Here is a 41,230-nt window from a genome sequence, read left to right as displayed (position 1 = left end):
GGGCGCCTGAAGGGCGGCGCTGGCCTGCTCGCCATGCTCACCTGCCTGTTGCCCCTGTGCCTCGGCTTCCTGCTGCCCGCGGCCCTGCTCCTGCGCATGGCCCTCGGTGAGGGTGACGCTCAATTCGGCGAACGCTTCCTGGTGCTGGCCCGCAACAGCTTCACCCTAGCTGGCCTGACCGCCCTCATCGCCGTGGCCCTGGCGGTACTGCTGGCCTACAGCGCCCGCCTGTCCAAAACCCTTCTGAGCAAGGGCCTCAATCGCCTGGTCGGCCTTGGCTATGCGGTGCCTGGCACAGTGATCGCCGTGGGCGTGCTGATACCCGTCACCCGGCTCGACAATTGGCTGTCCGGCCAGTGGCAGGCCTGGTTCGGCAGCAACCCGGGGCTGCTCCTCACCGGCGGCATCGCGGCACTGATCTATGCCTACCTCGTGCGCTTTCTCGCCGTGGCCCTGCAGACGGTCGAAGCCAGCCTCTCCAAGATCACCCCCAGCATGGACGATGCTGCCCGCAGCATGGGCCTTGGGCAGGGAGAGACCCTCCGTCGCGTACATGTCCCCATCCTGCGGGGGAGCCTGTTCACCGCCAGCCTGCTGGTGTTTGTGGATGTGATGAAGGAGCTCCCCGCCACGCTGGTGATGCGCCCCTTCAACTTCGACACCCTGGCCACCCAAGCCTACGTGCTGGCCTCCGACGAGCGCCTCACCGAGGCCTCCACCGCCGCCCTGGCCATCGTGGCCGTCGGCCTGCTGCCCCTCATTGCCCTGTCACGGCAGATTTCCCGCACTCGCAGGTAAGCGCCTGCCCGGCCGCCTACAGCGACAGCCCGCGGATGTAGCGATACTCCTGGGTCTCACCCGAGTAGCCCCAGGCATCGGCGGGCGGCTCGTGGATGGCCACGTAGCTTGCCGGATGCAGATTCACCAGCCGTGCCGCCAGCGCCCCGAAGGCTGCGCGGATAAAGGCCGCCTTCTGCGCCTTGGTGTTGGTCCCCTCGGTGATCCGGATCTCCAGCACCGCACCGGACTGCCCCGACACCGACGCCTGGCCACCCACAAACCAGTGATCAAGGGGCACCCGGTTGATGCTGACGACGGTGAGCGATTCCTTCTTGCCGAGCAATTCGACGGTCAGGCCGGTCAGAGTGGCCGCAATTTCGGCCACCGCAAGCCCTTCGGATGCAGCGTAGGACAAATTCAGGTAAGGCATACTCATCTCCTCGACGAAAGATCAGGCAAGGCGTTCCCGACGACGGGACACCTCCAGCAGAACTGCACTGCACAACAGGGCCACCGAAGCGGCCAGCACCGGCACCACGAAGCCCCCGCTGGGGCCCCTCAACGCCACCAGCAAGGGGCCGGCCACCTGGCCAACACCGTAGCAAGCGGTGATCAAGCCGATACGGCGCGCGGTCACCTGCGGGTCCGGCACCCGGGCCAGCCACTGAGACAGGCCTGCAATGCCCATGAAAGTCGCCCCCAGCAAAGCCGCTCCGGCCATCGCCGCAGTCACACCGTCCATCAGTACTGGCAGGGCTACACCCATCGCCTGTATCAGGGTCGCGCTGATCAGGGCCGGATAGACACCCCAGCGAAACGACAGGCGCACCCAGAACAGCGTCGCCGGCAAGGCCGCCAGGCCCACCACAAGCCAGCCGTCCAATGCAGCGCTGGCGGTGCCGGCCTGTCCGCGCAGCATCAAGGGCAGGAAAGTGGCGTTGACGATGTAACCAAAGCCCGCCAATCCGTAAGCTGCGGCCAGCCAGCCCATCGGTGGCCCACCACTGCTGACCTGCACAGTCCCCTCATCCGCCGGAGATGCCGACCTACCGAGGGGCAACAGCACGACCATCACGGCCATCGCACCCAGAGCCGCCACCACACCCAGCCAGCGCCAGCCCTCCAGGGCACTCCCCGCCACCGTCATGTATCGGGCAAGCAGGGCCGACACCACGATACCGCTACCCACGCCCATGTAATGCAGCCCGCTCCATCCGGAGGCCTGGCACGCCGCCAGGCTGCGCAGCACAATGCCCGTGGCGTACACGTACACCACGGCGCTCGCCACCCCCGACAGGAAGCGCACCCCGCACCACAGGGGGAAACCCAGTTCCAGCCCCATGGCCAGAGTGCTCCCCACGCTGACCAGCAGTCCGCCAAGCAAACGGCGCGCCGCATCCACCCGGCGGCTGAAGGCGGCCCACAGTGCCCCGGCCAGATAGCCCAGGTAGTTCGATGCCGCCAGCAAGCCGCCACTGGCCACGTCCAGCAGCCCTTCATCCCGCATCTGGGGCAGTAATGCCGTAAAGGCGAAACGGCCAACCCCCATGGCCAGCAAGAGGGCCAGCAGGCCGGCCAGCGCGATCGCCAACGGGCCCGAAAGTCGCGGCAAAGGGGGGAATGATGGGGAGAGATGACGCATGATGCAGAGCCCTGTTGATCGATGGGGGCAGCCTAACAACAGCAGATCAGCAAGAAAAATGATTTAATGCAATAACTTCAATCTCAAAAAGAGATGGCCATGAATCTCTCCGACCTGCGCATGTTCCGCACCATCGTCGAGGAAGGAAGTGTCACCCGCGCCGCTGAACGTCTCCACACCGTTCAGTCAAATGTCACCACCCGCCTGCGCCTGCTGGAGGAAGATCTGGGCACGGCCCTGTTCGACCGGATCAACCGGCGCCTGGTAATCACCCCCGCTGGCAACCTGCTGGCGGGCTACGCCGAGCGGCTGCTGAACCTTGCCGACGAAGCCCGCGACGCCGTGCGCCGGGCCGATCTGCCCGAGGGCCTGCTGCGCCTCGGCTCCATGGAAACCACTGCCGCGGCCCGCCTGCCCGGGGTCATAGCGGCCTTCCGGCGGGCCCACCCGCGGGTGGAGTTGCGCCTGCATACCGCCCCCACCGCCAGCCTGGTTCAGGACGTACTGACGCATCAGCTGGATGCGGCCCTGGTATCCGGACCAATCGTTCATCCGCACCTGGAAAGCCGGCCAGTGGTGGTGGAAGAAGTGGCACTGATCAGCGCCGCCGACTGGGCACCAATCGAAAACGCGGCAGACCTGGCCCGGCGTGGGCCGGTGGAGCTCTTTACCTTCCGGGAGGGCTGCAGCTACCGGCAACGCCTTTTCGACTGGCTGCGGCGGGATGGCGTGCCAATTGCCCGCAGCAGCGAGTTCGGCACCTTCGAAGCCATTCTCGGCTGCGTCGCCGCTGGCATGGGCATCAGTCTGGTGCCGCGGACGGTCATCGGCGCCTACCTGGGCGAGGCAGATCCGGGTAGGGCCACCCTGCGGGTGCACCCGGTACCACCCGACCTGGCCTTCTCCACCACGGTGATGATCTGGCACCGGGCCCGCAGTCATCAGCCCGCCCGGCAGGCCTTTGCCGACTGTCTGGCCGAACTGCTCGGCCCTCTTCAAGCGACGGAAATTTCGTGATGCAGATATTCGACAAACCCTACTCTCCCGCCTGTGACCGCAACAAGGGCGCCATCCTCGACGCCCTGCGCAGCCACTTCGCCGATCGTCGCCAGGTGCTGGAGATCGGCTCCGGCACCGGCCAGCACGCGGTTCACTTCGCAGCTGCACTGCCCCATCTGGTCTGGCAGAGCAGCGATCGAGCGGAGTATCTGCCCGGCATCCGGCAATGGCTGGCCGAAACCGGCCTGCCCAACACACCGCCGCCCCTCGCCCTCGACGTAGGCGGCCCGTGGCCCACGGCGCACTACGACGCGGTGTTCAGCTCCAACACCCTGCACATCATGTGCTGGGACGAAGTGCAGGCCTTCTTCGCCAAGCTCCCGGGCGTGCTGAGCGCCGATGCCCGACTGAGCATTTACGGGCCCTTCCACTACGGCGGACGGCCCACCAGCACCAGCAATGCCGACTTTGACGCCACGCTAAAGGCCGACGATCCACGGCGTGGCATCCGGGATTTCGAGGCCGTGGATGCCCTCGCCCGGGAACAAGGCTTCCGCCTGGTGGAAGACCGGGCAATGCCCGCCAACAACCGCTGCCTCAGCTGGCAGCGCCAGGCCTGAAAAGCCGTATGGCGCCGAGACCGGGGCAAACCGGCATCGCCGCCATACCGGCAGCCAGACGCTGCCTGACGCTCAGGCGCGGTTGAGCCCGAGCAGGCCCATCGGACCATTGGAGGTGTTCAGCACCACCGAGCCGATGCCGCCCCCCTGTTGTTGCTGCACGCCATAGATGGACAGGTTGCCGGTGTCGAAGGAGAAGACGTCTCCGGCCAGCTTGACGAGCAGCTTGCCGGTATTCGGGAACCAGGCGTAGGCCATGTCATTCTGGCTGCCGGAGCTGGCCGGCGAACCAAGCTCTGACGGCCACCAGCTAGACGACTGGGCAAAACCCCAGTTGTTGCCCTGGGGCGCCATGGCCGGCTGGGGCTCCCGATGCTGGGAGAGCTCGGTGAGCAGCGCACCGACGCGCCATTTCAGATTCTCGTTGAACATGTCACCGATCATCATCATGCCGCCGCTCATCCATTGCCCCATGCCACCGAACTCCGGGTGGTTGAACTGGGCCTGGCTGAAACCGCCGGACTGGAGTGCGGCATACGCCGAACGCCCGGCATCGGCACTGAAACCGTGGCGGGCAGCGATTTCTTCGATGGTACTCATGGGAATCTCCTGATGAAATGAAGGCGAAGACGCTGGGGGCGGGTCAGCAAAGGGGGGCAAGACGGGTGCCGATCAGTACGGCAGAACCATCGTCGGTGGACAGCGCCTCCGGACGATGGCGAGGCATCTCGATACCCGCCAGCGGGTCGGCGATGGCCTCGATGATGATCCTGGGCGGCTCGGCACGGACAGGCCCGAAAATGGTGGCAAAGGACACGTCGGCCGCATCCCTGCCGGTACCGAAACGCATCAGCCCCATGGGGATGGCGGTGGCCGAAGGGTCGAAGAGATACCAGCGATCCCCCAGAAAGACCTCGACATAGGCATGAAAGTCACTCGGCCCAAGGGCCGGATCAGCGCCGTAGTCGATCCCGGCCACAAAGCGCGCCGGAATGTTGAGGGCCCGACACAGGGCAATCATCAGATGGGCAAAGTCACGGCACACCCCTACCCGCTCATGCAGCGTGTCGAGGGCTGCAGTGCTGGCGTTGGTGGTATTGGACTTGAACTCCACGTGCTTGCCCACCCAGGCACAGATCCGGCGAACCCGGTCGTAGCCCGGTGGCAAGGCACCAAACTCGCGGCTGGCCAACTCATAAAGACGATCAGACTGACAGTAGCGGCTGGGATAGAGGTAGGTCAGCACATCAGCCGGCAGGCGCGACACCGGCACCTCGTGGATGCTCTCGGGTGCAGCCAGGTGATGCTGCAGTTCAACGGTGGCGCTGTAACGCAGCCTCAGGGGACCGGCTTCGGCCTTCAGGCGCATGTAACGGTTGCCGGTGGTGGCATCGGTGTGCACCTGCGGCAACAGGAACTGCCCCAGCTCCATCATCTCGGTGACCACGCGCTGATGTCGTGTGTGAGCAGCGTGGATGTTGAAGATGAAGTCACAGCCCGGTGCTGCAACTGCGTAATTGAGTTCGACCGAAAACTTCAGTCTGACCATGGGCGTCCTTGATAACACTGCCTTGACGCGAAATTGCGGGTCATTCGGCGGAAAAAATGACCGTCGCAGTCCGGGCGCGCGCGTCCTCGCGCACATCCCGCCTCCGACAAGGTTTCCATCCTACGCTGCGGCAGCGCAGCATGCCCGGCTTTCTGCGCAGCCGGGAGCGCAGCCGACTGCTCAGGATCGGTACAGATTGACCTCGTCACGCGTCGCCAGCGCCACCGCGCGGGCCTGGGCGGCGAAGTCCTCGCCGGAGCCGGCGTAAAGGATGGCGCGGGACGAGGAGATCATCAGCCCGGCCCCTGATGCCGTACGGCCAGCCTTCACCGTGGCCTCCACGTCACCGCCCTGGGCGCCGATGCCGGGCACCAGCAGGGGCAGATCGCCGACGATGGCACGCACATCGGCCAGCTCTTCGGGGAAGGTGGCGCCGACCACCAGCGCATTCTGGCCGTGCACGTTCCACTTGCCTGCCACCAGCTCGGCCACGTGCTGGTAGAGCTTGCGCCCCCCTGCCACGGTGAGGTTCTGCAGATCGGAGCCGCCCGGGTTGGAGGTACGACACAGCACGATCAGCCCCCGGTCGGAGAACTCAAGGTAGGGCTCCACCGAGTCGAAACCCATGTAGGGATTGACCGTCAGCGCGTCGGCAGCGTAACGCTCGAAGGCCTCCCGGGCATATTGCTGAGCGGTGGCGCCGATGTCGCCACGCTTGGCATCCAGCACCACCGGCACCGCCGGGTGGTGCTGATGGATGTAGGCAACCAGGTCCTGCAGCTGATCTTCGGCCCGGGCCGCAGCGAAGTAGGCAATCTGCGGTTTGAAGGCACAGGCGAGGTCGGCGGTGGCATCAACGATGCCCTTGCAGAAGGCCAGCACCGCATCGGGGCGCCCTTGCAGGTGAGCCGGAAAGCGCGAGGGGTCCGGGTCGAGCCCGACGCACAGCAGGGAATCATGGCGCTGCCATGCGGCAGCCAGCTTGGAACGGAAATCCATGGGAGTGCGGGCGCCAACAGCCCGGGCGTGTGAAATCTGGGCCAGGAGTTTACCAGCCCCACCACCAAATCCGAATCGGCCAGCGGCCGCCCGCCCGTGGAGCATGTTGCGTCACAGCATGCTCCACCCTGCTGTCACGGATTGCACCACACCTTCCGTAAGGTCACAGCACACTGCTCAGTTACTGAACACCCGGAGGCAGGCAGCCCGACACCCGGCGGCACACCCATGGAAAAAATTTATCCATTAATAAACAGCAGCTTGAAAGGCTTACGTGAATATTTTCGTTTTCCGTGACACAGGCTGGCACAAGGCTCGCTGAAGGGAGTTCGCTCCGTAACGGCGTGTTTCGTGGGAAATGCGACCAAGGGAGGAACGAAGTAGCGGCGCTAGATAGCCCGCGCTTCGGTGGTGATATCAACGACAAAATTCCGGAGACAATCGTTATGAAGAAGACCCTTCTGGCCCAATCCGTTGCCCTCGCCTGCCTGGCCGCCGCGGCCGGCGGTGCACAGGCCGTCAGCTTCACCAAGGATGACGTGACCCTTGACATCAATGGCACGATCAACGGCTTCTACGTCAACCGCGAGTCCAAAACCTCGGTTGCCGGCGGCCCCGAGACCAAGACCCAGAACAGCGCCCTGACCAACGGCCTGCTGCCGGGCTGGATCAACTTCGTGATGACCACCAAGGTTGCTGACCAGGACATCAAGGCCCACTTCAGCTTCGCCCCCGGTATCAACGACTCGTCCTCCGTGATCGGCCTGCCCACCGATCCGGGCGCTGGCGCCACCGGCGGCAAGAACAGCCCGTTCAGCCAGGTCGATGTGCGTAACGTGTACTTCCAGTTCGGCAATAACGACTGGGGCACCATGAAGTTCGGCCGTGACATCGGCCTCTTCGGTCAGAACATCATCCTGTCCGACATGACCCTGCTGGGCGTCGGCGGCACCTCCAACGCCGGCATCCCGTTCAACACCACCTTCGGCATGATCGGCCACGGTTACATGTACACCGGCTTCCAGGCCCAGATCACCTACACCACCCCGAACTTCAACGGCCTGCAGGCTGCTGGCGGCATCTTCCAGCCCAGTTCCTTTGCCGGCGACCAGACCAAGACCCCTGGCTTCCAGGCCAAGGTCGATTACGACTGGGCTGGCGGCATGCCCGGCAAGGTCTGGGGCGGCCTGATCACTCAAAGCACCAGCTGCTCCAAGGGCTCCACCTGCAATGGCGTTGGCGCCAACCCGGACAAGTCCTTCACCGCCACCGGTTATGAAATCGGCGCCAAGGCCAGCGCGGGCTCCTTCGGCGCGGTCGCCTACGCCTTCACCGGCAAGGGCCTGGGCCTCTCCACCGTGGGCGCCCAGTTCTACGGCGGCAGCGATGGACTCGGCAACAAGACCGACTCCAAGGGCTACTTCCTGCAAGGCACCTACCAGCTCAACAAGACCAAGTTCGGCATCAACTTCGGCCAGAACAAGGACAACGACGGTGTTCTGGGTCAGGGCAACGAGCGCAAGAACAAGGCCTACACCCTGGGCGTCTATCACAGCCTGAACAAGTTCGTGACCCTGGTCGGCGAACTGAACCAGGAGAAGATCACCAGCACCGTGGACGACAGCGAGACCAAGAACCGCACCCTGTCCGCCGGCGCCATCCTGTTCTTCTAAGCTTATCCGTCGCCCTCCGGGGCGATCCTGTTCCCTGTAGTGTTTCTCCCTCCTTCTGGCGCCCTTCGGGGCGCCGTTTTTTTTGAATGCCCGCGGCTGCGCCCCCACTGGCCCGCAACCCGCTTCCATGGGAACATCGTCAGCCCGCGCTCCATGCCATCGCCACTCATGTCCCGTCCGGCCCGCTGCCTCGCCACCGCCCTCGCCATGCTCGCCCTGCTGCCCGTGCCAGGCACCGCCCGGGCCGACGGCATCCGCCACCTGCGCATCGGCCCGGCGCTTTACGCCGACGCCCGGGAGGCCCTGGTGGACGCCATTGAAGCCGAGGGTCTGGTGCCCTCCCCCCCCAGCCAGTTCGGCGACATGCTGGCCCGCACGGCACCAGCCCTCGACGAAACGACCCCCGTCTACCAACAGGCCGAGGTCATGCACTTCTGCAGCGCCCGCATCGCCTGGCAGCTGGCTCGGGAGAACCCCCTCAACATCGCCCAGTGCCCCCTGTCCATGGCCATCTACACCCGGCCAGGCCAGAACGCCGCGGTGCATCTGGCCTGGCGCGAGGCCAACGGCGACTCTCCGGGGGCGCGCGCTGCCAATGCCCTGCTCGAACGGATCGCCCGCCAGGTGGCCGACAACGCCGGTCGGGCCGCCATCTCGCGATGAAGCCCCTCGCCCACCGCCCGGTGGCGCGGTATAGTCCGCACCGCTTCAGAATCCCAGCCGCAGGCAGCCCAGCATGACCCAGAAAACCTATAACGCCGACTCCATCACCGTCCTCAAGGGCCTCGAACCGGTCAAGCAGCGCCCCGGCATGTACACCCGGACGGAAAATCCGCTCCACATCATCCAGGAAGTCATCGACAACGCCGCCGACGAGGCCATGGCCGGTTTCTGCCGGAAGATCGGCGTGACCCTGCACCTGGACGGCTCGGTCAGCGTCTCCGACGATGGTCGTGGCATTCCCGTCGAGGTCCACCCCGTGGAGGGCGTGTCTACCGTCGAGGTGGTATTCACCCGCCTGCACGCTGGCGGCAAGTTCAACAAGACTGACGACGACTCCGCCTACCGCTTCTCCGGCGGCCTGCACGGCGTCGGCGTATCCGTCACCAATGCCTTGTCCCACCGCCTCGAAGTAGACGTGGTGCGTGACAGCGCCCGGCATCGCCTGGTCTTCGCGGCGGGCGAGGTGATCGAGCCCCTGGCCCGCATCGGTGACGCACCCAAGAAGGCCAGCGGGACCACCGTGCGCGTCTGGCCGGACGCCAAATACTTCGACGCCGCCGACCTGCCCCGGGGCGAACTGGAGCGCCTGCTGCGTTCCAAGGCTGTGCTGATGCCCGGGCTGGAAGTCAGCCTGGCGATCGAAGGTGGCGACACCCGGACCTGGCTGTTCGAGCAGGGCATGCGCGGCTACCTCTCCGAGGCCCTCACCGACGAGCCGTTGATCCCGCTCTTCGCGGGTGAAAAATTTGCCCCAAAGGGCGATGAGACCTTCGCCGCCGGCGAGGGTGCCTCCTGGGCCGTGGCCTGGACCGCCGAAGGCGCCCCGGTGCGCGAGTCCTACGTCAACCTCATCCCCACCCCCGCCGGCGGCACCCATGAAGCCGGACTGCGGGACGGCATCTTCACCGCCATCAAGGCCTTCATCGACCACCACGCCCTGCTCCCCAAGGGCGTCAAGCTCACCGCGGACGACGCCTTCGGGCGCGCCTCCTTCCTGCTTTCCGCCCGGGTTCTCGACCCCAGCTTCCAGGGCCAGACCAAGGAGCGTCTGAACAGCCGTGATGCCGTGCAGCTGGTGTCGCGCATGGTCCGCGACCCCTTCGAGCTGTGGCTCAACGAACACGTCGATTACGGCAAGAAGCTCGCCGAGCTGGCCATCAAGGCCGCCCAGGCCCGCGCCCGGGCCGCCCAGAAGGTGGAAAAACGCAAGTCCTCCGGCGTGGCAGTGCTGCCGGGCAAGCTCTCCGACTGCGAGTCCGAGGACATCGAGCGCAACGAGCTCTTCCTGGTCGAGGGTGACTCTGCCGGTGGCAGCGCCAAGATGGCCCGGGACAAGGACACCCAGGCCATCCTGCCCCTGCGCGGCAAGGTCCAGAACGCCTGGGAGGTGGACCGGGAACGTCTCTTTGCCAACGCCGAAATCCACGACATCGCCGTGGCTCTGGGTGTGGACGCCCACACGGCGGATTCGGAACCTGACCTCTCCGAGCTGCGTTACGGCAAGGTCATCATCATGTCGGACGCGGACGTGGACGGCTCCCACATCCAGACCCTGTTGCTGACCCTGTTCTTCCGCCACTTCCCCAAGCTCATCGAACGCGGCCACATCTACGTGGCCCAGCCGCCACTGTATCGCTTGGACGTACCGGCTCAGGGCAAGAAGCGCCCACCGCGCCGGCTCTACGCACTGGATGACCAGGAGCTCGGCGCCTTGCGCGACCGCCTGACCCACGAAGGCGTCAAGCCAGAACACATCGAGGTTGGTCGATTCAAGGGCCTGGGTGAGATGAACCCCGACCAGCTACGCGAAACCACCATGGACCCGGCCACCCGCCGGGTGCTGCCGGTGCATGTTCGCGGCGGTGCCTTTGACGACACCCTGAAGATGTTCACGCTGCTGATGGGCAAGGGCGAAGCCTCGGGGCGGCGGGCCTGGATGGAAGAAAAAGGCGACTCCGTCGAAGCGGATGTGTGAAATCCGGCACGATCGGAAAAGGGCGCAAGCACCATTGACCGTGCCTTGCAGTATGAAAGAATATCGGTAACTCGAGAGCCTCCGCTCAAGCCCGTGCAACCGGGACGCCCTTCAGCCTAGACAGGGCATCTACTCAGGCCACAAGAATGCAACGACTGACAGACGATCAACTGCTGGATCTACTGAACGATCTAGAGTCGGACCGCGTGGAGCGCAAGGAGTCCTTCAAGGGGGATGTCCCGAAAAAAGCGCGTCAGGCCGTGTGTGCCTTTTCAAACGACCTGCCAGGTCATAACCAGCCAGGCATGCTTTTCATCGGCGCCAAGGACAACGGGGAACCCAGCGCACTTCAGATCACAGACCAGCTCCTGATGTCGCTCGCCGACATGAAGACAGACGGCAACATCCTGCCCCTGCCGGTCTTGTCGGTGGAAAAGCGCGTATTGAAGAATCAGGAGATCGCCGTTGTCACGGTAATGCCCTCCGACATGCCGCCGGTCAAGTTCGAAGGCCGGATATGGATCCGTACTGGCCCTCGGCGAGCGCTCGCAAATGAGCAAGAGGAACGCATCCTCAACGAACGGCGGCGCTACAAAAACATTCCCTTCGACATTTACCCCGTACCGACAGCCAGACTGACCGATCTCTCCAGGAGTATTTTCGAGAACGAGTACATGCCGAACGCCTTTGCGGACGATGTACTGGAAGCCAATGGACGGAGCTACGAAGAGCGGCTCGCCTCATGCCGCATGATCCTGTCCCCCGATGACCCGACCCCGACTGTCGTGGGTCTGCTGGCGATCGGCAAGAGCCCCCAGGACTTTCTGCCCGGAGCCTATGTCCAGTTTTTGAGAATTGACGGAACTGAGCTTGCCGACCCCATCCTTGATGAGGAAGAAATCGGAGGTGGAATCGTTGAGATCCTGCGGCGCACAGAGGAAAAGCTGAAAGCACATAACCGGACAAGCGTCGATATCACCCAATCAGTGACACACCAACTCGCAACGCCTTATCCCCAGGTCGCACTCCAGCAGATCCTCTACAATGCCGTTCTACATCGAGCCTACGAGAGCACCAACGCTCCAGTCCGCGTCTATTGGTTCAATGATCGAATCGAAATCAGCAGCCCAGGTGGCCCCTACGGCAATGTCACCGACGAGAACTTCGGCAGGCCAGGCATTACGGATTATCGGAACCCGAATATTGCCGACGTTCTGAAGGTATATGGCTTCATCCAGGCATTTGGTCGGGGTATCGCGACGGCGCGTCGCGCTATGGACAACAACGGCAATCCACCCATCGAGTTCGAAACCAACCAGAGCACCGTAGTCTGCGTGTTCAAGAGTAAATCATGAGCACACCTGTACTGACCTTCTTCAATAACAAGGGCGGAGTCGGAAAGACCTCGCTCATCTACCACCTGGCGTGGATGTTCGCGAGTCTCCGCAAGCGCATCGTGGTTGTGGACCTGGACCCGCAGGCCAACTTGACCGCCGCCTTCCTGGACGAGGACCGGATTGAGCAGATCTGGAACAAACAAGGGCCGGGGACAACGATCTTCCAGTGCGTCAAACCGCTGACCGGGGTTGGCGACATAAGCTTCCCCGTCCTACAGCCCATTGCAACCGATCTTTATCTCCTGCCCGGTGACGTAGCCCTGTCGAGCTTTGAAGACACGCTGTCGGGCGAATGGCCCAATAGCATGAAGGAAACCAATCTCTATCGCCCGATGCGTATTCTCACTGCCTTCTGGCAAGTGATGCAATCGGCTGCAGAGAAAATCCAGGCCGACATGGTTCTGGTGGATATCGGCCCCAACCTGGGTGCCATCAACCGATCGGCCCTCCTCGCAACGGACTACGTCGCCATCCCCCTCGGTGCAGATCTCTTCTCCCTTCAAGGCCTCAGCAACCTGGGCCCAACCCTGAAGAGCTGGAGAAACCTTTGGGAGCGGCGACTGAGGAACTGGCAGGAGGGCCCGGACAAATCCCAGTATCCTGATTTCCAGCTCCCTGCCGGCACGATGCAGCCAATCGGGTACTTGTGCCAGCAACATGGCGTCCGGCTGGACCGCCCCGTGAGAGCTTACGACAAGTGGGTTCAGCGCATACCCTCGGTCTACCGCACAGCGGTGCTGAACGAGGACGCTGTGGAAGGCATGAAACAGGAGCAGGACCCCTATTGCCTCGCCACCATCAAGCACTACCGCAGCCTGATCCCGATGGGGCAGGAGCACCGCAAGCCCATCTTCAACCTGAGCGCGGCAGATGGCGCCATCGGCAGCCACGCCAATGCCGTCAATGACGCACGGAAGGACTTCAAACAGCTTGCATCAAGGATTGCAGCTGAAACAGGCATCACGTTATAAAAGCCCGCCGAACCTTTGACACCGCCTCTCGCAGCGCCTTCTCTCCCCTCGCCCTCCGACCAGGATATTTCGCCTGCCCCCATGCATAATCCCCTGGTCCTCCCCCGGCCGCTCATCCGGGCGACCATCCTCACCGGCTTTCTCGGTGCCGGCAAGACAACCCTGCTCAACCGTTTCCTGGCCCTGGGCTCCGGACTCAGGGTGGCTGTGCTCGAGAACGAGTTCGGCAGCGTGGGCATCGACGGCGGCCTGGTGGCCGAATCGTCGGCCGTCGAGGTGGTCGAGCTAACCGACGGCTGCATCTGCTGCAGCGTGCGTGGCGAGCTGTCCGACGCCCTTGCCCGGCTGGCGGACCGCCGCGATCGAGGCGAGCTGAACTTCGACCATCTGGTGATCGAGACCACCGGCCTGGCTGACCCGGCACCAGTGGCTCAGGCCTTCTTTCTCGACGAGGGCGTGGCCGGCCGCTATGCCCTCGACGGCATCATCACGGTGGTCGATGCCGTTCATGCCACCGGGCAGCTGGCCGCCAACAAGGTCGCCGCCGCCCAGATCGGCTTTGCCGACCGCATCCTGATCAGCAAAGGCGAACAGATAGGCGCGGACGAACTGGCAGCCCTGGAGCAGCGCCTGAGCCGCATCAACCTGCGGGCCCCGATCAGCCCCGTGCCCGATGATGCCCCAGCCCTCAAGGCCCTGTTTGCCCTCGACGCCTTCCGTCTCGACGACGTGCTGGAGCAGATCCCGGCCTTCCTTGATGCTGCAGTGCCCAGCGGTCTGCGCCGGGGCGGCGGCAAGCACCGCAGCTTTGTCCGCCACGACGACGAGATCCAGTCCCTGGCCCTGATCCACGACGGCCCGGTGGATTCCCGCCTGATGGCCAGCTTCGTCGAGGAGCTGCTGGTGCGCCAGGGCCCGGCCCTGCTCCGCTACAAGGGCGTACTGGCCATCCGCGACGAAGCGCGCCGGGTGGTGCTGCAAGGTGTGCATCGCCTGAGCGGCTCGGACTACGGCCGCCCCTGGGCGCCGGGCGAGGCCCGCAACTGCACCCTGATCCTGATCGGGCGCAATCTGGACGAAGAAGGCATCCGCAACGCATTCCGGCTGGCCTGCCGCTGAAACCCGGGCCGGTTCAGGCCCGCCCGGAGCGGCACCACCTCGGGCGCTGGAAAGTTCGCCAAAAATATGCCATTTGCATTACTATCGATACCCGCCGACGCGGGATCGACAGGCATCTCATCGCTCCCTGCGCCGGTCTCGACGCTGTTTTCAGCAATTCTGTTCCCTGCCCGGCAGCCTTCCAGGCCTCCCTTATGAAAAAAGCCCTTCTTCTTCTGCTCCAGCTCGGCGTGGTGGCGAGCATCGCCACCGGATGTGCCGTCAATCGGGCTACCGCCCACGTTGAACCTGGCACCCGGCTCTCCGAGATCAAGACCGTGCATGTCAAGAAATTCGCCAGTGACAATGCCGACACCGATCGTCTCATCGCCGACAAGCTCCGCACCAAGGGAGTCAGCGCCACCACCGGCACCGCCCCCGCCAACAAGGTCGATGCCGTCGTCACCTACGTCGAGAAATGGATGTGGGACATCACCATGTACATGCTCGAACTCACCGTGGTGATCCGCGACCCGAAGGACGACTACCCCCTCGCCACCGGCAATTCCTACCACACCTCCCTGACCCGCAAGTCCCCCAAGGAAATGGTCGATGAGGTGATCGACAACATCTACAAGGAGCAAGGCCAATGAACGCATCCCTGCGCGCACGTCCCGGCATGACCCGGACCTCCCTCACCGCACTGGTCGCAACCCTGTGGCTGGTCGGTTGTGCATCCCCGGCGAACCGCGAAGCCATGGTGCCGACGGATGTCACCGCGGCCAGGCCCCACCCTCACAGCGTCAGCGTGCTTGCCTCCGGCGGCACCGACACGGGCGCGCTGGACAGCAGCAACATCGCCGACGAAGACCTCAAGGCAGCCATCGAGGAAGCCGTCACCCGGAACAAGGTGTTCACGAGCGTCGTTCAAGGCAAGAACGGTGATTACGAGCTGTCCGTGCGCGTGACCCGGCTCACCAAGCCGCTGTTCGGCATGACGTTCACGGTGGAGATGGAAGCCGCGTGGTCGCTGACCCGGGTGGCAGATCGATCGGTGGTGCTGCGCAAATCCATCAACGCATCGGGCAGCGCCGGCGCTGGCGACTCCCTGGTTGGCGTCAAGCGGCTTCGCCTCGCGGTCGAGGCAGCCGCCCGCGCCAACATTGCCGAGGGCCTGAAGGCCATCTCCGCCCTCACCCTCTGAGCGCTCGCCCCAGCTGGGGCGAATCCATCGCGCTTAGCCTGCCCAGGTCCCCGGACGGCACAACCGAGCCCGCCGGGGACTTTTCACGTCAGGCACATCCGGCAATTCCCCCGGCCTGTGGTATTTTTGCCGCCTTCGTCGCGCCCGACAGGCGCACGCCACTCCGCTAACCCCGCCGGCCTGCAGCACGCAGCACAGAATGAACAACAGTATCGACCCCAACGACACCGGCGCAGACGGCATGCCGCCCGCGCCGCCCGCCTTGCCGCTGCTGGGCAGCGGGGACACCCTGCCCCTCGACCTCTACGCCGAACGCGCCTATCTGGCCTACGCCATGAGCGTGGTCAAGGCCCGCGCTCTGCCCCAGGTGGAGGATGGCCTCAAGCCCGTGCAGCGCCGCATCCTGTTCGCCATGAACGAGATGCGTCTGTCGCCAGGTTCCAAGCACGTCAAGTCGGCCCGGGTGGTGGGCGACGTGATCGGCAAGTACCACCCCCATGGCGATTCCAGCGTCTACGACGCCATGGTGCGGGTGGCCCAGGACTTCTCCCTGCGCTACCCGCTGGTGGATGGTCAGGGCAACTTCGGCTCCCGGGACGGCGACTCCGCGGCGGCCATGCGCTACACCGAATGCCGCCTCACCCCCATAGCCGAGCTGCTGCTGTCGGAGATCGACCGGGGCACGGTGGATTTCCGCCCCAACTACGACGGCGCCTTCGAAGAGCCCCAGCTGCTGCCGGCGCGGCTGCCTTTCGTGCTGCTCAACGGTGCCTCGGGCATTGCCGTGGGCATGGCCACTGAAATCCCGTCCCACAACCTGCGCGAGGTGGCAAGCGCCGCCATCCACGCCATCGAGAACCCGGAAGCCACGGTAGTCGACCTGCTGAGCCACATCGCCGGGCCCGACTTTCCCGGTGGCGGCCAGCTCATCTCCCCGGCCGCCGACATCCGCCAGGCCTACGAGACTGGCCGTGGCAGCCTCAAGCTGCGGGCCCGCTGGATTGTCGAGGACCTGGCCCGGGGCCAGTGGCAGCTGGTGGTCAATGAGCTGCCCCCCGGCGTCTCGGCCCAGAAGGTACTCTTCGAGATCGAGACCCTCACCAATCCGCAGCCCAAGACCAGCAAGAAGTCCATCGACGCCGACCAGGCTCAGCTCAAGGCCGTGATGCTCGCCGCCCTCGACCGGGTGCGCGACGAGTCCGGCAAGGATGCCCCGGTGCGCCTGGTGTTCGAGCCCAAGAGCCGCAACCAGGACGTTGCCGAGTTTGCCAACCTGCTGCTGGCCCACACCAGCCTCGAAACCTCCTCGTCCATCAACCTGGTGATGATCGGCCTGGATGGCCGCCCCGGGCAGAAAAATCTGGCTGACATCCTCCACGAATGGGGCCGCTTCCGCATCGTCACGGTGCGTCGGCGCACCGCCCACCGCCTTGGCCAGGTAGATGATCGCATCCACATCCTGGAAGGCCGCCACATCGTCTTCCTGAACATCGACGAGGTAATCCGCATCATCCGCGAGTCGGACGAGCCCAAGCCGGCCCTGATCGCCCGCTTCGACCTCTCCGACCGCCAGGCCGAGGACATCCTGGAAATCCGCCTGCGTCAGCTGGCCCGCCTGGAAGGCATCAAGATTGAGCGCGAGCTGGCCGAACTACGCGGCGAGAAGACCGAACTGGAAGCCCTGCTGGCCAACGAAGGCAAGCTGCGCCGCCTGGTCATCAAAGAGATCCGCGCCGATGCCGAAAAGTACGGCGACGCCCGCCGCACCCTGGTGGAAGAAGCGGTCCGCGCTGGCGTCACCCAGACCGTAGTGGACGAACCCGTCACCGTCATCGTCTCGGACAAAGGCTGGGTGCGCTGCCGCAGCGGACATGGGGTTGACCTGGCCAACGTCGCCTTCAAGGACGGCGACCGCCTCGGCAGCGCCTTCGAATGCCGCAGTGTCGACAACCTGGTCGTCCTCACCGATGGCGGCCGTGCCCTCACCGTGGCCGTCTCCGCTCTGCCCGACGGGCGCGGCAACGGGGTGCCCCTGGCCTCCCTCATCGAGCTGCCGTCCGGCAGCCGTGTCGCCCATGTTCTGGCAGGCCCACCCGAACGACGTGTGCTGCTGGCCAGCACCGACGGCTACGGCTTCCTGTGCGGGCTGGGCGACATGATCGCCAGCAAGCGCGCCGGCAAGCAGTTCGTCAGCCTGGACGCTGGCGGGCGCCTGCTCCAGCCGGTGTTCTTCGACCCGGCCGAGGGGCAGCATGTCGCCTCCCTGTCATCCACGGGGCGCCTGCTGATTTTCCCCCTCGATCAGATGAAGTCCCTGTCGGGGGGCGGCAAGGGTGTGCTCATCATGGGCCTCGACGAGGGCGAGGCCCTGGCCGCCACCTGCGTTTTCCGCCACACCCTGACCTTGCTGGCCAGCACTCGCGGCGGCAAGGCGGTGGAGCTGGCGGCGGGGCCCAGAGACTGGGAAGCCTGGCTGGGCAAACGGGCTCGCAAGGGCAAGCCGGCTCCGGGACGTTCCGAAACCAACGGCCTGCGTGGCGACTGATGCAAAGGCGGCTGGCCCCGGTTAAGGGGCAGCCTACTCAGACGGGCAGCCTGAGTGCCTCAAGCAAGCGCTGACGATTGATGGGCTTGATGAGTACCTCGTCAAAGCCGGCGCCAAGCATCTCCACCCGCTGCTCGGGCAAGGCATGGGCCGTGTAAGCCACGATGTACAGCCGGGCCAGCGCAGGGTCGCCACGCAGACGCCGGCACACCTCCGTACCGCTGATGCCCGGCATGCTGATGTCGAGGAGGATTGCGTCCACCGGCCTGCCCTCCAGGACCGCCAGCGCGGCCTCTCCGGAGTCGGCCTCGATCACCTCGCACCCCAGTTGCCGCAGCAGCACGCAGGGCAGCGTGCGGTTGAGCTTCTGGTCGTCCACGATGAGTACCTTCATCGACTTCACCCTTCCCTTGTCGCTGCAGCGACTGGCTCCAAGGGCAGGCTGATCACAAACTCGCTCCCTTTCCCTGGACAGGAGCTCAGTGTCACCTCACCCCCCATCATTGCCACCAGCTCCTTGACCAGCGCCAGTCCCAGGCCGGTGCCCTGATGGCGCCGGGTCAGGAAGCCATCCACCTGACGAAAGCGCTCGAAGACGTAGGGCTGCATCCCGACATCGATGCCGCAACCGGTGTCGGCCACGCCAATGCGCAGTCTTCCGGCGTCCTGCCCGACGTTCACGGTCACCGCGCCGCTATCGGTAAACTTGATGGCGTTGTTGAGCAGGTTGTTGAGAATCTGAGCCAGCCGAGTGGCATCGCAGCTGATCTGCTCAGGCAGCGCAGGATCGATCACCAACTCAAGGGCCAGCCCTTTCTCGTCAGCCGGCGGACGATGGGTACGCACGATGCGCTCGATCATCGGACGCAGGGCCTCGGGGCGCCGCTCCAGCTCCATCTTGCCGGATTCGATCTTGGCCAGATCGAGGATGGAATTGACCAGATCGAGCAGATGGTGACTGCTGTCCAGAATGATGCCGGCGAACTCCCTCCTGGTCTCGTCGGCGCTTTCCTTGAGAAACTCGGCGTAACCCATGATGCCGTTGAGGGGCGTACGCAGCTCATGGGACATGGAAGCGAGAAATTCCGATTTCATGCGGTTGGCGGCCTCGGCCTTGATCTGGCTCTCGCGCAGGGCCATTGAAATGCGGATCTGGCGATCCAGCAAACGAATCGCCATGCCCCCGAACAGCACCAGCACCAGCGTCACCCCGATGGCGTAGACGATGTAGCCGACGCGACGCTCGCGATACTCGGCCAATGCCGCTTCCTCGCTTACACCCACGGCAACCACCAAGGGATAGTCCTTCATGGCCCGGTAGCCGTAGAAACGAAGCACACCATCGGCATAGCTGGCGGAGCGATAGCTCCCCGTTTCTGCCCGGGCCAGGTTCGCCATCAGTGCGCTGCCGCTCAGGTCCTGCCCCACCGCCTTGTTGTCACCCGAACGCCGGGCACGCACGATGCCATCCCGGCCCACCAGGGCGACCACACCGTCCTTGCCCAGATCAACACCGCTATAGAAATCGGAAAAGTAGAAGGGGTCCACCGAGATGACCACCACACCACCAAAGCTGCCGTCGGGCTTGTTGATGCGCCGGGTCATCTGGATCGACCACTTGCCGGACGCCCGCCCCAGCACCGGCTTGCTGATGAACAACTCGTTGGTGTCACGCGCCTTGTGAACCTGGAAGTGCTCCCGGTCCGACAGGTCCATCCGCTTGTGGTTCGCCAGATTGCTGAGGATGTAGGTACCGTGCTCGTCGATCACCCCGAGCTGGTTGAAGATGCTGTTGATGATCATGCCCTCGCGGACATACTCGGCAATATTCACCCGGTCGCCCAGCTTCTCGTACTGGAATTTCAGAAACAGTACCGCCTGATCGACGCTCTTGATTGTACGGACGGTGTGTTCCTCGAACGCCCGAGCCAGATTGAGGTTGGAAGTATTGATGGACTGGATGACGAGCTCTTCTTCCGCCCTGGTCTTATACAGGATGGCGCCCCAGACGAGCACGATGAGCGCCACGACCACCGCGACGATGGGCAGGAATAGGCGCAGACGAGCCTGAGCGCTGGAGGAAAGACTGGCTGATGGCATGGACTGGCAGCGAATGGACGCGTTGGCCCCTGGACGGAGCGTGTTCGATCAGGCCTTTTTAACGTCAGCCGCCCTATCCGACTTGAACCCGAAGTGCAAAAACCTGCATCACAAGCGGCATTTTGCATCGGTGCTGACGGCTTCCGACACCGTCGACCTGGACTCATGAGTAGTGACCTTTTATAACTTTAGTGATAGAATTGCGCGCCGTTAAAAAGATCCGGGTACTTCACAACCCGGGACTCGCAGCCCGCCCGGACCCCTATGAAATTAGCCGTCACCGACCGGACTCTGCCCCGCTACCACCTGGTGGGGACGCTGCTCGTCGTCCTCGCCCTGGCCCTGACGCTCGGCGCAAGCTTCCTGTGGATCGCCCTCGCGGAACACCAGGAAGCCCTGCTGCGCCTTGAGCGAAGCTTCGAGAGCAAGAAGGAAGAGCGCCTTCGCACCGAGATGGCTTCCGCCATCGACTACCTGGACTTCGTGCATTCGCGCACCGAAGCCGTGCTGCGCGACGCTCTGCAGGAAAAGGTCTCGATGGCCATGCAGACTGCCCAGGGCATCTACGCCCGGGAGCACGGGCGCCGGCCGGAAGCCGAGGTCAAGCGTCTGATCATCGAGGCCTTGCGTCCCCAGCGTTTTTTCGACGGGCGAGGCTATTTCTTCATCGATGACAGCCAGGGGCGCTGCATCCTCCTCCCTACGGCCCCTGCCCGGGAGGGCAGCTCCCTGTGGAACAACCAGGACGATACCGGGCACTACATCATGCGTGGGCTTCTGGAGGCCGCCCGTGGCAACAGCGCGGGCGGTTTCTCGCGCTATCGCTGGTACTCACCCGACGACCCGGCCCGGATGTCCGACAAGCTGGCCCATGTGCGCCTGTTCGAGCCCTACGGCTGGATCATCGGTACCGGCGATTACCTCTACAAGTGGGAGGAAGCGCGCCTGAAGGAAGGCCTGGATCGCTTGCGTGCCTGGCACTTCGGCGACACCGGGCATTTCATGGTGCTGGGCAGCGACGGCCGCCTGCTGCTCCTGCCACCCGACAACCCGCACACGGACAGCCAACGTGCCGAAGGCCAGCATCTCGACAACACAGGGACGCCCGCCGAACAGGACCTCCGGCGCCAGCTGCTTGAGCTCGGCCAGCACGGCGGCGGGCTGATCACCTACCCGTGGCAGCCCGGCCCTGACGAAGCCGTCGGTACCCGCTCAGCCTACGTCCAGGCCTACGCCCCCTGGAAGATCGTGGTCGTCGCCAGCACCTTCGAGCAGGAAATGCAATCAGCCCTGGCTGCGGAACGACGCACTGCCGGCATCTCCCTGTCGGCCCGCGTCCCCTATCTGCTGGTCGTGGTGGCAGTGACGGTCGGTGTGGCGCTGGCCGCCTCGCTGCTCTTTTCACGCTGGATGAGCCGACTCTTCGGCGCCTATCACCAGGCGCTCGATACCCACACCCGTACTCTCGAGAAGCAGGCCGGCGAACTGCGCCTGGCCGGGCACGTGTTCGAGAGTAGCCGCGAAGGCATCATCGTTACTGACCCGGAGACCCGCATCCTCGCGGTAAACCCGGCCTTCTCCGAGATCACTGGCTACACCCCCGCCGAAGTGCTGGGTCAGACCCCGGCCTTCCTCAGCTCGGGAAATCACGACGCCGCCTTTTACAACGCCATGTGGAAATCGATCCGCGAAACTGGCGGATGGACCGGCGAGATCTGGAACCACCGCAAGGACGGCCGCCTTTACCCGGAGCAAATCAGCATCGGCACCGTGTGCGGTCCCAGCGGCGAGGTGCGCCACTACGTCGGCACCTTCCTGGACATCACCGACCGCAAGGAAGCCGAGAACCGCATCCGTCACCTGGCCGAATTCGACGTGCTCACGCAGCTGCCCAACCGGGTACTGCTGGGCGACCGCCTGGCTCAGGCCATCGCCGCCGCACGGCGCAACGGTGACCAGCTGGCGGTGCTGTTCATCGACCTGGATCGCTTCAAGAACATCAACGACTCACTTGGCCACGCCATGGGCGACTGCGTCCTGCAGGAGGTTGCAAACCGTCTGCATCGACTGATCCGCCAGTCGGATACGGTCAGCCGCCTGGGTGGTGACGAGTTCGTGGTGGTGGTCACCGGCCTGGAGCAGCCCGGCTTTGCCGTGAGCACAGCCCAGAAGATCCTCAACGCCCTGGGCCAGCCCTATCTCATCGGCGAGCATGAGTTGCAGATCACCCCCAGCATCGGCATCGCCCTCTACCCCGAAAACGGCACCGACACCGACAGCCTGCTGAAGAACGCCGATGCCGCCATGTATCACGCCAAGAACTCGGGACGGAACAACTTCCAGTTCTTCACCCCCGAGTTCAACCACTGGGTCACCGAGCGCTTGCGCATCGAAAACGGGCTGCGCCATGCCCTCGAACGGCAGGAGCTGCTGATCCACTACCAGCCCCAGGTGGACCTGGGCAGTGGCCGCATCACCGGCTGTGAAGCGCTTCTGCGTTGGCAACCGGAGCCCGGCACCCTAGTGCCGCCGGACCGCTTCATCCCGATTGCAGAAGAAACCGGCATGATCCACGCCATCGGGCGCTGGGTGCTCGACGAAGCCTGCCGCCAGCTCAAGCAGTGGGACACGGAAGGCGCCACATCGATACGCATGGCGGTCAACGTGGCCGTACCGCAGCTACGCCGGCACGACTTCGTGGCCCATGTGAAGGACACCCTGACCCGCCACGAGCTGGCCCCCGGGCGCCTGGAGATCGAAGTCACGGAAAGTGTCTTCCTCGACCAGGACAGCCAGATTGGCCAGACCCTGCGCAGCCTCACCGACTTGGGCGTGAAGCTGTCCCTGGACGACTTCGGCACCGGCTATTCGAGCCTGTCCTACCTGCGCAACTTCCGCTTCGACGTGCTCAAGATCGACCGCTCCTTCGTCTCGGAACTGCACCGCAACCGTGACGACGTGGCCCTCATTCGCGCCATCGTCAGCATCGCCCGGGACATGTCCCTGATCACCGTGGCCGAAGGCATCGAGACTGTCGAACAGCAGCACATGCTCACCGACCTGGGCTGCAGCGTCGGCCAAGGCTACCACTTCTCACGCCCAGTGCCGGCCGCCGAGCTGGCAAGGCTGCTGAAAATGCCGGCCTAGCAGCCACGCCCGGTTGCAGGCTCTGGCGTACCATCGGCGAATTTATCCAACCAGGCATCCCACCATGATCAAGGCCATCGTCACCGGCCACAGCAGCGGCCTTGGCGCCGCACTCGCCCAAACCCTGCTGGCCCGGGGAATCTCCGTGCTGGGCCTGTCCCGCCGTGCCAATCCCGCGCTGCACGCCTCCGGCCTGACTCAGCACGCCATCGACCTGTCGGAAGCGGGCGCACTGGAGGGCTGGCTCGCCGGCTCCGATCTGGCTGATTTCGTGAAGGACGCAGACACCGCCCTGCTCATCAACAACGCCGGCCAGCTGCAGCCGGTGGCCCCCTGCGGGGCCCAGGGCCCGGCTCTCATCGCCGCCGCCATCCAGCTCAACCTCAGCGCCCCGCTCCTGCTCGCCAACGCCTTTGTGGCCGCCACCGCCCGGTGCTCCGGGCGGCGCATCGTGCATATCTCCAGCGGAGCCGCCCGCAGCCCCTATGCAGGCTGGAGCGTATATGGCGCCACCAAGGCCGGGCTCGACCAGCATGCCCGAGCCGTCGCGCTGGACGGTATTCCGGGCCTGCGCATCGCCAGCCTCGCCCCTGGCGTTGTGGACACCCCCATGCAGGGCGAGGTGCGTGCCAGCGATCCGGCTCACTTCCCCCAGCTTGCGCGCTTTGCCGCCCTCAAGCGCGATGGCCAGCTGAGCGCCCCGACAGACGTGGCCCACCGCCTCGTCGAGCACCTGCTCGGCGAGCACTTCGGCGAATGGGTGGACGGCGACCTGCGCAACCTGCCGGCGGCCTAGCCGCCGGAGGGCTGGTCAGGCCTTGGCGATGCGGTAGCAGGGGTTGTAGGTCTTGCCAGGCAGCTTCATACGGCCCTGGGCGACAAAGGACGCCATCAGCTCGTCCATCGGCCCCATGATCTCTGGCTCGCCCTGGATCTCGAAGGGGCCGTGCTGCTCGATCTCGCGGATGCCCTCGGCCTTGACGTTGCCCGCCACCACCCCGGAAAAGGCCCGGCGCAGGTTGGCAGCGAGCAGGTGGGTGGGCTGCTTGCGATGCAGGGTCAGATCGCGCATGCGGGCGTGAGTCGGACGGAAGGGCTGCTGAAACTCGCGCTCGATCTTGAGCAACCAGTTGAAATAGTAGGCGTCACGCATCTCCTTGCGGAAATCGCGCACCTGCCCGATGCCGGCATTGATCTCCGTCGCCACAGCCTCGGGATCGTCGATGATGATCCTGTAACGCTTCCGGGCAGCCTCTCCGAGGGTCTGGGAGATGAAGCTGTCGATGCGCAGAAAATACTGCTCGGCACTCTTCGGCCCGGTGAACACCAGCGGAAACGGCAGGGCCGCATTATCAGGGTGCAGCAGGATCCCCAGGATGTAGAGGATCTCCTCAGCCGTGCCCACGCCCCCCGGAAACACCACGATGCCATGGCCGGTGCGCACGAAGGCCTCCAGGCGCTTCTCCACGTCGGGCAGGATCACCAACTCGTTTACCACCGGGTTGGGCGCCTCCGCAGCGATGATGCCGGGCTCCGTAAAACCCAGATAGCGGCCGTTGGTGATGCGCTGGGTGGCGTGGGCCAGGGCAGCCCCCTTCATAGGGCCCTTCATGGCGCCGGGGCCACATCCGGTGCACACGTTTAGGCCCCGCAGCCCCAGCTGATAGCCCACCAGCTTGGTGTACTCGTACTCTTCCTGGCCGATCGAATGGCCGCCCCAGCAGACCACCAGGTTGGGCCGGGTGATGGGCTGAAGCACATTGGCATTGCGCAGGATGTGGAACACCGCGTTGGTGATGCCTTCCGAGCTGTCGAAATCAAAGCGGGTGCTGCCACCGATCTCTGTGCTGGCATAAACAACGTCCCTGAGCACCGCCATCAGATGCTCCTGGATGCCGCGGATCATCTCGCCGTCGACAAAGGCCGTGGCAGGCGCACCGGTGATATCGAGCTTGATGCCCCGGGCACGCTGCTGGATGCGGATGTCGAAGCGGTGATAGCGCTCCAGCAACTCCTTGCCGTCGTCTAGCTCGTTGCCACAGTTGAGCACCGCCAGGGAACAATTGCGATAGAGGGTGTGCAGACCGCCGCCGCCCTCGTTCGACAGCTTGGCCGCCTCGGCCCGGGAGAGGACTTCCAGACGTCCGGTGGGGGATACCTGTGCATCGATGATTTTGTAGTCCATGGCTGCAACTCTCTCATGTCTGGTCTGCAAAGGGCAGGCCGGGTGGCCTCTGAAGCCAGCCCTGACCTTGCTGCATCGCCAGAGCCGGGCAACGCGGTACCAGCATAACGCCAGCTGTGTTTGTTTGGCGAGAAAATGTTGCAGTGCACCACAATAACTTCACTACCGTTTCACCCACCGAGCAGCGCCTCCGTTAGGGTGATACGCAATTGTCCCCGTCCCGCCGGGAACGGCATAATCCGCCCCGACTTCCTATCCTGACGGCTCCTGAACGCCGCCCCCAGCCACCGCCATGCCCCCATCAACAGCCACCACACCCGAGATCGTCGCCACCGTCATCTTCGCCCTCGCGGTCATACACACCTTCTCCACCAAGTTCTTCGCCAACCTGGCCCACAGCCAGCCGCGTCACGCCGGCCTGTGGCACTTGCTGGCCGAAGTGGAGGTCGTGTTCGGTTTCTGGGCATTTGTGCTGGCAACAGCATTGGTACTGATGTCCGGCCAGCAGGCGGCGGTCAGCTATCTTGAAGGACGCAACTTTACCGAGCCGATGTTCGTGTTCGTGGTGATGGTGATTGCGGCCAGCCGCCCCATCCTCAGCACCGTCATCGGTGTGGTGCGGCTGATGGCCTCAATGATCCCGATTTCCTCTGCAGTGGCCACCTTCTTTCTGTGCATGTCGGTGGTACCCCTGCTGGGCTCCTTCATCACCGAGCCTGCCGCCATGACTCTGGCCGCCCTGATGTTGCGGGACGGCTATTTCCGTCAGGACCTCAGCCACCGCCTCAAGTACGCCACCCTGGGGATGCTCTTCGTCAACATTTCCATCGGCGGCACCCTCACCCACTTTGCCGCCCCCCCGGTGCTGATGGTGGCCTCGAAATGGCAGTGGGACACCCTCTACATGGTCTCGCACTTCGGCTGGAAAGCCGCCTCGGCGGTGTTCTTCAACGCTGCCGTACTGACCTGGTTTTTCCGCCACGAGCTGGCGGCCAAGGGCAAGCCGGAAGGAGAAGGCAACAGCCCCAGGATGCCCTTCGCGGTGGCGGGCATCCACCTGTTCTTTCTGGTGTGCGTGGTGCTGTTCGCCCATCACCCGGTGGTGTTCATGGGCCTGTTCCTGTTCTTTCTGGGCTACACCGAGGCCTACAAGCAGCACCAGGACCGCCTGATCCTGCGCGAAGGTTTGCTGGTTGCTTTTTTCCTCGCCGGGCTGGTGGTGCTTGGCGGCCTGCAGCAATGGTGGCTGCAGTCCTCCCTGGTCGGCGTGGAGCCCAAACTGCTCTACTTCCTGGCCACGGCCCTGACCGCCATCACCGACAACGCCGCGCTGACCTACCTCGGATCCCTGGTGGAAGGCGTATCGTCCGAATTCAAATACGCCCTGGTGGCCGGTGCCGTGACTGGCGGCGGCCTCACCATTATCGCCAACGCCCCCAACCCGGCAGGGGCCGCCATTCTCAAATCGAGCTTCGACGACGAATCCATCAGCCCCATTGGCCTCCTCCTCGCCGCGCTGCCCCCCACCTGTGTCGCTATCTTCGCCTTCCAGGCGCTCTAGCACCCCGGCAGGAACACCCGACGGATGGGGCGGAAGGTGCTTTGATCAGGCCCACCGTCCTTCGGCCTACTCACGCCCACTACTGGCAGGTCGTTGCCCCACGGCCAGCGCGTCCCAGCTGCGTCGCAGGCTCGCCATCAGCAGCGGTGAGGCGCGCTCGGGGTGGGTGGCGTAGATCGCCACCACCGTGGCACGATCGAAATCGATATAGAGGCTCGTCCCATAGGCACCCAGGATGGCCGCCCGGTGCCCCGCACCACCGGGGTTAACGAAACGGTACTGCCAGGCGCCGTCGTCACCCAGGCCCCGCCAGGAGGCGGGCAGCCCGTGGCCCGACGGGCTGGCTGCAAGGGTGTCGACAAACCATGCGGGGACCAGAGCGCGCCTTCCCGGCCGGGCCCGGACATCCAGCAGGCCCTGCCCGAGGGCCGCAAAATCCCGCAGGCTCAGGGCCAGCCCGTCGGCCAAGGGGGTACCCTGCCCGTCACTGGCCCAGAAGGCCGCGTCCTGGGCCCGGATGCCGGACTGAAGCTCGCACAGCAGCTGGGCTGCCGGTTTCTTGCTTGCCTTTTCCGCCGCCCACAGCAGAAGTTCACCTTCCGGGCCTGAAGGCTGATCCGCACCAGACGACGCGTTGCGCGGCCAAGGGCTCCGCGCCGTCAGCCAGGCCCGGACACCGACCCTGCCGCCGGGCATCCACCCGGCCTCCTGACGCCATCGCTCCCGCTCCCCGGGCGTCCATTCGAACCCCGTCCGGCCGTGCAGCAGCCGCGTCAGCGAGAGCTTGCCCAAGCCCTTGTTTCCGCCCAGTTCAGGGATCACCCTATCCACCCCCTTACTGCGGTCCACCAGCCCCTCAGCCGACGCCTTGACGAGCATCATCGCCAAGATGGGGTGGGTAGCCTCCAGCAGCAGACGCGGGTTGGCTGGATCGAAGCCGGTACGTCGATAGTCCAGCACCACCCTGCCCCGCCGCAAAACCAGCACACCGTCAGCGTCGATGCGGTTGTCAAGGATGTGGCGAAGGCTGCGCTCTACCCCGTCAGCCGGGTCCAGGACCTGCATCCGGTCCACATCTATCTGTCGCTGGGGTGGCGTCTTGCGCTCGGTGCGCGCGGGCGGTTCGATCCGGCTGCCCGGCATGAAACGGGCCGGATGGGCCAGCCCGAAACGCAGGTTGCCCGGGCGCAGCCAGTCGTCGCTTCCCACAATGCTCCGCCCTTCGGGCGGCAGGGGCAGGCTAGGCTGAGTCCGGCAGGATGTCTCCGCCGCCAGCAGCGGCAGGGCCGCACACAGAACACAACCGAGGGCGGGACGAAGCAGGCTGGAAGCAGGATCAATCATGGTGGTGATAGCAGGAAGGTCGGGCGAAAAACTCGGTGGCCGCCCGGGTGAGCTCGTTCAGGCTACCCGCGCTGCGGGCGAGTCCTCGCAGCACGGTGGCGTCGCCCTGGCGGCTCTCCACAAGCCGGCGCAAGGCCTCGATCTGCCTGTCGCAGCCCAGATCGCGGGCGTCCTCGATCAGGCGGTCCAGGAGCCCTGCAAGTGTTTCGACGATGGGCCGCTTGCAACGCGCCAGGGGGTCGGCGAGTTCGGCGTCAAAGCCAAAGCGGCAGGCCTGGAACTTGTTGTAGCGGGCTACCAGGCTCTGCTTGGCCGGATCAATGGGCGGGCGCTCCCGCAGCAACCAGCGGGCCAGACTCTGGGCAAAGGCGGCCAATTCGGCGGCCCTGTCGATAGTCAGGGGCGTATCGCAGACGCGGACCTCGACGGTACCGTACTCGGGCTTGGGCCGTACATCCCAGTACAGATCCTTGATGCTCTCAGCCACGCCACAGGCCTGCAGTACCGCCATGTGGTCGAGGAAGGCCGCCCAGTCACTCACATCGGGTGCCTGACCGGACAGGGGAAAGGCTGACACGGCGTTCAGGCGGGCTGAATCGAAGGCCGTATCGGTGCCGTCCACGAAAGGTGAGGACGCGGACAACACTACAAAATGCGGCACGTACATGTTGAGGGCGTGGGTCAGCCAGATGGCTTCGTCTCCCGAAGTCACACCGATGTGGATGTGCTGGCCAAACACCGTGAACTGCTTGCTCAGGTAGCCATAGCGCTCGTTGAGAAAGGCAAAGCGCTCCCCCGGGCAGATGCGACGCTCCGGCCAGCGGTGGAAGGCGTGGGTGCCGCCGCCGCAGATGGCCACATTGTTGCGCCGGCAATGCTCCACAAGCAGCCCGCGCAACCCCTCCAGGTCGGCGGCAATGGCGGTTACATCCTGCCTCGGCTGGGTGTTAACCTCGATCATGCTCTCGGTGATTTCCAGCTTCACGTCACCACAGCGACCGTCGTGGTGCAGGCTGGCGAGCAGGTCGGTGGCAGCCCGGGTCAGGTCATAGTCCCGCGGCGAAACCAGCTGAAGCTCCAGTTCCACCCCCAGAGTCAGGGGCCGACTGGTGGCGAAAGGCAAATTGGCAAAGGCGTTCATGGCGGCGGCTCTCGGCTGGGTAGCGCCGCCTCGCCGGCCAGCACAAAGGCCCGGCGACACAGCTGGGGCCCGATGAACTCCATCACCGCTGCCGCCAGCAGGGGCAGCAGCAGGGTCTGGGCACTGACCTCGGGATAGAAGGCCGCCAGCTCGGCGGCCATGAAGACTGCAGTTGCCGACAGGGGCTGCACACCCAGCCCCAGCAGCCGACGCCGCCCCACGGGCAGGTCATTTTTGCCCGTGGCCATGACCCCGGCAAACTTGGCAAGGCCCCGCACAACGATCAGCCCGAGCGCCTGCAACAGCATCAGCCCGGTGGCGTCGCCCAGGGGCAGCATGGCGCCGGTCACCACGAACAGCACGATGGCCAGGATCCAATGCCCCTGAGGAAGGCTCGTGTAGGTCAGCACCCGCTTGCTGTCCAGGCGGCCCACCGCCACACCCATCAGGAACAGGCTCAGGAACACCGGCACCGCCGCCATGCGGGCCAGCCCGATGGCCAGCAGTGCTGCCGCCACCAGCACGAATACCTGACCCGCGCCCCCCCTCTCGAGACGGGCGGCAAGCCCCAGGGCCAGGCGTGCGCACAGCAGCGCGATCAGGGCGCCGCCACCGAGCACCCACAGCGGGTGAATGAAGGCATTCAGCCCATCCCCGGCCTCCTCGGCGTGAATCAGGCCCAACACCAGGGCAAACACCACAAAGGCCAGCGCGCAGCTGATGGCCGTGAGCAGCAAGGTGCGCTGGGTCACCTGCCCCTGGGCACGGCACTCCTCGGCGGTAAGCAGCACCACCGCCGGGGCCGAGGTCATGGTGATGGCCGCGGTAGCCGCACTCCACGCCGGGCTCAGCCCCACCACCACCAGGGAAAACACGAACACCCCCGCAAAGGCCAGCCCCGACTCGGCCGCCGCCGTACGCAGCAGCATCGGGTTGGCCCGCAGCCAGCCCAGATCCAGATTGCGCCCGGTTTCCAGCAATAGCAGCCCCAGGGCCGCATCGGCCACCGGCCGGGCCAGGGCCAGAGTCTCTCGATCAAGCCAGTTGAGCGCCCCCGGCCCGGCCAGGGCACCAGCCAGCACATAGCCCACGATCCGTGACAAGCCAAGGGTCCGGTGCAAGCCCTCCCCCACCAGCAGGCCAGCCACCAGTAGCAGGGCCATGAGCGCGAGGGGGTCAGCCTGCTCCGGCATCGGTGGCAGAAAGAAGAGTCTGTCCTGCTGGGACTCCCAGAATGCACGCAGGGTATTCATGAGCGAATCAAACTCCTGCTTTGCCGCAGCCTCGGCACGTACCGTCGGGCCTCACCAAAGCCGCGGATCGCAGCCTGGGTACACAGAGGGCCGAGCAGTTGCATCAGGGCGATCGCGCCCATCAGGGTACCGCCCAGGGATGGCCCAATCCCCTGATCCAGGGACCCTGCATCGCCCAGCAGGACGAGAGCGACACTGGACATGGGGAGCAAGCCGACTGCGGTCCACGCAGCCTCTCGACGCGACAGCCCGTACGCAGGCCCGACGACCTGCAACGCCAGCCCCCTGGCGAGAAAGCGCGTCACCACGAAAACCAGCACCGCCTGCCAATAGAGCTGAAGGAAGGCAAGCTCCAGCGCAGCCCCCGCCAGCACGAAAGTCACCACAAGAAAGACCCGGGCATCTGAGGCGATGCGGATCGCCACCACTTCCCGCTCCCGATCCAGCACACGCACCCCCACGCCAAAGGCCAGCAGGCTCATCAAGGGCGACATCTCGATGCTCAGGGGCAGGCCGGTGCCGAGAACGATCAGGCCCAGCAGCATCAGATGCTGATGCTCGACCTGGGGGCCCAGCCAGCGCGCGCCCTGGCGGGCCGCAAAGGCCAGCAGCCCTCCGAGCAACACCGAGAGGCCAATGCTGCCCAGTGCGTGACCGTAGCCAGGCACGGCCTCCGTCACGCCAGTCTCTGCCAGGGAAGGAAGAATCAGTTCAATGGCTGCAAAGGCAAAGCAGCCGTTCATGGCCACCAGCCCGAACAGGCGACTGGTCAGCGCCCCTTCTCCGCCCACGTCACTACTGGTTGCAATGGTGATCGCCGGTGACGTGGACACCGCGATGGCTGCGGCAAACAGCCCCCCTGCCACCCCGAACCCCAGCCCGAGCATCACGATCAGCACCAGTACAAAGACCGCCATCGATTCGATCAAGCCGAGGGCAAGCAACTGCGGGTCAATCCGACCGCTGCTCAGCGGAAGCCGCTGCCCCAGTTCGAACAGGATCAACCCCAGGGCGGGATAGATGAAGAACTGGGCAGAGCCCAGCACGTACGGATCGATCCACCCCAGCCCACTCTGCCCCAGCACAAGGCCGCACAGCACATAACCCGTCGTGCGGGGCAGATTGAACAGGCGCCGGCTCAGCTCGCCGCTGGCCAACCCACCCAGCAGGCAGAGCCCGAACAGCAGTAATGGAGAGAGGACGATATCCTCGAAGAGAGATGGCATGAAGGGCTTGGCTAAAATATATTTACACAAATATAATTTAAGCCAATACACAAAGGCAAGCTGCGCACAGCGGCGGTCTCCCGTGCCCACCCCTCCCCCACCCCCCACGACGGAGGCGCCATGAGCCGAACCAAGACGATCCGCATCGGCCTGTCGGCCCGCCTGTTCCACCCCCGGGACGGCGCCGTGGGCATCGAATCCAAGACCCTGCAGGTGCTCGAACAGTCCATCGCCCAATGGGTCATGTCCCGGGACGTGATGGTACTAATGGTGCCCTCCATCCTCAAGGACGGGCCCATCCACCGCAGCAACATCCGCCTGCGGGACTACGCGGGCTTTCTGGATGGCTTGGTACTTCAGGGCGGGGCTGACGTGAGCCCCGAAGCCTATGGAGAATCTCCCCTGCGCGACGAATGGGCGGGTGACCGGGTTCGGGATGCCTACGAGATGGAACTCCTCCACGAATTCGTAGAGGCCGGCAAGCCGGTGCTGGGTATTTGCCGCGGCATGCAACTCATCAACGTGGCCTTTGGTGGTTCGCTCTATCAGGACATCCCCAGCCAGTTCGCCAATGCTGCTCGCCATCAGGCCGAAGCCTACGACCGGCACAGCCATGGGGTGCGCTTTGTCGAGCGCGGGCGCTTCGCCCACTGGTTCGGGCCGGTGGAAGGCGGCCAGGTGGTGTCCATCCATCACCAGTGCGTACGCAGCCTGGGGCCAGGCATGATGGTTGAGGCCGAATCCAGCGACGACGGCATGATTGAGGCAATCCGCCATACCGGCCATCCGTTTGTGGTCGGTGTACAGTGGCACCCCGAATTCCACACCCCGGGCCAGAACCAACTGCTGGACTGCACGCCTCTTCTGGAAGCATTTCTGAATGTGGCACGGCAGAGCCGCTGACTGAAAGTGCTGCGGGGTCGGGTTGATTCAACCCGACCCCGCCAAATCATCGGCCTGCCTTTGATCCAGGTCCGTGATCGAATGAAAGCCCGCCCGACTCACGCCGGGGCGGGACCGCTCAGGCGAGCTCAATCGCCGCCGCGCATGTACTGCACCTGGAACATGGACGGCGGGTTGAGCTTGCCATCCACCTGCCCCTTGAACTGGCCGGTCGTGCAGTGCTTGCTCTGCACATCCACCATCGAGAAGGCGTCGTCGATACCGATGCCCGACCCCTTGTTCAGGGGCAGATGGGCATCCGGATGGGACTTGCCCACCATGAATACCTTCCACAGCTCCCCTTTGCGGTCATAGATCTCGTTGGCGCCGTTGAGGTTGCCGAGCTGGGCGTCCATGTAGAAAACGCGCTTGCTGATGGGGTGGTTGGCGTTGACCGGTGCGGCCTCCAGCACATACACCTTGCGCAGCTGCCAGGTGCCCTCGTGGAAGCAACCGCCCTGCCCACCGAAGTTCACGTACTTGTAGCCATCCGACTCGGCGGGCATGTCGCCGGCCAGTTTCAGCTCGTTGTGGTTCCACATGGGCAGGATCACGTTCTTCGTGCCCTTGTAGGTCCACTTCATGTCGGAGATACGGCCGTTGTAGCCTTCAAAGTCCTCGATCATCAGATCGGAACCGAGGAAGGCGTCGGTCGTCTGGCCGGTCGCCAGGCGGCGCACGCGGCGCTGGAAGCCCAGGTACAGGTAAGCGTCGTCGAGCTTCTGATCGTCCTCGTAACGCTGGATCAGGAGCTGGGTGTTCTTCAGATCCTGGGGCTCCAGCACCTTCACGTAGATGGCGCGGAACAGCTCGGACGGGTTGGGCGTCACCTCGGGCACCGGGGCGTCCTTGACCCGATGCTTGAAGTTGAGGAAGTGCATGTTGAGCTTGAGGGTCTTCTCCACCTGCCCGGTCTGCATGTTGCGGTACTTCCAGTAGAAGGGGTAGATGGCGGCGTTGTCACCCCAGTTCACCCCGTATTTGTAGTTCCAGGCCAGCTTTTCGCCAGCGCGAGGGTCCTTCACATCGGGCTCTTCCGGGAAGGGGCGGCCGGCCACGTAGCCTTCGATGTCACCGTTCTTGGCCCCCAGCTTGGTCTTGCCCAGGTTCTTGCGGGTTGCCTCGATGTAGGCCTTGGAGAGCTCGAATTGGGTGGTCGGGCCGACCTTGATCTCCAGCAAGCCGTCCTTCAGCAACTTGTACACACCGGCCGGGACGGCGTCCTTGAACTGGTCCACGTTGCCCTTGTTGATCACCGTGCCGGCGTTGAGGCCGGCAGCCTTGGGGAAGCCGCCCTTGTAGGGGTTGAAGGTGTTCTCCACGTCAGCCTCGGTGGCGGCCTGGGCAGCGCCGGCGGCAAACAGGGCCAGGGTGGTGGCGATGATGGTCTTCTTCATTTGTTTATGTCTCCTCGATCAGAACTTGTAGCGCATGGTCAGGAAGATCTCGTCTTCCCGGATGGCGGAGCCGATGGGGCCGGCGCGGAAGCGACCCAGGGGTTCCATGCCGGACAGGCCACGGGAATAGGCCACCATCGGGTCACCCGGGTAGGTGCCCGCGGTGTATGGCGCGAAGGGGTTGCAGGAGCGGCAGTCGTCAAAGCTGTTGCCACCGTTGGAGCCCCCCTTGAAATTGGCGCCGAAGGTGAACTTGAGCTTGTCGGTGGTGCTCCACTCCAGGGCCGGGGCGATGGCGTGGGTGCGGGAGCGGAAGTCCCGGGCGATGATCAGCTGCGGGCTGATGCGGTCGCCGGCCAGGAAGCCCTTCATCAGCAGGGTGCCGATCACGTTGTCCTTGAAGTCGGGGATACCCCGCTCGCCGACACCGCCGTTCTCGCGCTCATGGTCGAAGATGTGCTGCCAGAACAGCTGGGCCGAGAACAGGGTGGTGCGGTGCGGGTTGATCCAGGGCACGAAGGTCGGCCGATCCACCCCGATCACGCTGCGCCACACCCGGTTTTTCGAATACAGCTGCTCCCGGTTGGTGTTGGCAAACTCCTCGCCCCAGGTCATCGCACCCTCGAAGCGGAAGGCCGCCCCCAGGGTCTCGGACTGGAAGTCCATGGAACCGCCCAGCAGATTGACCCGCGGGAACTCCATGTCGAAGGAGATCAGGTAGGGCCAGGCGTTCTGGTACTGTCCGGTGAAGGAGTTGGTGGCACGCTTGCCCCCATGCAGGGACGGCAGCTGGGAGCGGTAATGCAAGGCGTTCAGGGAGAAGTTCAGCCCGCCCATGGTCACTCCCTCGAACTTGGCGCCGATCTGGGTGTTGGCCAGGCTCCACTTGGGCAGGTTGACGTTGGCCAGGCCGATCTGCCCCGGGCCAAAGTTGGTGGCCAGGTAGGTGTCGGGGCCGACGTTGGCAAAGTTCGACACGGTGCCGCCGTAGTCCCACAGGGTGCGCATGCCGCGGAAGAAGCAGCCGGCATCCAGAGCCACGTTGGCCGTGCCGCACTGGCCCAGGTTGTTGGCGCGGAATTGGTCAAAGTTCCAGATCAGCTGCAGGTTGCGGTCCTGCATGGTCTCGGAAGCACCCATGCGCCACTCGGCCTGGGCAATCCACATGGGGATGCGGATATCCTGCAACTCGTCGTAGATGTTGTTGCGCGAGTAATCGACGGGGTTGATCACGTCCAGCACCCGGAACAGGTCGGTGCGGCCCCACACTACCTGCTGCTTGCCCAGCTTGAGGAAGAGCGCCTGGCCACCGCCGATGTCGAAGCTGTTCTTGACGTAGGCCTCGCGGAGGAAATCAAGGCGGCTGTTGAACTCGGGAAACTCCAGGTCGCTGGTGCTCTTGTCGCCATAGCCGCCAAAGTCGGTACAGCCACGCTTGTCCACGTTGCAGGGGCGCACCGGGGTGGCAAAAGCCACGCCGCCGTTCACCTTGTGCCAGCGATCCCCCAGCACACGCAGGCCATCATTGGGATTGTTGGGGTAGGCGTCCATGAACTTGTTGTTCGTCGCCCCTGGATAGCCCAGGCCTGCCACCGCCGTGTAGCCCAGGGGGCCGGCCGGAGAGGTGCCGCCCCAGGGCACGTCGGTCAAGTTGCCACCCAGGGTGCTCTGAGCACCGATGGCACCGCCCGCATCCTCACCGTACTGCCCCTTGTTCATCCGATACACGCCATCCCAGCTACCGCGCAGCACACTGTGGAAGACCCAGCCGCCCGAGAGCTTCTTGTCAGCCTCCACCTGCAGGGTGTTGCGGAACTTGGACAGGCCGACCACCTTGCCGGTGTCGTCCCGGCCCCGGAAGGCGGTGTGGTTCTCATAGTAGGTATCCACCTGCCACGGTTCGCTGGAACTGCCCATATCGGGCAGATTGTCCTGGGCAAAGGCCGGCAAGGCGGCCGCCACTGCCAGGGCGGTGAGGCTGAGAGCCGGTGTCTTCCGGCTTGATCTATTCTTCATGGTGTCTCCTCCTTGGTTGTTTCGATTGCGGCCGTCCCCCGGCCGCCCTCCCTTGAATCGCTGGGTTGCAGCCTCCTTGATCAGGTTTCCAGCACGCCGTCCTCGTCGTAATGGGCGGCCGTGACGAACTTGGGTTTGAAAACCACACACCAGGACGGCACGATGAGCACCGCGGCGATGGCATTGACGATGAGCATGAAAGACAGGAGCACGGCGGCGTCCGACTGGAAGCGCAGGTCCGACATGAAGATCCACATCACTACACCGGCAATCAGCGTGACTGCGGTGAAGGAAACCGCGTAGCCCGTGGTGGCCACGGCGCGGATCACCGCCTTCTTGATGTCCTGCAGCACCGCGAACTCCTCGCGGATGCGGTCCATGAAATACACCGCGTAGTCGATACCCACCCCCACACCCACGGCGATCACCGGCACGGTGTTGACGTTGATGCCGATGCCCGCGGCGCCCATGTAGGCGTAGGTCATCAGGGTGGCGAAGAGCATGGGCAGGACCATCAGCCAGCCCGCGTGGACCGAGCTGTAATAGACCATCACCAGCAGGAAGGCGATGATCATCACGGTGGGGATGATGATCATGTGGTCGGTGTGGAGCGCCTGGTTGCCCGCCGCCGTCACGCCGACGATGCCGCCGCCCAGCTCGATGTGGATGCCCTTGACCTCGGCTTCGAGCTTTTTCTTGCCCTCTTCGGCCAGGGCCACCACCCGGTTGATGGTATCGGCCTGGTGGTCCTTGTAATAGAAGACCATGTTCGCCTCGTTCTCGTCGGCGTTCACGAACTCCTTCAGAGCGCCGGGAACAGGGCTGGCGGCCATGTAGGCGAACATCAGCCCCCCCACTTCGTCGGCCGTGTCGGGCACCTGCATCCAGCGCGGGTCATCGTTATGGGTCAGCTTGTTGACCACCCGCAGCACACCGGGAATCGCCTTGGCGCCACCCAAAGTCGGGTCGGACAGCATGTGGGCCTGGAAGCGCTCGATGGCGGCCATCACCTCGGGGCGCTTGATACCGCCCTTCTCGTCGGTGCGCATCAGCACGTGCAGCTCTTCCGAGCCGGGGAAGCGCGTGTTGATGGCCTTGGTGGACAGGTTGTAATCATGATGGGTGTGGAGCAGCGGCGAGCCCGGCTCCGATTCACCCAACTGCACCTTGCCCACGAAATAGAGGCCGCCGACGGCGCCGATCAGGGTCAGCAGCAGGATGCTGCGGGCACCGCCATCGGTGCCGCCGGTGCGGGCCATGGCTGCCCCCAGGAAATCGCGCACACCTTCATTGGCATTCACGGTGTTCTTCGGAGCCGGCAGCACGGTGAGGGCCAGGGGCACCATGAAGTGCACCGTGAAGATCACCGAGAAGCCCCAGAAACCCGCCGCCACACCCAGCTTGTGGTTGAAGGGCGCCGCCCCCAGCACCAGCACGGCAATGCCCACCGCGTCGATGATGATGGCCAGGGAGCCCGGCCGGAACAGGGCATCCAGGGCATTGCGCGCCGCCTTCTGGCCGTTTTTGACGATGACCAGCTCCTCGTAATAGCGCACCACCAGCTGCACCCCGTGAGAGGTGGCGCGGGCGGCGATGAGGAAGGGGATGGGCAGGGACAGGGGCTCCAGGTTGATGCCCATCATCGCCATGAAGCCCAGGCCCCAGATGGTGGACAGGGCGATCCCCAGCAGCGGCAGGGCGATGCCATAGAAGCGCCGGAAGTACACGATCAGCAGCACCGTGATCAGGGCCAGGGTCCAGGCCAGGATCTCGACGATCTGGTTGAGGTAGGTGTACACCCAGCCGGTCAGCACCGGGTTTCCGGTGACGTAGATGCTGTGCCCCGGGATGGTGAGTTGCTCGCGCACCTTCTGCAGGGCCTCGAAGGTCTTCGGGTAGTCGATGTCGGCCTCGTTGAGCTGGGCCTTGATCAGCGCCGCCTTCATGTCGGGGGACACCAGCAGGCCGTAGATCGTCGGGTTGGCGATCACGTCCTTCTTGAGCTGCTCCAGCTCGGCCACGCTGCGGGTGGTCTTGCCCGGGTCGTAGTAGGACTCGGAGGCAAAGCCCCCCTGCTCGTCCAGGAAGATCTTGCGAGCGGTGCGGTGGGTCAGGCTGGAGACGAGGTTGTGATTCACCCCAGGCAGATCGTCCACCCCCTGGGTGGCCTGGTGGATCAGGGCCAGGGTCTCGTCGTTGAAGATGGTGCCCTTCTCCACCTCCACCGCCATCACGATCATGTTGGCACCGCCGAAGTTCTCCTTCAGGCGGTTGTAGGTCTGGATGTAGGGATGGTTCTGGGGCAGCAGGTCGGCGAAGTCGGAATAGATCCGCAGCTTCGGCAGGGCCGCGCCGAACAGCGCGGTAATGACCAGGATGAGGGCAAGAACGATCTTCGGGTTGGCAAAGATCCATTCTTCCGCCCGATGCAGGGCGTGGGTGATGCGGTGACGGGTTTGGCTGACCATGATGTGCCTCACTGGCCCGCAGCGGCGGTGGTTGCAGTAGAGGCCTGGGTGGCCTGGGTGCCGATCACGCGGAGCAGCCCTCCGGGGCCGCCGGCGACGATGGCGTGCTGATCGGGCAGGGACACGGCTGCGGAGAGGAAGACCGGCACCGCGTCCGGATAGGCCACGCTACGCCACGCATCCCCCTCGAGACGGGCCACGCTGCCGCCCGCCCCCGCACCGTGGGGCACCCCCTCATGCACGAACAGCCGGTACAGGGGTACGCGGCTGGTGTTGCTCTGGCGCGCCCAGCTGCGGCCACCGTCGCGGGTGTGCAGGATCTGCCCAGCAATGCCGCTGGCCCAGCCCTCGGTCGGGCTGGTAAACAAGGTCGCGTAGGGGTAGAACTCGTCGGGCATCGGCGGCAGGCGCGTCCAGGTGCCGCCACCGTCGGTGGTAGTGGCCACCAGACCGAACTCGCCCGCCGTAAAGCCCACCTTGTCGTCCACCATCTGGATGCTGGTGAGCTGGGCATCCTCGCCCATGTCGGTCACCGTCCAGCTGGCACCGGCATCGGCACTTACCGCCAGAGTGGCGCCGGTCCCTGCCACCCACCAGCGGCCCTTGCCGTCACAGTTGATGGCCAGAGGTGTGCGCGGCTTGTCGAGGGGCACCGACTTCCAGCCCGTGCCGCCGGCATCACCACTCCACACCTTGCGGTAGAAATCCACTGCCACGAAGCGCCCGTCCGGACAGGTGGCAATACCGATCAGGGAGCTGCCACCCAGCGCCTCCCGCTTCCAGCTGCGGCCGTTGTCGCTGGACACCAGCACGGCGCCGCTCTGGGTGCCGGCCACCACCACCTTGCCGTTGGTGGCCAGAGCCTGGGTCATGTCATAGCGCTGCACCGGGCGGGCGGCCTCGGTGGCCACTGCCGACAGATCGGCCTGAGCCGAGCAGCCGGCCAGGCCGATCGCGCCTGTGCCGATCAATGCCGCGCCCAGGGCGCGGCAGGGAAAAATCTTGTTCACTGGGTCTCCTCCAGTTTTTTCACGTTTTTTGGCGCAAGCCCACCCCTGCTCCATCGCCACCGCGTGGAGTTCTCTTCGGGTAGATCTTGCTTGCCTGCCCGGGCGGGTCCGCCCGGGGCTTGGGATGCGCCTAGCGGCCCAGATCCTTGGCGCTGACGCCCGCGATGCCCCAGTTCTCCTTGGGCACGTCGTGGATCCACACCCGGACGTTCTCCTTGGGGGCGCCCACGGCTTCATGCAGGGCCTGGGTGACTTTCTCGATGACCGCCCGCTTTTGCTCCTCGGTACGGCCCTCAATCATGTAGATCTGTGCAAAAGGCATGTTCTTCTCCTGGATTTACTTGAAGCGGACCGACACGGAGCCCATGCCCTGGACCCGCAGCGTGACGTTGTCACCCGGCGCTACGGCCACCGCCTCGGTGATGCCGCCGGAGAGGATCAGCGCCCCGGCGGGGATCTCCTCGCCCCGGGCCCCCATGTGGTTGGCCAGCATCGCGATGGCCGCCGCCGGATGGCCGAGCACAGCCGCCCCGGCCCCGAAGGCCACTGGCTCACCGTTCTTCTCCATCACGATCCCCACCGTGCGCAGGTCCACCTCGCTCACCGGCAGCGGCTGGCCGCCAATCACGAAGCGGGCCGACGAGGTGTTGTCGGCGATCACGCTCTTCAGGTCGAACTTGAAATCCCGGTAGCGGCTGTCGATGATCTCCATGCCGGGAATCACGAAATCGGTGGCCGCCAGCACCGCACCGATATGGCAGCCCGGCCCCTTGAGGGCACGCTTCATGACGAAGGCGATCTCCGGCTCGATCTTGGGATGGATCAGCTCCGAAACCTTCACCTCGCCCCCGTCCGGCACCGAGCCGTAGTCGGTGATGAAGCCGAAACACGGGGTCTCGACGCCCATCTGCTTCATCTTGGCGTAAGAGGTCAGGCCGGCCTTGAGGCCGACGATGCGGGTGCCGCGGGCCACCTTCCGGGCCCTGATGGTGTCCTGGATGGCGTAGGCGTCCTCCCAGTCCATATCAGGAAATTCGTCGGTGATCTTCAGCGTGTCCCTGGCTTCCAGTTCGCAGGTTTCCAGGTGTTCCGCCAGGCGAGCGATGGTGGTGTGGTCGAGCTTCATGCCAGCACCCCCCGTTCCCGCGCCATGGTGATGGCCGTATCCTCGATCATGTCCTCCTGCCCGCCCACCATGCCGCGGCGGCCCAGTTCCACCAGGATGTCCCGGGCCGGCACGCCGTACTTGGCGCTGGCGCGCTTGG

General features: G+C 64.7%; 34 protein-coding genes and 1 pseudogene. 16 read left to right on the top strand and 19 right to left on the bottom strand.

Translation table 11 applies throughout. The features are described 5' to 3' along the window. Window positions 1-798, top strand: a 798-nt coding sequence (locus PHI64_RS17100; RefSeq protein WP_299885256.1) for an iron ABC transporter permease, incomplete at its 5' end; no start/stop codon positions are given. Between the two features lie 16 nt (window positions 799-814). Here the strand turns inward: PHI64_RS17100 and PHI64_RS17095 are convergent. After that, on the bottom strand, window positions 815-1,210 hold the full coding sequence (locus PHI64_RS17095) for a tautomerase family protein (RefSeq protein WP_299885253.1): 396 nt from the start codon (window positions 1,208-1,210) through the stop codon (window positions 815-817). A gap of 21 nt (window positions 1,211-1,231) precedes the next feature. Next, window positions 1,232-2,371, bottom strand: a complete 1,140-nt coding sequence (locus PHI64_RS17090; protein ID WP_299885250.1) for a YbfB/YjiJ family MFS transporter — start codon at window positions 2,369-2,371, stop codon at window positions 1,232-1,234. A gap of 150 nt (window positions 2,372-2,521) precedes the next feature. On the opposite strand from PHI64_RS17090, the gene PHI64_RS17085 reads away from it, so the two are divergent. Next, the gene (locus PHI64_RS17085) at window positions 2,522-3,439 is read left to right on the top strand and encodes a LysR family transcriptional regulator (RefSeq protein WP_299885247.1); all 918 of its coding nucleotides are present in this window, start codon (window positions 2,522-2,524) and stop codon (window positions 3,437-3,439) included. Beyond that, on the top strand, window positions 3,439-4,041 hold the full coding sequence (locus PHI64_RS17080) for a DUF938 domain-containing protein (protein WP_299885261.1): 603 nt from the start codon (window positions 3,439-3,441) through the stop codon (window positions 4,039-4,041). The genes PHI64_RS17085 and PHI64_RS17080 overlap by 1 nt, the downstream gene beginning before the upstream one ends. Window positions 4,042-4,113: 72 nt before the next feature. Here PHI64_RS17080 and PHI64_RS17075 read toward each other — a convergent pair whose 3' ends face one another. From PHI64_RS17075 to pyrF, 3 genes are all read right to left on the bottom strand, one after another. Further along, window positions 4,114-4,641: a hypothetical protein gene (locus PHI64_RS17075; RefSeq protein ID WP_299885244.1), complete on the bottom strand. Its 528-nt coding sequence runs from the start codon at window positions 4,639-4,641 to the stop codon at window positions 4,114-4,116. A gap of 43 nt (window positions 4,642-4,684) precedes the next feature. Continuing rightward, the gene (locus PHI64_RS17070; protein WP_299885241.1) at window positions 4,685-5,590 is read right to left on the bottom strand and encodes a transglutaminase family protein; all 906 of its coding nucleotides are present in this window, start codon (window positions 5,588-5,590) and stop codon (window positions 4,685-4,687) included. A 180-nt stretch (window positions 5,591-5,770) separates the two neighbouring features. After that, window positions 5,771-6,589, bottom strand: coding sequence for an orotidine-5'-phosphate decarboxylase (pyrF, locus tag PHI64_RS17065; RefSeq protein ID WP_299885238.1), 819 nt, complete (start codon window positions 6,587-6,589; stop codon window positions 5,771-5,773). 446 nt (window positions 6,590-7,035) lie between these two features. Here pyrF and PHI64_RS17060 point away from each other — a divergent pair, with 446 nt between their 5' ends. The 9 genes from PHI64_RS17060 (at window position 7,036) to parC (ending at window position 18,175) form a co-directional block, all read left to right on the top strand. Next, window positions 7,036-8,262, top strand: coding sequence for a porin (locus PHI64_RS17060; protein WP_299885235.1), 1,227 nt, complete (start codon window positions 7,036-7,038; stop codon window positions 8,260-8,262). Between the two features lie 168 nt (window positions 8,263-8,430). Further along, a complete protein-coding gene (locus PHI64_RS17055; protein WP_299885232.1) occupies window positions 8,431-8,925 on the top strand; it encodes a DUF302 domain-containing protein in 495 nt (164 codons plus the stop codon). Between the two features lie 73 nt (window positions 8,926-8,998). Next, complete coding sequence (gene parE, locus PHI64_RS17050; protein ID WP_299885229.1) at window positions 8,999-10,960, top strand: DNA topoisomerase IV subunit B; 1,962 nt, start codon at window positions 8,999-9,001, stop codon at window positions 10,958-10,960. 146 nt (window positions 10,961-11,106) lie between these two features. Further along, window positions 11,107-12,315 carry an ATP-binding protein gene (locus tag PHI64_RS17045; protein WP_299885226.1) on the top strand — a complete coding sequence of 403 codons (1,209 nt, stop codon included), beginning with the start codon at window positions 11,107-11,109 and terminating at the stop codon, window positions 12,313-12,315. Then, on the top strand, window positions 12,312-13,328 hold the full coding sequence (locus PHI64_RS17040; RefSeq protein ID WP_299885223.1) for an AAA family ATPase: 1,017 nt from the start codon (window positions 12,312-12,314) through the stop codon (window positions 13,326-13,328). The genes PHI64_RS17045 and PHI64_RS17040 overlap by 4 nt, the downstream gene beginning before the upstream one ends. An 81-nt stretch (window positions 13,329-13,409) precedes the next feature. Then, window positions 13,410-14,447 carry a GTP-binding protein gene (locus PHI64_RS17035; protein WP_299885220.1) on the top strand — a complete coding sequence of 346 codons (1,038 nt, stop codon included), beginning with the start codon at window positions 13,410-13,412 and terminating at the stop codon, window positions 14,445-14,447. Window positions 14,448-14,641: 194 nt separating this feature from the next. Beyond that, window positions 14,642-15,079: a hypothetical protein gene (locus PHI64_RS17030; RefSeq protein WP_299885217.1), complete on the top strand. Its 438-nt coding sequence runs from the start codon at window positions 14,642-14,644 to the stop codon at window positions 15,077-15,079. Beyond that, on the top strand, window positions 15,076-15,630 hold the full coding sequence (locus PHI64_RS17025) for a hypothetical protein (protein WP_299885214.1): 555 nt from the start codon (window positions 15,076-15,078) through the stop codon (window positions 15,628-15,630). Before PHI64_RS17030 ends, PHI64_RS17025 begins: the two co-directional genes overlap by 4 nt. Window positions 15,631-15,871: 241 nt before the next feature. Next, the gene (gene parC / locus PHI64_RS17020) at window positions 15,872-18,175 is read left to right on the top strand and encodes a DNA topoisomerase IV subunit A (protein WP_299885259.1); all 2,304 of its coding nucleotides are present in this window, start codon (window positions 15,872-15,874) and stop codon (window positions 18,173-18,175) included. Window positions 18,176-18,212: 37 nt separating this feature from the next. On the opposite strand, the gene PHI64_RS17015 is transcribed toward parC, so the two are convergent. Both PHI64_RS17015 and PHI64_RS17010 read right to left on the bottom strand, forming a co-directional pair. Continuing rightward, window positions 18,213-18,569, bottom strand: coding sequence for a response regulator (locus PHI64_RS17015; RefSeq protein WP_299885211.1), 357 nt, complete (start codon window positions 18,567-18,569; stop codon window positions 18,213-18,215). A gap of 5 nt (window positions 18,570-18,574) precedes the next feature. Further along, window positions 18,575-20,275, bottom strand: coding sequence for a hybrid sensor histidine kinase/response regulator (locus tag PHI64_RS17010; protein WP_299885209.1), 1,701 nt, complete (start codon window positions 20,273-20,275; stop codon window positions 18,575-18,577). 264 nt (window positions 20,276-20,539) lie between these two features. On the opposite strand from PHI64_RS17010, the gene PHI64_RS17005 reads away from it, so the two are divergent. Together PHI64_RS17005 and PHI64_RS17000 are read left to right on the top strand one after the other, a co-directional pair. Further along, the gene (locus tag PHI64_RS17005) at window positions 20,540-23,422 is read left to right on the top strand and encodes an EAL domain-containing protein (RefSeq protein ID WP_299885207.1); all 2,883 of its coding nucleotides are present in this window, start codon (window positions 20,540-20,542) and stop codon (window positions 23,420-23,422) included. Window positions 23,423-23,486: 64 nt separating this feature from the next. Beyond that, window positions 23,487-24,218: an SDR family oxidoreductase gene (locus PHI64_RS17000; protein WP_299885204.1), complete on the top strand. Its 732-nt coding sequence runs from the start codon at window positions 23,487-23,489 to the stop codon at window positions 24,216-24,218. Between the two features lie 15 nt (window positions 24,219-24,233). Here the strand turns inward: PHI64_RS17000 and ppnN are convergent, their stop codons facing one another. Beyond that, entirely contained in the window at window positions 24,234-25,607 is a 1,374-nt protein-coding gene (gene ppnN / locus PHI64_RS16995) for a nucleotide 5'-monophosphate nucleosidase PpnN (protein ID WP_299885202.1), read from the bottom strand. Window positions 25,608-25,899: 292 nt separating this feature from the next. Between ppnN and PHI64_RS16990 the strand changes: the two genes are divergently transcribed. Next, window positions 25,900-27,168 carry a putative Na+/H+ antiporter gene (locus PHI64_RS16990; protein WP_299885201.1) on the top strand — a complete coding sequence of 423 codons (1,269 nt, stop codon included), beginning with the start codon at window positions 25,900-25,902 and terminating at the stop codon, window positions 27,166-27,168. Window positions 27,169-27,234: 66 nt separating this feature from the next. Here the strand turns inward: PHI64_RS16990 and PHI64_RS16985 are convergent, their stop codons facing one another. From PHI64_RS16985 to PHI64_RS16970, 4 genes are read right to left on the bottom strand one after another with little or no spacing between them, the layout of a single operon-like run. Beyond that, a complete protein-coding gene (locus tag PHI64_RS16985) occupies window positions 27,235-28,512 on the bottom strand; it encodes a hypothetical protein (RefSeq protein WP_299885199.1) in 1,278 nt (425 codons plus the stop codon). Continuing rightward, the gene (locus PHI64_RS16980; protein ID WP_299885197.1) at window positions 28,505-29,653 is read right to left on the bottom strand and encodes a YbdK family carboxylate-amine ligase; all 1,149 of its coding nucleotides are present in this window, start codon (window positions 29,651-29,653) and stop codon (window positions 28,505-28,507) included. Before PHI64_RS16980 ends, PHI64_RS16985 begins: the two co-directional genes overlap by 8 nt. After that, on the bottom strand, window positions 29,650-30,906 hold the full coding sequence (locus PHI64_RS16975) for a cation:proton antiporter (protein WP_299885195.1): 1,257 nt from the start codon (window positions 30,904-30,906) through the stop codon (window positions 29,650-29,652). Before PHI64_RS16975 ends, PHI64_RS16980 begins: the two co-directional genes overlap by 4 nt. Next, window positions 30,903-32,132: a cation:proton antiporter gene (locus tag PHI64_RS16970; RefSeq protein ID WP_299885194.1), complete on the bottom strand. Its 1,230-nt coding sequence runs from the start codon at window positions 32,130-32,132 to the stop codon at window positions 30,903-30,905. Before PHI64_RS16970 ends, PHI64_RS16975 begins: the two co-directional genes overlap by 4 nt. A 120-nt stretch (window positions 32,133-32,252) precedes the next feature. On the opposite strand from PHI64_RS16970, the gene PHI64_RS16965 reads away from it, so the two are divergent. Continuing rightward, window positions 32,253-33,035 carry a gamma-glutamyl-gamma-aminobutyrate hydrolase family protein gene (locus PHI64_RS16965; RefSeq protein ID WP_299885192.1) on the top strand — a complete coding sequence of 261 codons (783 nt, stop codon included), beginning with the start codon at window positions 32,253-32,255 and terminating at the stop codon, window positions 33,033-33,035. Between the two features lie 128 nt (window positions 33,036-33,163). On the opposite strand, the gene PHI64_RS16960 is transcribed toward PHI64_RS16965, so the two are convergent. From PHI64_RS16960 to PHI64_RS16930, 7 genes and pseudogenes are all read right to left on the bottom strand, one after another. Further along, a complete protein-coding gene (locus PHI64_RS16960; protein ID WP_299885190.1) occupies window positions 33,164-34,471 on the bottom strand; it encodes a DUF1329 domain-containing protein in 1,308 nt (435 codons plus the stop codon). 18 nt (window positions 34,472-34,489) lie between these two features. After that, window positions 34,490-36,487, bottom strand: coding sequence for a DUF1302 family protein (locus tag PHI64_RS16955; protein WP_299885189.1), 1,998 nt, complete (start codon window positions 36,485-36,487; stop codon window positions 34,490-34,492). An 80-nt stretch (window positions 36,488-36,567) separates the two neighbouring features. Then, window positions 36,568-38,955 (bottom strand): MMPL family transporter, encoded by a 2,388-nt coding sequence (locus tag PHI64_RS16950; RefSeq protein ID WP_299885188.1) that lies wholly within the window; start codon window positions 38,953-38,955, stop codon window positions 36,568-36,570. An 8-nt stretch (window positions 38,956-38,963) separates the two neighbouring features. Beyond that, window positions 38,964-39,965, bottom strand: a complete 1,002-nt coding sequence (locus tag PHI64_RS16945) for a YCF48-related protein (RefSeq protein ID WP_299885186.1) — start codon at window positions 39,963-39,965, stop codon at window positions 38,964-38,966. A 130-nt stretch (window positions 39,966-40,095) separates the two neighbouring features. Continuing rightward, window positions 40,096-40,287: a 2-hydroxymuconate tautomerase gene (locus PHI64_RS16940; RefSeq protein ID WP_169146610.1), complete on the bottom strand. Its 192-nt coding sequence runs from the start codon at window positions 40,285-40,287 to the stop codon at window positions 40,096-40,098. Window positions 40,288-40,302: 15 nt separating this feature from the next. Continuing rightward, window positions 40,303-41,091, bottom strand: coding sequence for a 2-oxo-3-hexenedioate decarboxylase (gene dmpH / locus PHI64_RS16935; protein ID WP_299885181.1), 789 nt, complete (start codon window positions 41,089-41,091; stop codon window positions 40,303-40,305). Further along, window positions 41,088-41,230, bottom strand: a pseudogene (locus tag PHI64_RS16930) (4-hydroxy-2-oxovalerate aldolase); the annotation flags it as partial. The pseudogene PHI64_RS16930 and the gene dmpH, both read right to left, overlap by 4 nt.

The organism is Zoogloea sp. (assembly GCF_028689785.1).
Classification (GTDB): domain Bacteria; phylum Pseudomonadota; class Gammaproteobacteria; order Burkholderiales; family Rhodocyclaceae; genus Zoogloea.
This window is presented reverse-complemented; position numbering and strand designations above follow the sequence as displayed.

Excerpts from the sequence above, each read along its gene's own strand:
- PHI64_RS17060 (WP_299885235.1), top strand. The coding sequence starts at position 7,036 with ATGAAGAAGACCCTTCTGGCCCAATCCGTTGCCCTCGCCTGCCTGGCC.
- PHI64_RS17080 (WP_299885261.1), top strand. The coding sequence starts at position 3,439 with ATGCAGATATTCGACAAACCCTACTCTCCCGCCTGTGACCGCAACAAG.
- PHI64_RS16960 (WP_299885190.1), bottom strand. The coding sequence starts at position 34,471 with ATGAAGAAGACCATCATCGCCACCACCCTGGCCCTGTTTGCCGCCGGC.
- PHI64_RS17000 (WP_299885204.1), top strand. The coding sequence starts at position 23,487 with ATGATCAAGGCCATCGTCACCGGCCACAGCAGCGGCCTTGGCGCCGCA.
- PHI64_RS17075 (WP_299885244.1), bottom strand. The coding sequence starts at position 4,641 with ATGAGTACCATCGAAGAAATCGCTGCCCGCCACGGTTTCAGTGCCGAT.
- PHI64_RS17085 (WP_299885247.1), top strand. The coding sequence starts at position 2,522 with ATGAATCTCTCCGACCTGCGCATGTTCCGCACCATCGTCGAGGAAGGA.
- pyrF (WP_299885238.1), bottom strand. The coding sequence starts at position 6,589 with ATGGATTTCCGTTCCAAGCTGGCTGCCGCATGGCAGCGCCATGATTCC.
- parC (WP_299885259.1), top strand. The coding sequence starts at position 15,872 with ATGCCGCCCGCGCCGCCCGCCTTGCCGCTGCTGGGCAGCGGGGACACC.
- PHI64_RS17045 (WP_299885226.1), top strand. The coding sequence starts at position 11,107 with ATGCAACGACTGACAGACGATCAACTGCTGGATCTACTGAACGATCTA.
- PHI64_RS16940 (WP_169146610.1), bottom strand. The coding sequence starts at position 40,287 with ATGCCTTTTGCACAGATCTACATGATTGAGGGCCGTACCGAGGAGCAA.
- PHI64_RS16985 (WP_299885199.1), bottom strand. The coding sequence starts at position 28,512 with ATGATTGATCCTGCTTCCAGCCTGCTTCGTCCCGCCCTCGGTTGTGTT.
- PHI64_RS17025 (WP_299885214.1), top strand. The coding sequence starts at position 15,076 with ATGAACGCATCCCTGCGCGCACGTCCCGGCATGACCCGGACCTCCCTC.
- PHI64_RS16990 (WP_299885201.1), top strand. The coding sequence starts at position 25,900 with ATGCCCCCATCAACAGCCACCACACCCGAGATCGTCGCCACCGTCATC.
- PHI64_RS17035 (WP_299885220.1), top strand. The coding sequence starts at position 13,410 with ATGCATAATCCCCTGGTCCTCCCCCGGCCGCTCATCCGGGCGACCATC.
- PHI64_RS16980 (WP_299885197.1), bottom strand. The coding sequence starts at position 29,653 with ATGAACGCCTTTGCCAATTTGCCTTTCGCCACCAGTCGGCCCCTGACT.
- PHI64_RS17040 (WP_299885223.1), top strand. The coding sequence starts at position 12,312 with ATGAGCACACCTGTACTGACCTTCTTCAATAACAAGGGCGGAGTCGGA.
- parE (WP_299885229.1), top strand. The coding sequence starts at position 8,999 with ATGACCCAGAAAACCTATAACGCCGACTCCATCACCGTCCTCAAGGGC.
- PHI64_RS16975 (WP_299885195.1), bottom strand. The coding sequence starts at position 30,906 with ATGAATACCCTGCGTGCATTCTGGGAGTCCCAGCAGGACAGACTCTTC.
- ppnN (WP_299885202.1), bottom strand. The coding sequence starts at position 25,607 with ATGGACTACAAAATCATCGATGCACAGGTATCCCCCACCGGACGTCTG.
- PHI64_RS16970 (WP_299885194.1), bottom strand. The coding sequence starts at position 32,132 with ATGCCATCTCTCTTCGAGGATATCGTCCTCTCTCCATTACTGCTGTTC.
- PHI64_RS17010 (WP_299885209.1), bottom strand. The coding sequence starts at position 20,275 with ATGCCATCAGCCAGTCTTTCCTCCAGCGCTCAGGCTCGTCTGCGCCTA.
- PHI64_RS17095 (WP_299885253.1), bottom strand. The coding sequence starts at position 1,210 with ATGCCTTACCTGAATTTGTCCTACGCTGCATCCGAAGGGCTTGCGGTG.
- dmpH (WP_299885181.1), bottom strand. The coding sequence starts at position 41,091 with ATGAAGCTCGACCACACCACCATCGCTCGCCTGGCGGAACACCTGGAA.
- PHI64_RS17015 (WP_299885211.1), bottom strand. The coding sequence starts at position 18,569 with ATGAAGGTACTCATCGTGGACGACCAGAAGCTCAACCGCACGCTGCCC.
- PHI64_RS17055 (WP_299885232.1), top strand. The coding sequence starts at position 8,431 with ATGTCCCGTCCGGCCCGCTGCCTCGCCACCGCCCTCGCCATGCTCGCC.
- PHI64_RS16965 (WP_299885192.1), top strand. The coding sequence starts at position 32,253 with ATGAGCCGAACCAAGACGATCCGCATCGGCCTGTCGGCCCGCCTGTTC.
- PHI64_RS17005 (WP_299885207.1), top strand. The coding sequence starts at position 20,540 with ATGAAATTAGCCGTCACCGACCGGACTCTGCCCCGCTACCACCTGGTG.
- PHI64_RS16950 (WP_299885188.1), bottom strand. The coding sequence starts at position 38,955 with ATGGTCAGCCAAACCCGTCACCGCATCACCCACGCCCTGCATCGGGCG.
- PHI64_RS17030 (WP_299885217.1), top strand. The coding sequence starts at position 14,642 with ATGAAAAAAGCCCTTCTTCTTCTGCTCCAGCTCGGCGTGGTGGCGAGC.
- PHI64_RS16955 (WP_299885189.1), bottom strand. The coding sequence starts at position 36,487 with ATGAAGAATAGATCAAGCCGGAAGACACCGGCTCTCAGCCTCACCGCC.
- PHI64_RS17070 (WP_299885241.1), bottom strand. The coding sequence starts at position 5,590 with ATGGTCAGACTGAAGTTTTCGGTCGAACTCAATTACGCAGTTGCAGCA.